The organism is Acidobacteriota bacterium (assembly GCA_016208495.1).
Lineage (GTDB): Bacteria > Acidobacteriota > Blastocatellia > Chloracidobacteriales > Chloracidobacteriaceae > JACQXX01.
In genome coordinates, this window is record JACQXX010000103.1 from 57,672 (window position 1) to 99,704 (window position 42,033).

General features: G+C 50.7%; 24 protein-coding genes (1 of these 24 cut by a window edge). 11 read left to right on the forward strand and 13 right to left on the reverse strand.

Annotated features, from left to right (window positions below):
- Positions 1-3,637 carry the 3' portion of a methionine synthase gene (gene metH, locus HY774_20960; GenBank protein ID MBI4750958.1) on the forward strand. 56 nt of this gene lie to the left of the window's left edge, so 3,637 of the gene's 3,693 nt are visible here — the last part of the coding sequence; its start codon lies beyond the left edge, outside the window; it ends in the stop codon at positions 3,635-3,637.
- A 313-nt stretch (positions 3,638-3,950) separates the two neighbouring features.
- On the opposite strand, the gene HY774_20965 is transcribed toward metH, so the two are convergent.
- Together HY774_20965 and mutY are read right to left on the reverse strand one after the other, a co-directional pair.
- Positions 3,951-5,120, reverse strand: a complete 1,170-nt coding sequence (locus HY774_20965; protein MBI4750959.1) for a DUF1624 domain-containing protein — start codon at positions 5,118-5,120, stop codon at positions 3,951-3,953.
- 177 nt (positions 5,121-5,297) lie between these two features.
- Positions 5,298-6,371: an A/G-specific adenine glycosylase gene (gene mutY / locus HY774_20970; GenBank protein ID MBI4750960.1), complete on the reverse strand. Its 1,074-nt coding sequence runs from the start codon at positions 6,369-6,371 to the stop codon at positions 5,298-5,300.
- 112 nt (positions 6,372-6,483) lie between these two features.
- On the opposite strand from mutY, the gene HY774_20975 reads away from it, so the two are divergent.
- Positions 6,484-6,672: a hypothetical protein gene (locus HY774_20975; GenBank protein ID MBI4750961.1), complete on the forward strand. Its 189-nt coding sequence runs from the start codon at positions 6,484-6,486 to the stop codon at positions 6,670-6,672.
- Positions 6,673-6,775: 103 nt separating this feature from the next.
- Here the strand turns inward: HY774_20975 and HY774_20980 are convergent, their stop codons facing one another.
- Together HY774_20980 and HY774_20985 are read right to left on the reverse strand one after the other, a co-directional pair.
- A complete protein-coding gene (locus tag HY774_20980) occupies positions 6,776-7,708 on the reverse strand; it encodes an ankyrin repeat domain-containing protein (protein MBI4750962.1) in 933 nt (310 codons plus the stop codon).
- 693 nt (positions 7,709-8,401) lie between these two features.
- Entirely contained in the window at positions 8,402-9,991 is a 1,590-nt protein-coding gene (locus HY774_20985) for an ankyrin repeat domain-containing protein (GenBank protein ID MBI4750963.1), read from the reverse strand.
- Between the two features lie 376 nt (positions 9,992-10,367).
- Between HY774_20985 and HY774_20990 the strand changes: the two genes are divergently transcribed.
- The 7 genes from HY774_20990 to HY774_21020 all read left to right on the forward strand — a co-directional run bounded on the left by HY774_20990 (position 10,368) and on the right by HY774_21020 (position 25,624).
- Positions 10,368-13,652: an ATP-binding protein gene (locus HY774_20990; protein ID MBI4750964.1), complete on the forward strand. Its 3,285-nt coding sequence runs from the start codon at positions 10,368-10,370 to the stop codon at positions 13,650-13,652.
- Entirely contained in the window at positions 13,643-14,269 is a 627-nt protein-coding gene (locus tag HY774_20995) for a response regulator transcription factor (GenBank protein ID MBI4750965.1), read from the forward strand. The genes HY774_20990 and HY774_20995 overlap by 10 nt, the downstream gene beginning before the upstream one ends.
- Positions 14,270-15,061: 792 nt before the next feature.
- Complete coding sequence (locus tag HY774_21000) at positions 15,062-21,274, forward strand: hypothetical protein (GenBank protein ID MBI4750966.1); 6,213 nt, start codon at positions 15,062-15,064, stop codon at positions 21,272-21,274.
- A gap of 330 nt (positions 21,275-21,604) precedes the next feature.
- Positions 21,605-23,653 carry a response regulator gene (locus HY774_21005; GenBank protein ID MBI4750967.1) on the forward strand — a complete coding sequence of 683 codons (2,049 nt, stop codon included), beginning with the start codon at positions 21,605-21,607 and terminating at the stop codon, positions 23,651-23,653.
- A 54-nt stretch (positions 23,654-23,707) separates the two neighbouring features.
- Positions 23,708-24,103: a DUF1311 domain-containing protein gene (locus tag HY774_21010; GenBank protein MBI4750968.1), complete on the forward strand. Its 396-nt coding sequence runs from the start codon at positions 23,708-23,710 to the stop codon at positions 24,101-24,103.
- A 704-nt stretch (positions 24,104-24,807) separates the two neighbouring features.
- A complete protein-coding gene (locus HY774_21015) occupies positions 24,808-25,149 on the forward strand; it encodes a lysozyme (protein MBI4750969.1) in 342 nt (113 codons plus the stop codon).
- Between the two features lie 79 nt (positions 25,150-25,228).
- Positions 25,229-25,624, forward strand: a complete 396-nt coding sequence (locus HY774_21020) for a DUF1311 domain-containing protein (protein MBI4750970.1) — start codon at positions 25,229-25,231, stop codon at positions 25,622-25,624.
- Between the two features lie 86 nt (positions 25,625-25,710).
- Here the strand turns inward: HY774_21020 and HY774_21025 are convergent, their stop codons facing one another.
- From HY774_21025 to HY774_21050, 6 genes are all read right to left on the reverse strand, one after another.
- Positions 25,711-26,262 (reverse strand): hypothetical protein, encoded by a 552-nt coding sequence (locus HY774_21025; GenBank protein ID MBI4750971.1) that lies wholly within the window; start codon positions 26,260-26,262, stop codon positions 25,711-25,713.
- A gap of 207 nt (positions 26,263-26,469) precedes the next feature.
- Positions 26,470-27,225 carry an alpha/beta hydrolase gene (locus HY774_21030; GenBank protein ID MBI4750972.1) on the reverse strand — a complete coding sequence of 252 codons (756 nt, stop codon included), beginning with the start codon at positions 27,223-27,225 and terminating at the stop codon, positions 26,470-26,472.
- Between the two features lie 565 nt (positions 27,226-27,790).
- Positions 27,791-29,116 carry an MFS transporter gene (locus HY774_21035; protein MBI4750973.1) on the reverse strand — a complete coding sequence of 442 codons (1,326 nt, stop codon included), beginning with the start codon at positions 29,114-29,116 and terminating at the stop codon, positions 27,791-27,793.
- An 82-nt stretch (positions 29,117-29,198) separates the two neighbouring features.
- Positions 29,199-30,860, reverse strand: a complete 1,662-nt coding sequence (gene malQ / locus HY774_21040; GenBank protein ID MBI4750974.1) for a 4-alpha-glucanotransferase — start codon at positions 30,858-30,860, stop codon at positions 29,199-29,201.
- A 22-nt stretch (positions 30,861-30,882) separates the two neighbouring features.
- Complete coding sequence (locus HY774_21045; protein ID MBI4750975.1) at positions 30,883-33,006, reverse strand: glucoamylase; 2,124 nt, start codon at positions 33,004-33,006, stop codon at positions 30,883-30,885.
- 65 nt (positions 33,007-33,071) lie between these two features.
- Positions 33,072-34,013: a sulfotransferase gene (locus tag HY774_21050; protein ID MBI4750976.1), complete on the reverse strand. Its 942-nt coding sequence runs from the start codon at positions 34,011-34,013 to the stop codon at positions 33,072-33,074.
- A gap of 169 nt (positions 34,014-34,182) precedes the next feature.
- Here HY774_21050 and HY774_21055 point away from each other — a divergent pair, with 169 nt between their 5' ends.
- Positions 34,183-35,214, forward strand: coding sequence for a Gfo/Idh/MocA family oxidoreductase (locus HY774_21055; GenBank protein MBI4750977.1), 1,032 nt, complete (start codon positions 34,183-34,185; stop codon positions 35,212-35,214).
- 69 nt (positions 35,215-35,283) lie between these two features.
- Positions 35,284-36,708, forward strand: coding sequence for a radical SAM protein (locus tag HY774_21060; GenBank protein ID MBI4750978.1), 1,425 nt, complete (start codon positions 35,284-35,286; stop codon positions 36,706-36,708).
- Positions 36,709-37,082: 374 nt separating this feature from the next.
- Here the strand turns inward: HY774_21060 and HY774_21065 are convergent, their stop codons facing one another.
- From HY774_21065 to HY774_21075, 3 genes are all read right to left on the reverse strand, one after another.
- Positions 37,083-37,634 (reverse strand): hypothetical protein, encoded by a 552-nt coding sequence (locus HY774_21065; GenBank protein MBI4750979.1) that lies wholly within the window; start codon positions 37,632-37,634, stop codon positions 37,083-37,085.
- Positions 37,627-40,359: a hypothetical protein gene (locus tag HY774_21070; protein MBI4750980.1), complete on the reverse strand. Its 2,733-nt coding sequence runs from the start codon at positions 40,357-40,359 to the stop codon at positions 37,627-37,629. The genes HY774_21065 and HY774_21070 overlap by 8 nt, the downstream gene beginning before the upstream one ends.
- Positions 40,360-40,647: 288 nt before the next feature.
- Positions 40,648-41,997, reverse strand: coding sequence for a hypothetical protein (locus HY774_21075; protein MBI4750981.1), 1,350 nt, complete (start codon positions 41,995-41,997; stop codon positions 40,648-40,650).
- Positions 41,998-42,033: the final 36 nt, after the last annotated feature.

Sequence of the window (42,033 nt, forward strand, 5' to 3'; positions counted from 1 at the left end):
TCTGGTTATTGATGGCGCAATGGGCACGATGATTCAAAGTTATAAGTTGCAAGAGGCCGATTATCGCGGAACTCAATTTGTTGATCACCCAGGTGATTTGAAAGGTTGCAACGATCTCCTCTCGATTACACAGCCCCACATTATCGAAGCCATCCACCGGGCATATCTTGAAGCTGGGGCCGATATTATTGAAACCAATACCTTTAGTGCGACTTCGATTTCGATGGCCGACTATCAACTCGAATCAGAAGTCTATGCCTTAAATGTGGCTTCGGCCCAGGTTGCGTGCCGGGCCGTCGAGGCCCAGATGGCCCTTGATGGACGTCCACGGTTTGTGGCGGGCTCGATGGGGCCGACCAATAAAACGGCCTCGCTGTCACGAGATGTGAATAATCCAGGCCACCGGTCGGTTACCTTTGACGAACTGGTTGCAGCCTATGCCGAACAGGCCAGGGGATTGCTGGATGGCGGCTCAGACCTGCTGCTGGTGGAGACCACGTTTGACACCTTAAACCTCAAAGCCGCGCTCTTTGCCATTGACCGGATATTTGAAGAGATCGGACGCCGGGTGCCGGTGATTGCCTCGGTGACAATTACGGACCAGAGTGGACGAACCCTTTCGGGGCAAACCCTGGCGGCCTTCTGGATTTCGGTATCGCATTTTCCATTGTTGAGTATTGGGATCAATTGCGCCTTTGGGGCCAAAGAAATGCGCCCCTATGTTGAAGAACTCTCTGAAATGGCGCCGATCTTTCTCACCTGCTATCCCAATGCCGGATTGCCAAATGTGTTTGGCGGATTTGACCAGACTCCAGAGATTATGGGTGAACTGATTCAGGAGTTTGCGGCCAACGGCTGGCTCAATATTGTTGGTGGATGTTGTGGAACGACGCCGCTTCATATTTCCGCGATTGCGGCGGCGGTGAAAGGAGTCACTCCGCGTGTCCCTCCAGCACGTCAGTGTGTGACCCGGTTGAGCGGGCTGGAACCGCTGGTGATGCGCCCGGATATGAACTTCGTCAATATCGGTGAGCGCACCAATGTGACTGGTTCGCCGAAATTTGCCCAGTTGATTAAGCAGGGACAGTATGAAGAGGCGCTGGCAATTGCCCGCCAGCAGGTCGAAAATGGCGCCCAAATTATTGATGTCAATATGGATGAAGGCATGCTCGATGCCGAAGCCATCATGGTCAAGTTTCTGCATCTGGTGATGTCAGAGCCAGATATTTCAAAAGTTCCGGTGATGATTGACAGTTCAAAATGGTCAGTCATCGAAGCTGGTCTGAAATGTGTGCAGGGGAAATGTATTGTCAATTCGATCAGCCTGAAGGAAGGCGAAGCGCCCTTCATCGAATTTGCCCGAAAAGTTCGCCGCTATGGGGCGGCGGTGGTGGTGATGGCCTTTGATGAGCAGGGCCAGGCAGATACCTATGAGCGCAAAATCGAGATTTGCGAGCGAGCCTATCGCATCCTGACCGAAAAAGTTGGGTTTCCGCCGGAAGACATCATCTTTGATCCCAATATTTTGACCGTTGCTACTGGCATCGAAGAGCACAACAACTATGCGGTCAATTTCATTGAAGCCACGCGCTGGATTAAACAAAATCTGCCGCACTGTAAAGTCAGCGGCGGGGTGAGCAATATCTCATTTTCCTTTCGGGGGAATAACCCGGTGCGTGAAGCCATGCACTCGGCGTTTCTCTATTATGCCATCAAGGCCGGGCTCGACATGGGCATTGTGAATGCCGGTCAACTGGCGGTCTATGAAGAAATTCCCAAGGATCTGCTCGAACTGGTTGAAGATGTGCTGCTCAACCGCCGCCCAGACTCAACCGAACGCCTGATTACATTTGCCGAGTCATTCAAACAACAGGATAAAACCCAGGTCAAAGATGCTGACTGGCGAAACGGGACCGTCCAGGAACGATTGAGCCATGCCTTGATCAAAGGGATTGTTGAGCATATTGAAGCCGACGTCGAAGAAGCTCGCCAGTTGTATGCCCGCCCTCTGGAAGTGATTGAAGGCCCGTTGATGGATGGCATGAATATTGTCGGTGACCTGTTTGGCGCCGGAAAAATGTTCCTGCCGCAGGTGGTCAAAAGCGCCCGTGTGATGAAAAAAGCGGTTGCCGTCCTGCAGCCTTATATGGAAGCCGAGAAACAATCGAGTGGCGCCAGCCGGGCACTGGCGAGGGTATTGATGGCCACGGTCAAAGGCGACGTTCACGACATCGGCAAAAACATCGTCGGGGTTGTGCTTGGGTGTAACAACTATGAAGTCATTGATTTAGGGGTGATGGTGCCATGTGAGACGATCCTGAAACAGGCCCGCGAGCATCAGGTGGATATGATTGGGTTGAGCGGACTCATCACGCCGTCGCTCGATGAAATGATTCACATTGCCAAAGAAATGGAGCGCCAGCAATTTCGGGTTCCGTTGCTGATTGGTGGTGCCACGACCAGCAAAATTCATACTGCTGTCAAAATTTCTCCGCATTATGGCCAGCCCGTGGTCCACGTCATTGACGCTTCACGGGCAGTTGGGGTCGTTGGTCAATTGATCAATTCAGAATTAAAGATTGAATTTGCTGAAAAAAATCGGGCTGAACTCGAACAACTTCGCCAGGAGCACAGTGGCCGTACGGCACGGGCCACCTCACTGACACTCGATCAGGCCCGGATGCGGAAGCCGCGATTTGACTGGAAGCAGGCTGAAATTGATGTCCCAACCCAGGTCGGGATCCAGGTTTTGACCGATTATCCGCTTGAGAAACTGGTGCCCTACATTGACTGGTCGCCATTTTTCCATGCCTGGGAGCTTCGCGGACGCTATCCGAAGATTTTCGATGATCCTGTCATCGGCGACAAAGCCCGTGAATTGTTTGCTGATGCCCAGAAAATGCTTGAAAAAATCATTACTGACCGACAAATCACAGCACACGGCGTTTTTGGATTATTTCCGGCCAATAGCGTCGGAGATGACATCGAGGTCTACACGGATGACTTCCGAACCGAAGTACTGACCCGTTTTTATACCCTGCGTCAGCAATCCGAAAAATCGTCTGGTCAGTCTCAACTGGCGCTGGCTGATTTTGTCGCGCCAAAAGAATCTGGCCGGGCTGACTATATTGGCGGATTTGCGGTCACGGCGGGCATTGGCATGGACGAACTCTGCCGTCAGTACGAAGCCGATCATGATGATTACAGTTCGATCCTGGTCAAAGCTCTTTCTGACCGGCTGGCCGAAGCTTTTGCCGAAAGTTTACACCAGCAGGCCCGGCAAGCGTGGGGCTATGATCAGACTGAAAACCTGAGCCAGGAAGAATTGATCAAAGAGAAATATCGGGGCATTCGACCGGCACCAGGTTATCCGGCCCAACCGGACCACACTGAAAAACGGAGTCTCTTTGACCTGCTTCAGGTGGAGAAAAACACGGGCATTACCTTAACCGAGAGCTTTGCCATGTATCCGGCCAGTTCAGTCAGCGGTTTGTATTTTGCCCATCCGGAAGCTAAATATTTTGCTGTTGGTCGCCTCGAACGTGATCAGGTGCTTGATTACAGCCGCCGGAAAGGGATTCCGCTGGCAGAGGCCGAACGCTGGCTCAGCCCAAACCTCAATTACACCAGTCAGTAGTCAGTAGTCAGTAATGCCAGTGAAGGGTTGAAGTGTTTTTTAGTTTTCATCCCTGTTGGGATGGAGTACGGTGAGCCGGTGGTCAGCGTCGCTTTGGACGCGCCACCACCGGATGCGGGTCATCTCCAATCCAAAATTCCCCGCCCGACCAGCCGCCGCCTACGGCGGCTGGTCGGGCGGGGACAAGGTGGGTAATGATCCGCATTCCTCGAAGACTCGCCCTGGGCTACGAGCCGGCGCCCACTTCGTGGGCTGAGAACCAAAAACCGACTCAACTCTTAACTGGCATTCCTGACTCCTGACTCCTATGACTTTAAAGATAACTCAGCCACGGGTCTTTTCTGCGCCGCTTGATATCGGCAAACCATCGGCAGGCGGGAAACAATGCCAGGACAATACAAATCCAGACCAGGTACACAATCGGCAAACTGTACCCATAGCCGTCGGGAATGCTAAAGGGCCCGGTGAATCTGAGTGAACCCAGCACCCGGATGGCGTCAATGTGAAAGATCAGATTGATCAAGGGCAAGTGCAGCACATAGTAAAACAGCGGTACCCGCCCAAAGGTCACAAACGGCTGACCGATTTTCCCAACCAAACCATCAAAAAAAGCCAGAAAGAGAATGGCTGGACCCAAAGTCATAAGCAGGTACAGGAGCGAAGGTGGATATTTTTCACAGTTGAGAAATGAAAGCACGGTAAAGACCGCTGATGGCTGGACACTCCAGGGAAGCGGATTCCCATAGATGTTGATTGCGCGCAGCACGATGAAAAAAACCACCAGGGCACTTCCTAACCAGTAGAGTCCCCGCCGCCGTTGATCTGGCTCAAGCTGGTAGAGTTGTCCAAAGCCATACCCGGCAGCCATCACGCCGATCCAGGGAATCAGCGGGTAACTCACTGCAAATAACTTTCCAGGCAAAACCTCCATCGTCCCGGTGTTATGAAGAATCATCCATAGCCAACTGAGTCGGCCAAACTGCTCAGCCTGTAATCCATCCAGCAGGTTATGGGTTGCCACCATCACAACCCCAAACGCCGTGACGGCCCAGACTGGAAGAAAAATGAGTCCGCCGAGCGCAACCATTGACCATCCTATCGCCCAGATGACCTGCCCCACCATCAGGTGATAATTCCAGTCAAAAAACCATCCAAATCGCACCACGGTCAATTCTAGAAATACCAGCCAGAGTCCGCGCGTCACCAGAAACGAAGACAGCTCTTTTTTTGATTTTCCCCTGGAAGCCGACAAAAACATGGCCGTCCCAGCCAAAAAAACAAACACCGGTGCACAGAAATGTGTGATCCACCGGGTAAGGAAGAGAGCGGGGCTGGTTTCAGCTAAATCAGTGGGGTTAATGTGATTTCCAGAGAAAAAATCGCGGACGTGATCAAGCGCCATAATCACCATTACGACACCGCGCAGGAGGTCAATCGAGTCAAGCCGTTGGGATGGCTTTTGTGGGTGAGCTTCGTTGGTCATGCCTGGATTTCCAAAAAGTTGCTGGCAATGTTAAGAGAGACTTGAAAGAGCGGAATGGCTTCCCGATTTCTTTGAAGCTAGCCAACAGGTCGCTTCTGTAGAAAATAGAAGAGAACAGCAACGGCGAGTAGGGATAAGCGGCAGGTAGGCACATCCTGTCGGCTTTGACCGGAACTGTCAACTCTGTTTTTCGAGAAATTCCAGGATTTTCCGGGCCGTTCGGGTTAAGGCCAGTGACGAAGCTTTACCCAGGGGAACCCACTGACAGTTGGAAACTGAAAGTTCACCCAGGTTAATCTGACAGTAAAAGGCATGGAGCGTGACCTGAAAATGGGTAAACGTATGGTTGACGCTCACAAGGTGGTTTCCAACTGAAATCTCAAGTCCAAGTTTTTCCTGGAAATGTCGCCGGCAGGCACTTTCGGGTGCTTCATCTGGCCGGCAGCGTCCACCGGGAAATTCCCAGAGTCCTCCGAGCAGGCGTTGCTGGTCACGATGAATCATGAGCCGGTTCCCTTGATGAACTACAATCCCGCAAGCCGCCTGGACAGCTGGTCGCACGACTGCTGCTGGTCGGATTGGGAGTTGAGCCGCCGTTCCAGCTTTGCGTGCCGCACAATGGGCTGCAACCGGGCACACCAGACACAGCGGAACTCCTGGGCGGCAGGCCGTCGCGCCAAGCTCCATCAGAGCCTGATTAAAATCCCCAGGTTGCTCAAGATCAAGGAGTTGACCGGCGTCCTGTCGAATGTGCGCCAGTGCTTTCGCAGATTTGATTGATTCGTGAAAATTGGTCAATCGTGCGATGACGCGATTTACATTTCCATCAACGGCAGCCACCGCTTCACCAAAAGCAATTGACGCCACCGCCGCTGCCGTGTAGGGACCAAACCCTGGTAGTTTAAGCAATCCGCCATAAGTAGCAGGCAATTTCCCGCCGTGGTCGGTAACCACTTTTTGAGCGGCTTGATGCAGTGACCGGGCCCGACTGTAATATCCCAGCCCTTCCCATTGCTTGAGAACGTCATCAATTTCAGCCGTTGCCAGCGCTTCAACCATCGGAAAATGTTCGGTGAATCGGGTGAAATACTCAACCACCCGGCTCACCTGGGTTTGCTGGAGCATAATTTCCGAGACCCAGATCAGGTAGGGATCTGACGTCTGGCGCCAGGGTAAATCACGTTTCGTCTGGTCATACCAGTCGAGCAACTGGCGGCGGAAAGAGGCAATCTGGTCTGGTTCGAAGGGCATGGTGTGAGTTTGGAATGAAGAATTGGTGCAGGTCAGTAGTCAATAGTCAGTAATGCCAGTTAAGGGTTGAAGTGGTGGTTGTTGGTCCTCATCCCCGTTGGGATAGAGCCAGATGAGCCGGTGGTCAGCATCGCTTTGGACGCGCCACCACCGGATGCGGATCAGTTCCAGATTGCCCCCGCCCGGCCAGCCACCACCTACGGCGGCGGCTGGCTGGGCGGGGAAAGGGTGGGGAGCGACCGGTTCCCAGGGCTCGAAGACTCATCCTGGGCTACGAGCCGGCACCCAGTTCCTGAGTTGAAAACCCAAAACTGCTTCAACTCTTATACCAATTTGCAATTGAATTCTCATATTAGAAGACAGCCAGGTGATTCAACAAAATAAACTTAGTACAAGTCCCCCTTTTATGGGGACTTGTACTTAGAATGTTGGATGGTTTGAGCCTGATGTTGTTTTTTGCTGATGAGCGAAGCCAGTTCAACGGCCTGTTCACGAGGAAAACGGGCATGTATCAACCCGATCAAATCAAAGTCAGAAGCTAATTGAAGATTGAGATCAGTGCCCCATAGAATGAGTTGTTGTGTTGCCTCAAATTGCTGATTTTGAATCGCATAGACAAGGGCCGAGGCTCCATTTGAATCTTTCAATTGAATATCTGCTCCCCGATCCACCAGCTTTTCAAAGTAGATATAGGCAAACTCATGCTTATTTGAGAGAGCAAACATCAAGGGAGTCTGGCCAGAATCGTCCTGGGCATTGACATTGGCGCCATTCGCTAAAAGCCAGAAAACAAAATTTGGGTTTTGGCCTTCAACCGCATACATCAAGAGCGTTTTGTGGTGATAGTCTTTTTCCCCAACCAGAGAGGGATTTACCACCGGCAGGTGCTTCAGTAAAACCTGAGTGGTTTGATTCTTTCGTCGCCTTACATAATTTTGATCAGTATCGTGGTGAGCTTTCCACAGGCTTAAATGACCAAACTCACAGGAATCATCTTCAAGGGCGAATATCAATGCCGACTTTCCATCACAATCACGGAAATTGATTCGAGCACCATGGTTGATAAGTAATTCTACCAGGTCGGAATACCCCATAGCCGCTGCGCACATAAGCGGGGTTTGCCCTCCATTCCCCCGATGATTGACATTTGCTCCTTGACTCAACAAGTTGCTTGCTAACTCGGTGTTTCCCTCCAATGTGGCATACATCAGCCCGGTCCAGCCGTGGATATCTGGCTCATCAATTGGGGTTCTAAATCTCAGAAACGTCGTGGTGAAGACTGTATAGTCATGGCGGATGGTTTCCGCCAACGTGTAGGTTGGAAGTACAAAATTCACAAACATCCCGATGTTGAGAAATATTCCTAAGGTGATTCGCAGGCAGTGCCCTATCCAATACCAAAAGCAATCTTTCCAAAAAGTTAGATTTTGAAGCCGGAATCGGTACGTGGGGGAGCAATACATCTGGCTGAGTTGTGGATCTATGAATGGGAGCAGGAGAAAGGAGAAAAGGAAAGAACATGACAACAGACCTGGTATGCCATATACCAGAATCACCAAATTATCTGGCCAGGTATATTCACCTGCTGGTCTGGCAAACACTTCAATCTGAACAAATTGCCATCCAAAGCAATTACAAATGAAGTTAGCCAACACCCCAGACCGATACGGAAAAGCCAAATGAAACAAGGCATCAGTACAAATGAACCCAAGAACCATCAATAAAATTGATAAAGGTGCTGAGATTCTTTGATTGAGCAAGTTAATAACTTGATTAGATCGTGATATTTGAACCCTGGATTCCAGACAGCGGTGACATTGATTGGTTTTTGGGTCAAACTGGTCTGCCTGATGACAAATCTCACACCGGGTTGGTTGTTTTTCAGCTTTGATCTGAAAATTCGGCATCGTGACCCCTTAAAGGTTTGAGTTGGTAAACCATTTTAGAATGAAGCTTTTGGATCAGTAAACGGTCAAGTAACTGAAAAGACTGGAATTAGTGAACTACTGACAACTGACTACAAACTGGCATCAGTTGTTTTCAACCGGAGAAAGTTTCTCGTACAGCTCTCGGTACGCTTTGCCTGGGAATCGGGCTGTGCGCAAGGTGAAGTGTTCGAGTGCCCGAAGTCCGCTGGCATCTCGAATGTCAATATCCGGGTTGTGAGCCAGCAATGTGTGGACCATCTCCTGGTTTCCTTGATCGAGTGCTTCCATCAGCGGTGTTTTCCCATGATTGTCCCGGACATTGATTTCAGCGCCCTGTTCGATCAGTTTGTCAATGAACTGAACTGATGCGTGTGGGTTGTAAAACTGGACATGCGCTGCATAAAACAGGGCTGTCTGACCAGATTGGTCTGTGCGAAGCGGTGATGCTCCCTGACTCAATAAATACTCAACCAGTTTGGGAAGTTTATTTTTACAGGCAAGCATGAGCGGCGTGGTTCCGGCCTTATCCGGTTGATCAAGCTGGCTGGGAAGTTTGGAGAGTACTCGTTGAACAAGCTCAAGACTACCAGTCCGTACCGCATAACTGGTGAGGGTTGAGCCTTGAAAATCAATGAGATCCAGCCGGGATTCCGGACAATCAAGGAGCGGCTCAAGTGTCTCTCTCTGCTCAAACTCATTTGGATACAAAGCATAAAGATGATCAAAAGAATCAGACCCATCCAATCTGTCTAAGATCTGGTCAACGGACCGGGTATTGAGGGCAATCATTAAAGCAGATTTTCCCTGATGGTCCTGGACGTTCACCCGGGCACCGTGCACCAGGAGCCGCTTCACCAGATCGGGTTTACCGGCCCATGCGGCACACATCAGCGGAGTTTGCCCCAGGTGATTGGTGGCGTTGACATTCGCTCCGCGAGAAATGAGTTCATCAACCATGGCAGCGTTTCCGTCAGCAATGGCATACATCAAGGCTGTCCAGCGATGGTCATCGGGCTGATCAACATTGACCCCAAGCTTCAAAAACAACCTGGTCAGAGACCCGTAGTCATACCGCACTGTTTGGGCAAGTGAATACTGAGGCACAATCAAAACCACAAAGAGCAGAATATTGAGGATAAATCCAAACGACAATTGTTTAAAAATTGGTTTAAGTACCTGGCCTGAATCAATTTGCGGGTACTGTGAAGATTTCAAATGAGATAAATGGGACGGTGGTTGAACCCAGGCTGGGGTTTTTCCGCCATTGACTTCGAGTACCACCACCACCAGAAAACAGCAAATGAAAAAGGCGGGAATCAGATAAAAGATAGCTACGCCTGCAACTGAGGCGAGTCCCGCCATGCCGCACATCCGGCCCTGATAAAACTCAAGACTCGAAGACGGATGACGGCCTGTAAAGAGAGAGAGCACATTGACCAGTATACCCATCCGAAGTGGGTAACAGATGGTACACATGGTATCCGCCAGAAAAATCCCAGCGATCCCAAGCCAAATTTTTGCTTTTTTCGAGAGTGCGAAGTGTTGTTGGGTTGGAACTATTGCCGTCTGAGGAACTGTCTGGGCGAGCTGACACCGCTGACAGACGTTCGTCGCCGGGTCAAACTGGTCTGCCTGATGACAGATTTCACAGCGGGTCGGATAGTTTTCAGCTTTGATTTGAAAATGTGCCATCGTCAAATCCTTCCAGTTTGAGGAAATTGAAACCAGAATCCTGGAATGACATCATCAAACCGGGAAAGGAAAACTCTGGAATCAGTGGGTATCAACTTCCAACGGATCCTCGGGGATTAGAGTCCAGATCAACCCCATTTGTTCCTCGGAAATCCGCAAATGAATGTGAGTGAAACAGAAACATCATTTTATCCTCATTCCTCACAAATCTGAAAGAAAACTCTTTTCTTTTGACATCATTCCTTGATATGAACTCAAGGTGCCTGTTTTCAAGTGAACATACTTTGTTTTCAGCGACGTATTGGGAGTTTGTCCTCACAGACAACTTTCCAAAACACCCCCATGAAAGACGCACCGGCTGGTTCAAAGAAGGACTATGGCGTTTTGTCTCGAATCTTTCTCAACTCAGCGATCAAAGGTACTTTTGCCCTGGTTCATCCGATTGGGCGTCGCCCTTATGCTCGGCATGAGCTGGCCATTCCTTGTTCAGGCAGAACAACTTCCGATTACAACATTTACCACGACCAATGGACTGGCCCAGGACCGGGTCAAAAGAATTGTTCGTGATTCCCGAGGGTATCTGTGGTTTTGCACCGCCGATGGGCTCAGTCGGTTTGATGGGTATTCCTTCACGACCTATGGCACCGACCAGGGATTGCCACACCAATCAATGAATGACCTTATTGAAACTGAGGACGGAATATATTGGGTGGCCACCAATGGTGGTGGGGTGGGTCGGTTTGATCCAACCATAAAATCAGAATTTGTCTTTGGTTCCGGCGTCACTCGATCCCAACCGTTGACCCGACAACTCTTTATCAGTATTCCCGTCGGAGAAGAGGCACCATCAAACCGGGTGAATGTGCTGTTTCAAAGTAAAGATGGACGAATTTGGGCTGGTTCCGACAAAGGATTGTTTGTCCTGGTTGAAACTCCATCAACCCGGTCGTTTCATCTGGTTGACTTGCGGCCAGATATTCCATCCGGAGCCTTTCTCCAAATTTGGGCAATCGTTGAAGATACTGACGGGAGCCTTTGGATTGGAACATCGCACGGGCTCACCCGCCTTTTCCCGGATGGGCACATCATCGTTTACCGGTTACCAGCGCCAGCCACTGAGTCAGTTGTCTGGTCAGTTCTCAGAGACCGGGAAGGGCGAATCTGGGCCGGATCAAACCGTGGGGTGTCGGTCTTTGTTCCTCCAGTTGAACCTTCCTCCGTACCTGGCGACTCAAAACTTTCAATCAAACACATTGAATCCCCCGCTCAAACTGGTCCATTGCCCAATCAGATTCTTCCGCCTACTCAGCCCGGCGGGCTGACGTTTACGCGTGACCATGGCTTACCTGACGCCGTTGTCAGATCACTTTTTCAGGCATCAGATGGCACCATTTGGGTTGGTACGAGAACTGGTGCCGCCACCTTTTGCAATGGGCAACTCCAACATTGTGCCGGCGCGGCACCCATCACAAATCAACTCATCTTGACCATGACTGAGGATTCTGCCCAAAACCTCTGGCTTGGGACAGAAACCAGCGGTGCTTTTCGGATTGCCCACGATGGGTTTACCGGATTTTCCAAAGAAGATGGGCTGGAAGATCCCGAAATTCGAACGATTACACTTGATTCAGCCGGGCGAGTGGTTGGGATTGCGGGTGGAATACTTCAAGTCTTTACCGGACAACAGTTTACTACCGTTAGACCGTTGGTTCCGTCATCTGAAAACAAAGATGGGAAAACCAGATATCGGACATTTTTACTAGACCGCACCGGGGTTTGGTGGGCCGCCACAAATGAAGCCCTGTACCGCTTTCCCAAAGTGGCTTCGACGGAATCTCTGGCGATGACCCAGCCGACAAAGGTGTGTTCAACCGACGATGGGCTGGCACTGTTTCATTCACTCAAACTGGTCGAGGATCGTGAGGGGAATATTTGGATTTTGATGGCTGGCCAACAACCACTGGCCCGGTGGGAACGAGCTACGGAAAAGCTTCATATTTTTTCAGAAACGGAAGGCGTGCCGCCCTACAGCACCCCAAGTGCCGTGTGTCAGGACCAGGTCGGAAACGTGTGGATTGGGTTTCGCGAGGTTGGGTTGATGCGGTATCGCCAGGGGCGATTTGAACACTTTACCCGAAATGATGGCATGCCCGGATATGAAATCAAGTCGTTACATCTCGATGAATCAGGTCGGTTGTGGATTGGTTCCACTGCCGAAGGTGCGGCCCGGATTGATCATCCAGAGCATGTGCGTCCCGTCGCTGTTCGCTACACGACCCGCCACGGATTAACCAGTGACATTGTTCGATCAATTTCGGCTGATCTTCGCGGAGATATTTATTTAGGGACCGCACGTGGGGTTGACCGGCTCGACCCAACCACCAACCGGATCAGTCATTACACAATCGCGGATGGATTAAATGGCAGCGAAATTGAAGATTCTCTATGTGATCGCGACGGGGCCATCTGGTTTGCCACCCGAACCGGGCTTTCCCGGTATCGTCCGCCCTCCAATCGTGTGCCAGCCGTGGCCAAGGTCAGTATTACCGGCTTGAAAATCAGTGGGAAACCCAAATCCTTGCTTGAATTTGGGGAAACGGAAGTCAGGAGCCTGAATTTGGATCCCAATCAAAATAATGTCCAAATTGAGTTTTCAGGGCTATCGTTTGCCGTTGGTGACGACGGTTTGTTCCAATACCGGTTGGAGGGAACTGATGATGATTGGAGCCCTCCCACCCGCCAGCGGTCCGTTACCCTGGCCAATCTTTCACCTGGTTCCTATCGCTTTGAAGTTCGAGCGGTCAGTGCCAGCAGCCAAATCAGTTCAAACCCGGCTGTCATTCAGTTTGTGATTCAGCCGCCATTCTGGCAGCGGTGGTGGTTTTTCTTGCTCCTGGCGTTCATTCCAGCCGTGGTGGCCTATAGTGTTCATTCGTACCGGCTGGCACAGGTGCTGGAACGCGAACGGCTACGAATGCGCATCGCGGCTGACCTGCATGACGAGGTTGGCGCCCATTTGTCGCAGGTGGCCATTTTGAGTGAGGTCATTCGGCAAAAAGCCGGCGGAATGGGCGAGCAGGTGGACGATTTGTTGTCGCGCATGGCCCGGAATTCAATCGAAGCCGTCAACACGATGAGTGATATCGTGTGGGCGATCAATCCACAAAAAGACCGGCGCAAGGATCTGGTCCGCCGGATGCGCCAGCTTGCCGGTGAGCTTCTCTCCGCTTCAGACATTCGGTTTCGATTGGAAGCCGCTGAAACCGGCGCTGACAAAAAAATGCCCCCCGATACTCGGCGTCAAATCTATCTGATATTTAAGGAATGTCTGAATAATATTGTCCGCCACGCGCAATGTACCGAAGTTCAAATTGAATTCTGGGTACAAAACAGTCAGATTGTGCTGCAAATAACCGACAACGGCAAAGGGTTTGAGCCACCACTGGCTCGTGACGGGAACGGACTAACCAATATGCGTCGGCGAGCTGAAAGCCTGGGAGGTGACCTGGTCATTGAAACCAGCCCGAACCAGGGCACCACTGTTCGATTAACCGCGCAACTTTTACCCAAGAATGAACCTGGAAAGGTACGCAAATGGTTGAGCAAACATTTTCCGATCACCAACAGCCGACTGAAAACAAACCAATCCGAGTGGCCATAATTGAGGACCTGCGTGACCTGCGTGAGGGACTCCAGCTTTTTTTGGAGAGCGCGCTTGGATTTGAACTGACTGGGGTTTTTAGTTCAATGGAGCAAGCTTTGAGTGAGCTGCCGTCAAGTATTCCGGATGCAATTTTGGTGGATTTGGGCTTGCCCGGAATGTCTGGAATCGAAGGGATTCGGGTCATGAAAGAGCGGTTCCCGGACGTCCAGTTGATTGCCCTGACCGTGTTTGATGAAGACGACAAGATCTTTGATGCGCTCTGTGCCGGTGCCAACGGGTATCTCCTGAAGAAAACACCACCCGCCAAATTGCTTGAGGCCCTCCGGGATGTCACTTCCGGCGGCGCTCCGATCTCGCCGGAAATTGCCTCGCGAGTCATTTATTTATTCCGGCAATTTCGGCCTCCTGCCGACCGCGAAGCGTGCCACCTGACCCAGCAGGAAACCCAGTTATTAAAGCTCTTCGTGGATGGTCACAATTACAAGACCGCCGCCGTCGAAATGAACATTAGCGTCAACACGATTTCGTTTCACCTGCGCAACATCTATCGAAAACTGCAGGTTCATTCCAAATCCGAAGCGGTCTCCAAAGCCTTGCGTAGTCGGTTGATTTGAGAAGTAAGACCAGTTTGTCGTCAGTAGACAGTCGTCAGTAGTTCGCTAAATTCATTTGATTGAATTAGTTGACAGGTTCGTCATAAGTACCTCGTCATAAGTTTTCTGAGATATTGAGTTTGGTAAGTATTTGATTCTTTTCGTGTTTTTCGTGTTTTTCGTGGTTAAAATGTCTGGAAATTTTCGGTAAGGTACTTACTAAGTACCTTGTCATAAATTTCCTGAGATATTGGATTTGGTAAGTATTTGATTCTTTTTGTGTATTTCGTGTGTTTCGTGGTTCAAAATGTCTGGAAATTTTCGGTAAGGTACTTACAACGAAGTTTTGATTCTACTCTGCGAAGCAGGCGGCGGCTTGTAAACCCAGAGTTGCACCCTGGGCTACGTGCCTGCGTCCAGTTCCTGGGCTCAAATCCGCTCATTTTTTCAACTCTTCATTCGCTTCATTGAGGGCCCAGAATCGAATTCCTTTCAATTTCCGGCAAAGAACTGGATTTTCTAGTACCCTACCTGTTTAGGTAGTTGTCCAGTTACCCCCTCCTCAGGTACTCATTGGGATTCCCGCACACCGCACCCCATTAGAGAAAGAACCGTGGATGCAATTTTTGGGCGAACCACTCATCTTCGCCCACTGACGAAGCCTCCCAAACCGTGTGACTACTGATAAGCGGGACTTCGTCAGTTTTTTCTACCCCGATCACAGATTGATAAAACCTCAACTCTGGTTCTTTCCAGGGGGGCGTGATTTTGAAGGTCTCCTCACATACCTTTCATCAGCCAGGAGTCGCCAGGATGTATCACAATTGGACATTGCACTGCCTAAGCCGTGCGATCTTTGCCGCAGCCATTGTTAGTTTGAATCTATTCATTCTTGTCATCACTTCTTTTTCGGTTTCTGCCCAGCAGCCGCCATCCCAGTGGACGTCACGGGGAGCGGGCGGCGGTGGCGCCTTATTTTCACCAAGCATCAATCCGAATAATTCAAGTGAAGTATATGCCGCCAGCGACTTGAGCGCCCTGTATCGGACGACCAACTTTGGAGGATCGTGGTCGGTGGTTGACTTCAATCAAATACAATCGTTTCACGAATCACAGGTTCAATTTACCAATGACCCAATGGTTCGGTACTGCCTGGATTTTTCGAATGATTTGCGAACGCCTCGGAAAACAACAGATGGCGGTGTGACGTGGCAGGATTTGACGGACGACCCAACGGATGGCGATGTGTATTACATTGCGGGCGATCCAAACAATTTCAATCGTCTGATTGTGACTGATTATACAACCGTGTATCTCTCAACCAATGGTGGTGCCTCATTTACGCCAAAATTTTCCACCAACGTGGGTGGTGCCGGCTGCCATCTGGCTGGTGCTTTTTTTGAAGGAACGAATATCTATCTGGGGACAAACGCTGGACTTGTGACGTCAACCGATAACGGCGCCAATTTTGCCCTGGCCAGTGTCGGAGGCATCCCTGCTGGACAGGCCATGTCATCGTTTGCCGGGGCGAAACAGGGAGCCACGACCCGTTTGTTTTGTGTGACGTACCCGGCTGGCGATATTTATGCCTCGGTCACGCCGATTGATATTCAGACCGATTATTTAGGAGTATACCGTCTGGATGTTGGGCAACCGAACTGGACTCTTTCAACCACCGGGATTGCCGCCGGTACCTATCCGTATTTTGTCGGGATGGCCCAAAACAACATTTCAGTGGCCTATCTCGGCGGTGCCAGCGATGCCAATGCCAATGGTGATCCGGCCCCGACCGTGTATAAAACCACCAATGGCGGCACCTCCTGGACGAGTGTCCTGCTCACGGCCAATAACCAGAATGTGTATACTGGTTGGGCCGGATACCAGGGCGACCGTGGCTGGAGCTTTGGCGAGTATGCCCTTGGATTTGCCGTTTCCGGGTCTGACCCAAATCGGCTGATTATTACAGATTTTGGGCATCCGCACCTGAGCAGCGATGGTGGTGCAACCTGGAAACAAGCCTATGTTGACCCATCCACGCAGAATGAAATCAATACACCAATTCCAAAAGGAAAATCATATTTAAGTGTTGGCATGGAACAGACTTCGACCTGGTGGTTGACCTGGTCCGACACCAACAATTTGTTTGCGGCTTTTACTGATATTCGTGGGAAACGGAGCACCGACAGCGGAAATACCTGGTCGTTTGGGTACACCGGTCACACCTTTAATTCAATGTATGAAGTCATCCGTCACCCTTCAACCGGTGTTTTGTACGGGGCGACTTCGACGGTCCACGATATGTACCAGAGCACATACCTGACCGACAGTCGGATTGATGGCGGCAACGGACAGGTATTGTTCTCAACGAACCAGGGTGCTGCCTGGCAGGTGGCCTATGCGGCTGGGCATCCTGTGATTTGCGTGGCGGCAGATCCCAACAACACCAATCGGCTGTATGCGAGCGTGATTCATAGCACTCAGGGTGGAATCTTTGTTTCCAACAATATTCAGAATGGAACGTCAGCCACCTGGACGAAATTAACCAATCCCCCACGAACCCAGGGACACCCGTTCAACATTCGTGTTTTGAACGATGGTACTCTGGTGTGTTCCTACTCTGGCCGTCGTGCCGGAAGCCCGCTCCAATTTCAGAACAGTTCGGGTGTGTTTGTCAGCACCAATGGTGGGAGTTCGTGGCTGGATCGAACCGATCAGAGCATGATCTACTGGACCAAGGACGTAGTGATTGATCCAAACGATGCGAATCAAAATACCTGGTACGCTGGTGTTTGGAGTGGGTATGGAACAGTTGCTCCTGGATTGCCTGCACCCCAGGGAACCGGTGGTCTGTATAAAACCACCAATCGAGGGCAGAACTGGACGCGAATCCTGAACCTGGACCGGGTGACTTCATGCACGATTAGCCCAACCAACCCGAATGTAATGTATGTGACCACCGAGCAGGATGGTTTGTGGTATACCAATAATTTGAATTCGGGGTCTCCAACTTTTACGCTGGTCACAAGTTTTCCCTTCCGCCAACCGGAGCGTGTTTTCTTTAACCCGTTTAATTCAAATGAGATTTGGGTAACGACCTTTGGTTCGGGTTTATGGCGTGGAATGCTTTCGGTTGGTGGAACGCCACCTTCGGTTAACAATCCAAGCCCCTCGACGATTTGCTCAGGTGGATCTACCACCTTTTCAGTAACTGCGAATGGGAGCGCCCCGCTTGCCTATCAATGGCAGGTTGACACCCTTCCAATCAATGGCGTGTATACCAATGTGACGGCGGCGCCGCCGTACAGTGGAACGAATACCGACACCTTGACAATCACTGGCGCAACGGCTGCCCAGGCAGGGAATTATCGCGTCGTGGTGAGCAATGGCGTCCAGCCGGATGCCACCAGCCAACCCGCATTGCTCACCGTTGATCCACTGGCGACGGCCAACGCTGGGCCGGACCAGACGATTTGTTCCAATCAAAGCGTGACTTTGGCAGGCAGTGTTGGAGGCGGTGCCGCATCTGGCACCTGGAGCGGTGGCGCGGGAACATTCACTCCCAATGCCACGACTTTGAATGCCGTCTACACTCCAACTGCGGGTGAAATCTCAGCCGGAAGTGTCACCTTGACGCTGACGACCAATGACCCAGCCGGACCTTGTGGCACGGCAACCGACACCGTAATCATTACCATTTCACCAGCGGCCACGGCCAATGCTGGACCCGATCAAACCATTTGTTCCAACCAAACCGTGACCCTGGCTGGAAGTGTTGGTGGAAGTGCCGCATCCGGCACCTGGAGCGGTGGTGCTGGTACATTTACGCCAAATCCCAATGCTCTGAATGCCGTTTACACCCCGTCGGCGGGTGAAATTTCGGCTGGTAGCGTGACCTTGACGCTGACCACGAACGATCCAACTGGACCCTGCGGTGTGGCGACTGACACGGTGGTCATCACCATCAATGCTGGCGCCACGGTCAATGCCGGGCCAGACCAGACGGTATGTGCTTCAAGTCCTTCAGTAACGCTGGCTGGAAGTTTTGGCGGGCTGGCGACGTCAGCCACCTGGACAGGCGGCGGCGGGACGTTCAACCCGAATGCCAGCACAGTCAATGCGGTTTACACGCCATCGGCAGGTGAAATCTCAGCCGGGTCAGTGACATTGACGCTGACGACCAATGATCCAACTGGTCCCTGTGGGGCCGCAACCGACACCATCACGATCACGATTTCACCAGCGGCGACGGCCAATGCTGGATCCGATCAAACCATCTGTTCCAACCAAACTGTGACCCTGGCTGGAAGCGTTGGCGGAAGTGCCGCATCTGGCACCTGGAGCGGCGGAGCCGGCACGTTTACCCCAAATGCCAGTGCTCTGAATGCCGTTTACACGCCATCTGCTGGTGAAATTTCAGCCGGGTCGGTGACGTTGACACTGACCACGAACGATCCAACCGGACCCTGTGGTGTGGTGACTGATACGGTGGTCATCACAATCAATGCTGGTGCCACGGTCAATGCCGGGTCAGATCAAAGTACCTGTGCTGGTGGCTCGTTTACATTGGCCGGGAGTTTTGGCGGTGCTGCAAGTTCAGCCACCTGGAGCGGCGGTACTGGGACTTTCTCACCCAATGCCAGTGCTTTAAATGCGACCTACACGCCGTCACCGGCTGAAATTACCGCCGGCGGTGTCACTTTGACCTTGACGACCAATGATCCGACTGGTCCGTGCGGAACCGTTTCAGACACGGTACTTCTGACGATCACTCCAGGAGTTTCCGTGAATGCTGGACCAGATCAGACGAAATGCGCTTCGAGTCCAGCCGTGACCCTGGCTGGAAGTATTGGAAATGGCGCAACTTCGGCCACCTGGAGCGGCGGCGCGGGAACCTTTAGTCCAGATGCCAGTGCGCTCAATGCGGTGTACACACCATCAGCCGGTGAAATCTCAGCCGGCAGCGTGACGTTGACCCTGACGACCAACGATCCAACTGGACCGTGCGGGGCGGTCTCCGACACGGTAACCATCACCATCAGTCCAGCGGCGACGGTCAATGCCGGTCCCGACCAGACAGTTTGTTCTGGAAACACCATTCCCCTCAATGGTTCATTTGGCGGAAGTGCCACCTCCGCGACCTGGACTGGCGGCGGCGGAACGTTTACGCCAAATGCCAGTTCCTTGACAGCCGTGTACACACCGTCCGCCGGTGAAATTTCGGCTGGAAGCGTGACTTTGACTTTGACCACCAATGATCCAGCCGGCACCTGTGGAGCCGTTTCAGACACGGTCACCATCACGATCAATCCAGGACCGTCAGTCAATGCTGGACCTGATCAAACAGTGTGTGCCACCAACCCAACCATTTCACTCGGAGGTTCATTTGGCGGTGGCGCCACAACGGTGACCTGGACCGGAGGCACCGGCACGTTTAACCCAAATCCAAATACACCTGGCGCCACCTATACCCCATCAGCAGGTGAGATCGCCGCCGGTAGCGTGGTATTGACACTGACCACCAATGATCCTGCTGGACCTTGTGGCGCGGTGTCCGATACCGTGACCATTACCATTACCCCGGCGGCTACGGTCAATGCCGGACCGGATCAAACAATTTGCGGGGGGAGCACTGTCTCGCTGGCTGGTGCAATTGGTGGTAGTGCCGGATCAGCCACCTGGAGTGGTGGAAGCGGTACCTATACTCCGAATTTTGGCGTGCTCAATGCGACCTATACCCCATCGGCTGCGGAAATTACCGCTGGTACGGTAACTTTGACACTGACAACCAATGATCCAGCCGGACCCTGCGGAATTGCCTCCGACACAGTAACCATCACCATCAACCCGGCGGCGGCTGTGAATGCCGGCCCCGATCAGGCCGTCTGTGCCAGCAATAGCACGGTGACGCTGGCTGGAACGCTTGGTGGGAGTGCCACTTCCGGCACCTGGAGCGGCGGCGGTGGGACGTTTGTTCCAAACAATACCACGCTGAATGCAACCTACACGCTGACAGCGGCTGAAATCCAGGCGGGAACGGTCATCTTGACCTTAACGACCAATGATCCAGCCGGTCCGTGTGGTGCAACCACCGACTCGGTGACACTTACCATCAGTCCATCGTGCAGTGAACTGGCGGTGCTCTATGTTGCCGACACGACCAACAATCGAATTCAAAAATTTGATGGGCAAACCTGGAGCATGGTCGGTGGCGGTGGTGGAAGCGCCGTCGTTGGACACTTCAGACGACCGGAAGCGGTTGTGGCCAACGTCTCAGGTACCCGAATTTATGTGGCTGATACTGGAAACAACCGAATTCAATGGTCAACCGATGGCGGAGTCACCTGGAGCCTGTTTGCATCAAACGGAATTAAGCGCAATCAGGTGAAAGGTCCCCAGGGGCTGGCGCTCGATGCTCAAGGAAACCTGTATGTGGCGGATACCTTAAACAACCGGGTGCTTCGGTTTAACGGCGGCGTGCCTGGGCTTGGTATTGAAGTGGCTGTCTCCGGTTCAAGCGCCGGACAGGTCAAACTGCCGGGAGGGCTGGCCGTTGATGCCGCGTTTACGCTCTTCATTACCGATGTGGCCAACAGTCGTATTTTGAAACTGGTCAATGCCCACACTGTTCCTGGGTCAGGAAGTGCGACGCCACTGGCAACCGCCGGGACCGGCGCCAATCAGGTTCGGTTCCCGCAGGGAGTTGCTGTTGATAATGCGGGTAATCTGTATGTGGCTGATACCGGAAACTCAAGAATATTGCAATTTACGGGTGGCCAACCAGGAGCAGGTCTCATTCTGGCGACCGTCGGTTCATCTTTGGGCCAGGTTCGGGATGCTGAAGGAGTGACGGTCAGTGCTTTCAGTACTGGAAATTTTGCCGGTGGCTCATTCCTGGTGGTCGGCGATACCAACAATAACCGGATTCAAGGGCGATTCCTCAGTGCTGGCGAATGGGTACTGGTTGGCAGCCCCAATGGACAGGGCGGAAACATCGGTCAGTTCCGAACCCCCAGTAAAATTCGTTAGTTTGTCGAAGCATTCGCAGTAAGGGATTATCCCAATTGTACTCTGATAGTTCCTTGCAAACTTCTGCACCGTCTCCAGGCCGAGCCTCGGTAGTCACTGTACCGTCTGTTTTCTCAGGGATTCAGACGGTGCAGTGGCAACCGAGGTTTTTTTCTTGCCTGAAAAATTGGGCAATTCCTTTCAGAATCAGAGCTGATGTTGTATTTTCTGACCGCTGTTCATGCCAAAGTTCTATCAGATTCCATTCTCTTTTTATTCGAGCACATTTTCCTCAGTTCTTGTGAGTAAATGATTGAGTTGATTCAGCACGGCTGTGAGTGAGCTTCTGTTATGACTGAAATGGATCCTGCCCTTCTCCTGGAACTTGAAGCACTCCGGAAGGAAAACGCAGGCTTAAAAAATCTGCTTGCCGCTTCCCAGAAAAGTGAGGTTCTGTTACAGGCATTTCTCGATACCGTTCCGTTTCTGGTCTGGATTTCAGACCGAAGCGGCACCTGTATCCTCCAGAGCCAGGTTGCCCTGGACCAGTGGGGTGATTTGAGAGGCAAAACCCTGGCTGATTTTCAGGTTCCACAAGATATTGCAAATCAATGGAGTGATCGAGAAAGACGGGTTTGGGCGGGCGAAATTATTCGCGAGGAAGTATTGTATACCTTTCAAGACCATACCCGATGGGTCGAAGAAATTATTGCTCCGGTCAAAACCAATCAGGAAATCATCGGACTGGTCGGTATCTCGCTTGATATTTCGGAGCGAAAACTCTTTGAGGAAGAACTAAAACACGCGCGGGATACGGCATTGGAAGCGTCACGAGCCAAATCTGAATTTCTGGCCAATATGAGTCACGAAATCAGAACCCCAATGAATGCCATTATTGGGCTCACCGGGTTGCTCCTGGATACCCACTTGACCTCGGACCAGCTCGATTTTGTTGAGACCATCCGTTCAAGCGGCGATAGTTTATTGACCATCATCAACGATATCTTGGATTTTTCGAAGGTTGAGTCAGGTAAATTAACCCTTGAAATTCAGCCTTGTAACTTGCGGGATTGCATTGAAGGAGCGCTGGATTTGGTCACGACCCAGGCTGTGCAGAAGGGAATTAACCTTGCCTATCTCATTGACGAATCAACCCCGGTCATGGTGATGACCGATATAACACGGCTCCGCCAGATTCTGGTAAACCTGCTCAATAATGCTGTCAAGTTCACACCACAGGGCGAAGTTTTGGTCATGGTTGAGTCCATGGCCCGAAATGGAAAGTCACATGAAGTCCATTTTACCGTCAAAGATACGGGAATCGGTATTCGAGAAAGTCATATTGGCCGTTTGTTTCAGACCTTTAGCCAGGTTGATGCCTCGACGACCCGCAAGTACGGAGGAACTGGTTTGGGGCTGGCCATCAGTCAAAAACTATGTGAGTTGATGGGCGGCACCATCTGGGTTGAAAGCCAGGAAGGGGTTGGTTCGACCTTTCATTTTACCATTGTGGCAGAGTCGGTTCCTGGTCAGTCTGAGATTGTGTTTCAAGGGCGGAGCATTGTCCTGGCTGAAAAGCGGCTGTTGATTGTTGACGACAACCCAACCAATCGAAAGATTCTGACGCTTCAATCCCAATCGTGGGGAATGCTCCCAAGGGCAACTGCCTCGCCGTTGGAGGCGTTGTCCTGGATTGAACACGATGAACCGTTTGATGTCGCCATCCTGGACGTCAATATGCCGGAAATGGACGGTTTTGATCTGGCCACTGAAATTCAGAAAATCCGGCACCCAGGCACATTGCCGCTGGTATTGTTGACCTCCTCGGCGATGAGGCCATCCCGAACGCTCTCAACCCAGGTTGAATTTGCCGCCTGTTTAACAAAACCAATTAAGCCGAAGCAGCTTTTTACACTTCTTTCCGCCATTTTTGGGCATTCCCTTCCGAAAACAGCTCCAGGTCAGGCCACAAGCGAAACTGAACCGCCGTTGGGAATGCGGTTCCCACTCCGAATCCTCCTGGCTGAAGACCACGTGATCAATCAGAAAGTTGCCCTTCGAACCCTGGAACGCATGGGATATCGGGCGGATTTGGCCGCCAATGGGTTTGAGGTGATTGAGGCATTAAAACGCCAGGCGTACGATGTGATTTTAATGGACATTCAAATGCCTGAAATGGATGGGTTAGAAGCAACTCGTCAAATTTGCAGTCGCTTTCCAAAGTCTCGAAAACCCTGGATTATCGCCATGACAGCCGGAGTTCTGGCCGAAGATCGCGAAAAATGTTTTGCTGCCGGGATGGACGATTTCATTAGCAAACCGGTCACGTTTCAGCAACTTCAAGCGGCTTTAGAACGAACCGTTATTCCCAATTTGGAAGAATTCACACCGTTTCAATAGCATCGCCAGATATAAAACCCAGCTCAGACTCAAAAATCTTGAAAGGAAACTGAAGTGATTCAATCAATTTTCAATGCTGTGATCATTGTGTGTTTGGTGAGTTGGATGGCTCAAGGCGCTTTGCACCCCAGCTCAAAACAAGATAACCCCTGTCCCAATGCTGAAACCCAGTCGGAGTTAAATGACTGTGCCCTCCAACAATTCAAAAAAAGCGATGCCGAGTTGAATGTGGTCTATAAACGAATCCTGAAAAACCTGGAGCCAACTGAGAAAAAGAATTTGATTGCGACGCAACGTGCCTGGCTTGCCTATCGAGATGCGTATGGAAAATCACTCCTGGAACGTGGGGGAAGCGCCGCCCCCATGAGAATGCATTTTGGTCTGGCCGCGTTAACCCAGGAAAGAATCAAGCATCTGATTGATGATTATGAAATTGAAGGGAATGTTTGAGAATCCAGGATTGGCAAACATTGTGACACGAATCTGAGAACTCTGGTTGAATTCATTCTATTCAAAGTGACCTTTCCGCTCACAAGCATTTAAATTAAAAAGGTTGAATCCCAAATTTAATTCAATTTGGATGAGCAACATTTTGTTAATTTCAGTAGGAGTGGTTTTTTAGTTAAGGCTTAGACTTTCAATAGTTTATAGCTCTATATCGAAGTTGGTTGGGTTGATCTTTTCCTTTGGTATGGCTTTTGCTTAATGTCAGCTATCCAATTCAAAAAGCTATGTATGCTAAGGGAAGGGTCACTATGGGAGTTCAAGTTCGAACACGCGATGGGATACTGGTTGATGTTCCCTCTCTGGAGGGAAATGTTGGAATTCCAGCTCCGAATCATTTGAGAGATATCAAGGAAATTCAAACTTTACTGAGGCGCGTGATGGCGATGGGTCATCTTCCTCAAGCCTTTGTTCCAGATCATGGTGGATTGGACAGTAATACCCTGCTTGCAATTCGGCAGTTTCAAAACAAATTCGGATTCAAAAACGCCCGGCCCGGAGATACATTAATTGCTCCCCTGAGTCCCACACTTTTAAAACTGGTTGAGCTTTCAGAGACGCCAATTCATATTCAAAAACCTGCGGCTGGACCCGTTACCCGAAAAACCGGAGCTGCTGGGCGTGAGTTAATCAAAAGCTTTGAAAAGCTCATGCTGCAGATGTATGACAATGATGGGGGCAAAAATTGTACAATTGGGTATGGGCATTTACTCCATAGAGGAGCATGCACTTTGGAAGACAGGAAAAAATACCCAAATGGTATTACTGAGGCTCAAGCTGAGGCTTTACTTGCTGAAGATCTTCAGGAAGCAGAAGCTGTTGTAAATAAGCATATTAAAGCTCCATTAACTCACAAGAGTGATTATCAGGGCGCCATGGCCTCGCTCTTGAGGTGGAATAAGGCAGATGGTGTTGTCCAACGGGGGCTCATTCGACGCCGAAACGCTGAAAAAAACCTGTTTATGAAACAGGAGTTTGCAATTTGGGTTTAACGTGATAGTCGTCCAGGAAACTATTTGGTGGCTTTTATGAGAACAGGTCCAACTTTATAACTTTTTAAAGGAAATTCAGATGTTGAAACATGTTTTAAAAGTGCTGATCGTGGTTTGTGTAATCAGTTTAATGATCCAGGGAGACTCTTTTGCTAGCTCTAAACAGAAGGATCCTTGTCAGGATGCTGAGACCCAAACTGATTTAAATGACTGTGTTTTCAAGGAATACAAAAAAGCGGATGCCCGGTTGAACCGGATGTACAAGCGAATTATGAAAAAACTAGAGCCAGCAGAGAAATCGCGTCTGCTTGCTTCTCAGCGAGCCTGGCTCAAATACCGTGACGCGATTGCAGATGAACTCTTGGAGCGAGGTGGAAGTGCCGCTCCAATGAGAATGTACGGTGCAATGAAAACCGCAACTCTTGAACGAATTAAATTTTTGAAGTGGCATTATGAAACTGAAGGGGTTGTCTAACTATCCGTGGTCACAATCCATTGAATTATCAAAAAGATATCCAGAGTGAAAAGAGGGAAAGGGAATTGATCCCGTTCCCTCTTTGATTATTGAATGGCTTTCAGCTTTTGATTCAACCGCTCCCACGCGGCCTGGTCGGCGGGTTTAGCCCAATTCCAGCCGATGCGTTCCCAATCTGGATCGTCCGGATCAAGACCCAGTACCCGAATATATTCAGCCGTACAAATAAAAAACTGGCTTTTGTACGGTAATAAATATCCTCCGGTCTGTTGCCGATGGTGACTGGCCGTTTCGTAACTGGCATACCATTCGTTGAGAAAGCCCCCGCACCGACGCGGATACAAATCGGTGAAGGTGTTTTTATTTCGGAAGGCATCGAGTTTTTCCATTCGGTGCTTTAACTCAGCCCAGGACGGAAAGTTATTTTCAAGCGCGATCACGGCCAGCGCATGTTTCAGCTTGATATCCTCTTTATTTGCAAGAATTGACACTGCAGTAGATTGAGCCAGATGTGACAATCGGCAAAACCTGGAAGCTGCCGTAAGCGCTTTTTCAGGATCGGTTGATCTGAGGTTTTTTAAGAGAATTGACGCCTGGATTTTGTATTCGTCCAGGTTGACGGGTCGGGAGACGGCCATAAAGACTCCTTTGTTTGGTGCCCACAACCCGCGATTTGGGGCAAAGAAGTTTTATGAACTCGTTGCACATCTACAACTTCAAAGGGTGAGGTCCTCTTTTGCGGGTGCAGGCGTCCCTGATCAGCCTGCACCGACCATACCTTGCCGCCTGGTTCATTGTCAAAAGGGATTTCCAGAAAGGAAAGGTCTCCTGGCCCAACTCCGAGTTCACTGAAGTGTCAGGAAATTGAGTGCCGTGACCACAAAATGTGGTGTCTGGTCGCCGAAAATTGGACCGTGGCCACCATTGGGGACAACCCAGAGTGCGGCCTTGGGAATGGCTTGATACATTTCCAGGGCGAGTGATACCGGATAAAGTGGGTCACGGTCTCCGTGGACGATTAGTGTTTGGGCTTTAATGGTTGAAAGCAACGGCGGCGTAAAATTCATGTCCTCATAACTGTCCTTCATCTGATTGGCAAGTGTCCACAATAATCGGATTTGATCATCCTCGTGTTTGTGCCACTGTCGCATTTGTTCCCATTCGGTCTCGCTTCGGTTGTCAGGAGACAACTGGCTCATGGCGATCCGGGCTTCCTTCGGAAAATAGGGAGTGGCGCTGACCAGTACCATTGCTTCCACTCGATCAGGTTGTTGGGTAGCCATATGCAGCAGAGTTTTAGCGCCACAACTCATTCCAATTGCTTGAAAGGTCCTGATTCCAAGCTGATCGAGCAAGGCAAATACATCGAGCGCAGACTGACGGTGGGTAAATTTTCCTGATGGATTGGTTGATCGTCCGTGCCCGCGCAGATCGGGTACAATCAGTTGAAACCCCGTCGGTGCCTCCGGAAAAATCAGTTCCCAGTTGCATCCAGCGCCGCTGAATCCGTGGAGGAGCACCAGCGGGGATCCTTCTCCACAGATTTCAACATACATGTCCAGTTCTTGAAGGCTTTCGATTTGCCCAGGTTCAGCTCTCATCGTTGGTCACCTGATTAAAAAAATGTGATTGAGAACTCATACTATTTAGAGCGTGTCGCAGAACTCTATGCTTGAAAAATAAGCACTTACAGCTTTTGCGAAGTTACCCTTTTGGATTCAATCCCGAAAAATCGGGAGACGTTCAATGAGTTTATGCTAGGCCAGATTCATAAGCGCTTTGTTTACAATAATTGAGTTCTGCGACACGCTCTATTTAGGGCTGAGGGTATCGGGCTAAGGGCTAAGGGAAATACAATTCTATCAATAACTTAACCTCTTATTAATACGATAGGATCATTCCAAAATGGTATCAATAATGGACCTGGATTTACCCTATCTCGGTTCATTTTTGGAATGCTCACCGACTTCAATCAAGTGGGAAAAAGTTAAGAGTTCCGCCTTTAGGCGGGTTTTGTATCCCCAGGTTGGTCCGCAGGGACACCGGGGCCGCCTGAAGGCGGAACTCTTCACGCTCTCTTCATTTCCAAACAAAGAATTGCGGTCAATCAAGTCTATCAAACAGATTTCTTCAGCTCTAAGCCCGGTTTCTTCAGCCCGACTTGCTTTAATGCCCCCCAGCGACTGGTTTGGCGTGGTCGTGGGCTGCGACGTCATCAACCAGGGTAACCAGCGCTGCCGCCACGATCATTGAAACCCCACCCAACATCACCACTTTGATTGGTTCGCTATTAAACAGATATTTCACCAGCGGTTGAAAGGTGATTGATGCGACGATTTCCGGTAACACAATGAAAAAGTTGAAGATGCCCATATAGAGCCCGGTTCGTTCTTGAGGAAGTGCTCCGGAAAGAATGGCATACGGCATGGAGAGAATCGAGGCCCAGGCAATGCCAACCCCAACCATCGAAGCCAGCAGCATATATTTATCATGGATGACGTAGACCGAAAGCAGCCCGGCGCCACCACACAACAAACAGATGGTATGCGTAAGTTTCCGGCCCACAACTCGGGCAATGGCTGGAATGGCAAACGCCACCATAAAACACACCACCGAATAAGCCGCAAAACACACTCCACCCCAGTTGGCGCCGGCGGTGTATTCGGGAGATTTGGGGTCAGTTGCGCCAAACACATGGCGGGCAATGGCTGGGGAAAAGAAAATCCACATACAAAACAACCCAAGCCAGGTGAAAACCTGAACCACCGCGAGTTGTTTCATGGTGCGGGGCATTTCTTTCAAGGCATGAAGGATCTCAGTCACCCATTCCCCAGGTTTGGCTTTGCTATGCTGTTTGCGGAATTCCTCCAGATTTTCAGGCGGGTATTCGTCCGTTGTAATGATGGTGACCAACACGGCAGCCAGGAACGCAACTGCGCCAAACCAGAAAGAGTATTGTACCGCCAGCGGCATCCCGGTACTGCTCACGCCCGTAATCCCACCCCGATCAAGCAAATATGGCATGGCACTGGCGAGGGTGGCACCCAATCCGATAAAAAAGCTCTGCATCACAAACCCGGTGGTGTGTTGTTCGGGATTGAGTTTGTCAGCGACGAAGGCGCGGAACGGCTCCATGCTGATGTTGATGCTGCTGTCCATAATCCAGAGCATACTGGCCGCTACCCAAACTGCTGGTGACAGCGGCATCAGGAACAACGCGATACTGGCCAGGATGGCACCCACTAAAAAATAAGGCCGGCGACGACCCAATCGAGTCCAGGTTCGATCACTCATCGCGCCAATGATTGGCTGTACAATCAGCCCGGTCATCGGAGCCGCAAGCCATAAAATAGGAATTTCATCTGGATTGGCACCCAACCGCTCATAAATGGGGCTCATATTGGCCATCTGCAAGGCCCAGCCACACTGGATTCCAAAAAATCCAAAGCTCATATTCCAGATTTGCCAAAAGCTGAGATTCGGTTTCTGCATGCGGTTTCCTCGATGTGGGGTGCGGCGGCTTGACGCTGCTTTTAAGTTTCTAAAGCGGCGTCAAGCCGCCGCACTCCAAAAATTAATACCCGGTTTGTGAGTCAGTTGGCGGTTCGGTGCCGTCAGCGGGTACTGGCTCTTCGGCGACTTCTTCCAGGGCAGGAGCGGGCGCCTCTTCAACCACTTCAGCCGGCGCTTCAGCCGGCGCTTCAGTTGGAAATGGGACCCGGCCATACAATTCACCCAGCCGTTTCAATCGCCCGGCAATTTCATCTGTGAGTGCGCCCGCCGGATATCGCCAGTTCCAGTTGCCTTTCTCACTGGCCGGCAAATTCATCCGCGCCTCAGACCCGAGTCCAAGGAGGTCCTGAACCGGCACAATCGCATAGACTGAAACCGAAGCCATCACGGTGCGGATGAAATCCCAGTGAATCTCCTCGCCTTTGATGTTGAGGTATTCCAGGCAAAAATTTCGCTCGTGTTCGATTTGTTTGGCCGAACGGGTCGAACCACTGTTGGCCTGGCTATTGAACCAGCCAACGGTCGTGTCATTGTCATGTGTTCCGGTATACACCACTGTGTTTGGAAGATAATTATGTGGCAAATCGTGATTTTTGGTGTCGCCGGCAAACGCAAACTGCAGGATCCGCATTCCGGGGAACTCGAAATCATCCCGAAGGGCCGCCACGTCAGGGGTAATCACGCCCAGGTCTTCGGCAATGATGGGCAATTCTTCAAATGTTTCTTTGAGGAAGGTAAAGAATTCACGCCCTGGAACTTCGACCCATTTCCCCTTTTTGGCGGTTTTTTCATTGGCGGGCACTTCCCAGCAGGCAGCGAAGCCCCGGAAGTGGTCAAGCCGAATAATGTCCACCAGTCGGAGCAGGTTTTGGAGTCGGGCGACCCACCAGTGATAGTTGATGGACTTCATATTTTCCCAGTTATAGAGTGGATTTCCCCATAACTGACCGGTTTCACTGAAGTAATCCGGCGGAACCCCAGCCACGACGGTTGGATTTCCGTCTTTGTCGAGTTTGAACAAATCTGGATAGGTCCAGACGTCAGTCGAGTCATAGGCCACAAAAATTGGAATATCCCCAATGATCTTGATGCCTTTGTCATTGGCGTAGGTCTTTAGCTTTTTCCATTGTTTGAAAAACAGATATTGCGCAAATTTGTGAGTTTCGACCAGATCGTGCAATTCTTCGTGGGCTTCGTGAAGTGCCTGTCGGTTTCGTAGCGCATACTTTTTTTCCCACCCATTCCAGGCTTTTCCCTGGTGGTGGTCTTTGAGGGCCCGAAAGAGGGCATAGTCATCCAGCCAGGCGGCTTCTTCGGCGCAAAAATGCTCAAATCCGGCGGCGAGTTCCGGGGCTGGTTTCTTTTGGAAGGTTTGAAACGCTTTGGTCAGCAAAGCATTTTTGCGTTTGACCACTTCACCAAAATCCACCCGGTCCGCGCCCAATTCAGGGTAGTCTTTCAGGTCTTCTGCAGATAACAGTCCATCTGTCACCAGAGAATCGAGGCTCACCAGGAGTGGATTGCCGGCAAATGCCGAAAAGCAGGCATAGGGCGAATCGCCAAACCCGGTTGGCCCAAGCGGCAAGACCTGCCAGAGGGTTTGGCCGGCGGCTTCTAAAAAATCAACAAAAGCAAAAGCTTCGTCTCCAAGTTCTCCAATTCCGTAGCGACCCGGCAACGAGGTCGGATGCAACAAAATTCCACTTGATCGTTGAAAACTCACAGAATTCTCCTTGATGAGAAAATTACCGTTGGTTCTGAAAATGGTCTCGAACCACGGTTGGTTGTTCAATAATGCGTTTTTGCTGAATGCCGAGCACCAGTCGAATGAACTGGGCCATACACCAGGCCAGCGGAGTGGCCGCACCGGTCGTGTGGGCCATTTTCCAGCGGGCATCGGGAGGCCAGTTGCGATCCCAGACCTGTTCGCCAATCATATGGGTTGAACTGGCAAATCCCATCATGGTTCGAGCATAGAGCGTGGCGTCTTCGCCTTTGGCCAGAGCGAGTTCACCGCGTTCACCGGTTAAGAGCGGCCACAAGCGTCCGATGCCTTGCCCGGTCCAGCCGGAACCGTCCAACCGGTCACCGTAGCCATCATGGTTGTACCGATACCAGCCTGGACCTTTGGGTGTTTCAACCCGAATAGTCTTATCCATCACGGCTACTGAGCGGGTGATTTTCGGGTCGGTCCCAGGGCGAATTCCAAGCCGGACAAGTTCCAAAAAGCCTCCGTCAATGATCGAACGCTCGTCATAAGTGCCGCCGCCGTTGTTGATTTCGATTTTGGCGCCATCATTGGGGTCTTTGTCGTCATTGATCCGGAAATAATAGCCGCGCTCGCGTTCACCGGCGTCATGTGGCCCCGTCGTGGTGTAGCACCACGTTTCAACACCCGTGGCCCATTCGTTGGCTTTTTTCACATAGCGGTCGGCATCATCATTTTTCTTGAGTTTGCGGGCAATATCAGCCGCACAAATCAATCCAGCAATTTCAGCGGCAATCGTGGATGGCGAATACCCGCTTTCTTCTTCCCAGCGTTCCTGCTGGGTTTCCGGGCCGGTTTTCAAAATAAATTCGGCTGATGGGCGGATGTGCTGGCGGTAGGTGTTTTCGTCAAAGCGTTCGAGCTGCCACGCCAAAATGAGTGGAAAGGCGGCTTCGTCCATCTGGATCGAAGTCCAAAATGGCCGTCCATCCAGCCAGGAATTTTGCGGAAAGCTCCCATCAGATCGTTGTTGTTTTTCAAACAAATAATCGAGTGCCCGGTTAGCAGCTTCTGTGTCGCCGAGCGCCAGAAACGCCGTCGCAACTTGATAGAGGTCACGTGACCAGACGAGATGATAGCCGCCAATGTTGGGGTCGTCGGCGTTGGCGACTTCACCCCAGGGAATGCTCAAACTGGCAATTGACGCCCCCCGAAAGGTTTTATCTTCCAGGGCATAGAGGGTCATTGAGGCCATCGTAAACGTGTCGCGGAATTCTGGGGAAGTCGCCGGCAGTTTTTTTACAAGTGATGACCATTCATCAATATAGGCTTTTTTCACCGCCGCAAACCCGTCTTTTAACGAGCCACGGGCTTCGTCGAGGGCTGACTGAGCCGTTTCACCAAACCCAAAGGCCAGTGTTGAATCATACCCGGCGAGCTGGCCGATTTGAACGACATTCCCATTTGCTGCGCGAGTTTCAAGTGCATCCAGCTTGCCGTCTTCGGTGAGGTCGGTCCAGCCATCCGAGACCCCGGCAAACCCGCTGGAGGTCATTGAAAATGCTGGTCGCGCCACAGTGGCCATCGCAATGGTACCTTCGCTGGCAACCAGGGCTTTGGCCTCGGTGTATCCGGTGTCTTTCATGCCGCTATTTGAAATTGACGGGTCAACCAGGGCATAGATCTGGTATTGCCGCCTGTCATTTTTCTCAAGCGGGCGAAAGTTCACCTGAACCAGCAGGGTGTTGCGATTTGGGTCAGTGGTATAGGTTTTGGTCAGTTCCCAGCGGGCACCGTCACTGGTGATCTGGGTAAAACTCAGAGAATTCTTATCAGTCCAGGTGGTCTCGCGTCGGACAGCGTGCAGTGATTCAAGTCGCCGATATCCTTTGGTGTCGGTAATAATGAAATCGAGATTGCGCAGGTTGGCCACGTCCAGCCGGGGGTAGTAGACCTCAGTCAACTGGCCATCGGCGAGTGTAAACCAGACTTTCGACCGCAGACTCAGGCTGGTGCCCAATCCGGTTTTGTTCCCTGTGGTCCACGAAGACATGACACCGGGCTGACCTTTGGCGGCCTGGATCTGGGCAAAAACCGGGAGGATGGAAACACATTGCGTTACAGCTAAAATCCAAATCAACCAGCGTGCTTTTACGTCCACGTTAGAACCTCAATTTCAAAGGAAGAACCAGCCTGCCATTCATTAAAGCCTTCACGACAGGGGGGTTAGCGAAGCCAGTGACTGAGTCCGCGACCAGTCAGCTTTTCCAGCCGTTCAACTTCAGGCCGAAAAATTTCAACCAGATGCTGGCGGGTGGCTGGATTCAGTTGCTGTTTGACAAAAAACTGACGGGCATACCAGCCTTCCCAGGCACGATAGGTCCGATCAATACTCCGCAGACACCAGGGGGGAAGTGCCCGTTTAACGGCCTGTTTGGCGGGATAGTCATCAATGACAAGGCGTTCGATGGTCAGGTAAGCGGTTTGGAGAATAGAAGATTTGGGGACACCTCCGGGATTGTAATGTGTCTTGGTGTCAGCGACAACTGTTGAATCAATTTTCAGAAAGTGAAAGATGGTTTTTAAGGTCTCTTGAGGGGATTTTTGCAAGTCTTCAAAAAACAGAATTAAGAATTGATCACGTGGGAACAGCTTAAAAAACGTTTCCAGATGGGTCGCATACAGGCCATTCCACATAAAATTGTGACCCCATAGCCAGCCTTCTGAACGCCGGGTTTCCTCTTTGGCCAGGGCATCTTCAAACGATTCCGCTAACTGTTGCCGCCGCAGGCACATTTGAAAACTGGAAAACGCCCGATCCACCGGATTGCGAAGGATAACGATCATTCGAACTTCGGGAAGCACCTGGTAAATTCGCTCAGCCGCTCGATTCTCTGACAGATAGGCAATTGAAGCTTCGCCAATGGCCTGGTGTTCTTTGGCCTGGTCAAAGAGCGCCTGATACGCTTGAAAACTCTGAATCGGAAACCGGCGGTCATAATATTCAAGCATCTGGCCTGAATACTGGTTTCGGGGAGGAATGTCGCTAAAGAAGTTTGGCTCTTTGAGCACTGGCATAAACAGACTGGGGTGCTGCTGCAAATAAAAGTGGAGCGAGGTGGTCCCACATTTGGGCGCCCCGATAATGAGAAAATTTGGAAGCGGCATAACGTCCGAGTTGGGAAATAAGAATAGTTCTGCGGTAGAGAATGTGCTTGATGAGGTAGAACACCTGTGATACTAACACTTTGCAACCTGGTCATACATCCCATTTTACTTCCTGTTTCACCTCAAACTCATTTTGGAATTGCGGTCTGGTTGATTACCTGAGCCTGGCATGAATCAATTGTCATTTGGTGTCATTGGGTGCGGAGCGCTGGCGCAAAGTGTTCACCTGCCGCTATTGCGCGGGATGAAGGGAGTTCGGGTGACGGCGGTGTGTGATTCCAATCCAGAGCGGCTCACTCAAGCAGTTCACTGCTTCTCATATCCGGTGCATCATTTTTCTAATTTTCGTGAATTGCTTGCCTCGGGCGTAACACAGGCAATTCTTGTCAGCACGCCCCCGGATTCGCACGCCGCCATCGCCGGGGAGGTGCTCAAGTCAAACAACCATTTATACCTTGAAAAACCAATTGCCACGGATCTGACTGAAGCCCGTGAGTTAGTGACCGTAAGCCGAGTCCAGTCAGTTGTTTCCACGATTGGGTTTAATTTTCGGTTTCATCCACTTTTGGTTGACCTCAAACACCTGCTTGAAACTCAATATCTTGGTCAACCACTCTTTGCCCGGTCAGTTTTCTCAACTATTGCCCAGAGCCGGCCTCACTGGGCCAGGACTGATACGATTGCGGGTGTTTTCCAGGAACTTGCTTCCCATGAAATTGACCTTACGCGGTTTTTGTTTGGATGTGACATCCACCAGGTTTTTGCTCAATCCATCATTGACCCGTCAAGCATCTGCCTGGATCTTCACTTGACCAATGGGGGTGTTGCCCAGGTGTTTTGTTCGCTTCAATCAAATGAAACGGCCCAATATGAAGTCTTTGGAACACTGTGTTCCGCCAGAGTTGATCGCTATCAAAGCTGGAAGGTCAGGATTTGCCCTCTCCGGGCTGAGGGGAAAGCTGGTGCAATCCTGCGCGCCGTGAAAGAAATATCTGGTTTCCCATATGCGCTCCGCCGCTGGCGAGCACCGGCGAATGAGGTGTCATATGCTCGGATCCTTTCAGCCTTTGTTGAAAAGATCCGAACTGGTCACGGTACACTTCCCACGCTGGAAGACGGCTTGCGGTGTTTGGCCATTGAGCAGGCGGCGGTTGAGTCGCTTCACATAAACAGACCAATCGAACCAACGCTTGATTTTTGAAACAAATGACCACCAAAAGCCACCTCATTGAAAGTTCGTGAATTTATTTTTAAGCGAGGAGCTCCAGCAATGACTCAAACTCAATCAGGTTTGCACCAGGAGATTTTCGAGACAGCGCTTGCGCTGGCAACTCCAACCGGAGCGGTGAACCAACCAAAATTTGTGAAGACGTTCACCCGTGCGCTCAACCGGCGTGGGATTATGTGGCTTGGCCAGACCTGCAACTTGAGATGTCATTTTTGTTATTACCTGGATCGGATTGAAAACCCGCAGCATCCAGAACATGGCTTTATGTCATTAGACAAAAACCGCCGCATCTGCGATACCCTGGTGGAGGTCTATCACAATACTTCGGTTGATATTCAGGGAGGTGAACCCACCTTGATGCGTGAACTCCCAAACCTGATTCGGCATTGTTCGGCGATTGGGCTTGATGCCACGGTAATCACCAACGCGCAGGTATTGGAGCACCGAAAAATCGTGGACCAGTATCAGGAAGCCGGGATTCGGGATTTTCTGCTGAGTATCCAGGGGTTGGGCGAGGTCTATGATCAAATTGTTGGACGGCCCGGCGCGCATATCCGTCAGATGAAAACGCTCCGCAATCTGCAAGAAGCCGGTGTTACTTTCCGAACCAACACGGTTCTGGCTCGTCAGGTGTTACCTCAGCTTCCATTTATTGCAGAGCTGGCGATTCAAACTGGAGCGCAAGTCGTGAATTTTCTTGCTTTTAACCCCTTTGATGACCAAAGTCTGGCGGGGAAACGGAGTATTGAAGGGGTTCCAAGGTACAGTGAGATCTTTGAATTTCTGAGTCCAGCGCTTGACCGACTCGAAGCTGCCGGTGTTGAGGCAAATGTTCGATACCTGCCATTGTGTGTCGCGCCGGAACGTCATCGAAAGGTCATGCACAACTTTCGGCAGATTCCATATGACCTGCACGAAAATGACTTTGCAAGCTGGTCCTGGACCGGGCTGTCTCCCCAACGTGAAACACACGCCGAACTCTCTCCGCCAATTGCATTTGGCCCACGGATCAAGACCGGGTATTTGCAACCGATTCTTCATCAAATCAAGAAATTACCTGCCGTGGAACGGGTTTTGAAAACCGCGAAGTCACAGGTTGAGCACCAGATGGCCAATCTGTATCAGACCGTCCATTCTTCTGAATCAATCGAGGATTTGTATCAACAGGACGCCCGACTTCGAGCCCAAGACCACTGTGGATATCGGTATGTTCCAGCCTGTGCCAGTTGCGACGTCAGATCAATTTGTGATGGGTTTCACGGGGACTACGCCGATCTGATGGGAGAAGCCGATGCCCACCCAATCAAACTTGGTCGTCAGGTCACGGATCCAATCCATTTTATCCAGGCTCAGGAGAAGTCAGTTCATCCCACCGATTTTGCCTGGCTCGAACAGGCCCAGATTTCACGACCGCCCCTCACTCAAAACATTGAGCGGTCAGGGCCCAGGGCAGAAGCGCCAGGATAAGGAGTTTAGGCTCGCAGGGCTGCCGTATAATAGCCGTGGTGCGAAGCCCACGGTCACGGCCAGAACGGGATCCAGGCCCTACAAGAGCATCGTTCAATGCCGACGGAAAGGATACAGGGTTTCTTAAGTACCTTACCGAAAATTTCCAGACATTTTGAACCACGAAACACACGACATACACGAAAAGAATCAAACACTTACCAAATCCAATATCTCAGGAAATTTATGACAAGGTACTTATACCATTTTGGGCTGAGGGTATCGGGCTAAAGGCTGAGGGAAATACATTTTCATCAGTAACTTAGCCTCTCAAAAATGCGATAGCTTCATTCCAAATTGGTATTATTCTGGCGCATATGATGAATCCCGGCTGGTTATTGCTCTGGTGAGTTGTTCTCCAAAATATCCAGAAAAACCCGAATCGTTTTGCCTTCGATGAGCGCCACATCATAGTTGCGACCACCTCCGAAGTTTCCATTGACAATTCTGGTATCGAGACTGGTTGAGGTGCTTTCATACCGAATGACCGGCACCCCATTGGCCAAAAGAATCCGATTGGTTGGGTTTGCTTCGTCCTGGGCCAGCACCAGCACTGACCCATTTCCAGCCTGTGGTGCCTGGGCAATTCCCAGGAGCTTGAAGTTTTCCGGAAGTGAAAATTCAGTTGAGGCCAGGTAGTTTCCGCTTCCATCGGTTGAATAAACCCGTACCCGGTCGTCTCCCAACACCAGCAGGTCAGTTCCATTGTAGACAAAATCCACCGTTCCAACCGCAGGGATCACATCGCGAGTGACGATTTCCGATTCAATCGGAGTCCCAAACGTCGTGGCTGAAGTCCGAGGGAACACCAGAAGTCGGCGCTGGTTGTCTCCATCTTCAGCAATGGCGATGACGTCAACCAGGTCATCCTGATTCACATCAAGCACTTTCAACCCTCGGAGCGGGGTTGAACTTGGAGCCGGAACCACAATCGGTGGGCCGAAGGTTCGGTCTGGCCTTTCGGCTCGAACGGTCAATTCCGTTCCGCCAGTTACTTTTAAGAAAGCATAAACCTGTGGGCCGAATTTCAAACGGATCGCTTCCAACGATACCAAGGTCTCGATCCAAATAAACGGTGACTGCTTGTTGAGGTTGGCCAACGGGTTGAGCCAAAATATCGAGTTCAAAATCTCGGGACGTATTGAACTGTCCAGATTCGGCACTGAGCGTCGCGCCAAACGGCATGTTGAACCGGGAATCAAAACTGAAGGAGCCGGTTCCGGAGCTGAAATAGATCCGACTGGCCTGGTCAGCAAATCCAATGAACAGGTCATCCGGCCCGTCCCCACCAAAATTCCAGGTGACCACCGACGTCACATCGGAGGGAAGCAAGGTGACTTTGGTTTGGGAAACGGTGATCAGGCCCAGATCGGTTGTGCCTCCACGAACCACCGACACCCAGGCGGAACGTCCCTGGTAGCCCTCGATTGGCTCCTCAACCCTGGCCGAAACTGCTTTTCCAAAGGGCAGGGTGGGCACACCGACAAACTCAAAGAAGCCGCCAGCATCGGTGACTGTGGTTTGGTTATCGCTGTGGAGCGTCACCTGGGCATTGGCGATACTGATTCCAACCGGGGTCACCACTCTTCCAGTCACGGTCGTCAATGGATCTGGCGCAATGGAAATCGTCACCGGTGCGGCTTCCCCGACATTCCCGGCGGAGTCAATTGCCCGGGCTTCAAACGTGAGTTGCGTTCCCGGCGCGGCATTGGGCACGGTGTAGGACAGTTGGAACGGCGCTTCGGTCAAATTCGCGGCAACCTGGCCGTTGACTTTGATTTCGACTCCGACCACGGCAATGTCATCGGTGGCGGAAACCGTAATCGGGAAAGTTTCGCCTCCCACAACCGTCAGGTCAGCCGTTGGCGATGTAATTTCGGCCTGCGGAGGCACGTCATTCCGATCTGTCTGGTTGTACTGGCTGATGATAAGTTGGGAATCTCCGGTTCGCTGGTTTTGATTGCCGTTGATCGCAGATGCTGTCAGGTAGGTAAACGACTCATCCACGGCAATTCCAGTTGCAAACCGGTAGCGGTTGATACCGCCGGGTACATCCAGGCGTGACGCTGGAACCACCCCAGCCAGGACCGCACGCGACTGGTTTTCAGGCACAACATACACTGGAATAAACCCGACTGAAAGCCCTCGACCAACCGCACTAAAGATCAAGTTTCCCTGGACTTCCAGATCGGAAAGAATCGTGAGTTCGAGCGGTGTCACCCCAGCGATTTGTGGAGACTCAGGGTCCTGGACATTGACTGAAAGCAGGCCATTCTCAAATGTTTCCGACGACCGTCCAGCAATCAGCGCGGTTGAGCCGAGGACCGCCACATCAAGATTGACCGGTCCGGTTGCCGCCGTCCCACGGAGTTGCGGCACCGCTGGATTGGACATATCAATCACCAGCAACCCACCATTTCGAACCGCCAGAAATGCCAGTTGGCGGCTGTCATCCACATCCACGGCATTGGCAAACTGGGTCGCTGGATCTGGGAGCGAGTACGTTCCCACTTCATACGGTGAGAACGGAGAGGCAATGTTGATGATCTTGAGACCGGTTTCACCGGCGGCGACATAGGCATAGTCACCTTTGACGACCAGGTCCACCGCATCTCGGAATGGAACTGTTGCGATCACCTGCGGATTGGTCGGATCGGAGATATTGACCACCGACAACCCACCTTCGGCACAGGCCAGGTAGGCAAAATCCCCAGCAATGCGAATATCATTGGCGCTTCCGTCCACATCTACGGCGCCAATCAGCTTCGGGCTGGCGGGCTGGCGGGCATCCACGATTTGTAATCCGGCAACCCCAGCCGCCACAAAGGCAAGCTGATTTTTGACTTCGACATTATTGGCCGAACCTGGAATCCGGATGTTGCCGACCAGCGATTCATTGAAATTGGTCACGGCGACCAGGGTATCCGAGACCAGAGTGGCATTCCGCACCCGAATGGTGGTCGACCCAGGGGCAACGCCAGCAATTTTCCCTGCCGTATCCACGGCGGCAACCGAAGGATTGAGGGACTGAAAACTGGTTGCTGGATGAGCGGTCAAATCAAGGGTTTCACCGGTGTCAAACGTGCCAATCACCGAAAGCTGAACCGGTTGTTGTGGCACAATCGTGCCGACGCTCAACCCAATCGAACGTGGTGTCACCGAGAGTGAAACCAGCCGTGGACCATTGTCCGGCGGGAAGCTCGCCGGGTCTTTCGGGTCGTAGCCAAGCTGGATTTCCGTGCCGTCGTCAATCCCATCCCCATCCGAATCAGCACTGTTCGGGTTGGTCCCAAGGGCCACTTCATCACCGTTGGTCAGACCATCGCCATCCGGGTCGGCATCAGCGTCGGATGGGTCGTTAGGATTGGTGCCGTTTTGGAGTTCGGCATCATCCGGCATCCCGTCATGGTCGGAGTCCACGCTAAAGATAAATGGTCCGGCATTGACTGATCCCCAGGGAATGAGGGCAACGGTGGCTGTCCGGCCTGTAATTGTAGGTTGAGGTGAATTTTGCGGGAAGACCACAACTGTTGGGATAAAAACCAGGAACGTAATGAGATAAAGTCCTATTGCTTTCCGCTGAAATAATTTCTGATCGTTTTGTTGAGTCATTGATCTTCACCACTTTTCTTGTTTTTAGGAAAAACTGGTTGCAAGTTTTTCTCTCCTCCTAATCGAGAGAAAATCAACTTCCTGAGGCTAAATTCTTGTTGTTCATTCCGACTAGAAGGGCATCTTTTCAATCTTGGACAAATACTTCAATTGGTTTTAACCGATTGACAATATAGGCTTTGCTCTGACTTCAAAACTCGCAACCAATTCAAAGACAAGTTGGCTCTTTGGTATTTGCCGTGACAATTGGCATTTTGATTAAGATTCGAACCGGTAAATTCTTTAGAATCAATAGAGGCAGTTCAACCCAGATCCAAGATCAATCTGATTAGATGTCGTTTCATTGATATTTCCAGTGCTACGTTTAAACAAAATCTTACCTGGATGTTTTAGATCGTTCCCACCCCTTACTAATGAATGTCTTAATTTCCAATTATTACCCCTTGGCGTTGAACACATTGAACCATCTGGCGCTTCACCAAACGGCCTATTCCCTCCTATATTTACTCTGACAAATTCTCTGAAATCATACTCAACTATTCGACTATATCTATAACTTTCTAAGTTTTCTTGTGGCCCACCACCTGGTGCATCAATACTATAAATATAGTCTAGCACGCTAACATCTGACTCAGCGTGGTTATGAGGATCGTCATTTGGTGTTTCTATGTATGTTGGACACGTGGTAGCAGGAATGCTAGTTGTGTCAGGATACTTTTTACCTTTACTTTCATTCACAGTCACATCTGTTCCACAAGCTTGTCTTGAAACATCAAATATCACTATCTTTTTATTGTGGTATTCCCATATCCCTTGCGGAAATAGCTTCGCACGAAAGACTATTACATTATTAAAAGTTTTGTCAGGGTTAGGCACAGGGTTTGCGCCTTTATAGTTTAATATATTAAGACCTGCTGATAAAATACCATTTTCTCTTATTATTTTCCCAACATTTGAAAGATTAATAAATGGTTGATCATCAGTAGGAGGAAGTAGATCACTGTTATTATGATAAAAAGAATCAAATTCTGCCCAAACCCCAGTTAAAGTAACAGTATCCGTTAGTCCTTTATAACTTAACTGGATATTCTTGTCTTGCAAGGTTAGGCTTTTCTCTGTAAGCTCAACCCAAACAGTTAAGGGAAGTGCTGAAATATTAAACTCACGAGTCAAAACCTCAACTTCCTTTGTATCCTTTTCCCAGAGTTTAATTGAGGGTGAACTCAATTGAATTTGTACTTTTTCTATTCCCGGAGGTACCGGGGTTGGCGGTTGTATTAATAATTCCATTAAATCAACTTCGGAATACACACTTGATTTTACAGATTGGTCAATACTGTCTATTACTTTATCATCGTCGGTGTCGTTTAAATTTGCGACTGTGAAAGCTCCCCTTGTCTCTTCATCTTTCTCGGAAACAACTGCGCCTAATCCACTTTTTGGAATCTTTTTCCCTGAATCAAAAATAACTAAATTCACGCTTAACGAAGTGGCAACAACCTTATCAGTAATTCCCTGATAACTTGTTTTAACCTCAATAGATAATCCGATAAAGTAAAAATGGGGTAAGCTCCCGCTGCCTACCTGTCGGTAGGCACACGTCTGCCCTTGCGGATCGTCATCCGACGATCCGCCCAAATTGAATCAGCCCGACGACCGCTGAGGCCACCATCG

Coding starts and splice junctions, on each gene's coding strand:
- HY774_21055 (MBI4750977.1), top strand. CDS start 34,183: ATGAATCAATTGTCATTTGGTGTCATTGGGTGCGGAGCGCTGGCGCAA.
- HY774_21005 (MBI4750967.1), top strand. CDS start 21,605: ATGACTGAAATGGATCCTGCCCTTCTCCTGGAACTTGAAGCACTCCGG.
- HY774_21025 (MBI4750971.1), bottom strand. CDS start 26,262: ATGGCCGTCTCCCGACCCGTCAACCTGGACGAATACAAAATCCAGGCG.
- HY774_21020 (MBI4750970.1), top strand. CDS start 25,229: ATGTTGAAACATGTTTTAAAAGTGCTGATCGTGGTTTGTGTAATCAGT.
- HY774_21070 (MBI4750980.1), bottom strand. CDS start 40,359: ATGACTCAACAAAACGATCAGAAATTATTTCAGCGGAAAGCAATAGGA.
- HY774_21000 (MBI4750966.1), top strand. CDS start 15,062: ATGTATCACAATTGGACATTGCACTGCCTAAGCCGTGCGATCTTTGCC.
- HY774_21050 (MBI4750976.1), bottom strand. CDS start 34,013: ATGCCGCTTCCAAATTTTCTCATTATCGGGGCGCCCAAATGTGGGACC.
- HY774_20975 (MBI4750961.1), top strand. CDS start 6,484: ATGAGCCGGTGGTCAGCATCGCTTTGGACGCGCCACCACCGGATGCGG.
- mutY (MBI4750960.1), bottom strand. CDS start 6,371: ATGCCCTTCGAACCAGACCAGATTGCCTCTTTCCGCCGCCAGTTGCTC.
- HY774_21030 (MBI4750972.1), bottom strand. CDS start 27,225: ATGAGAGCTGAACCTGGGCAAATCGAAAGCCTTCAAGAACTGGACATG.
- HY774_20985 (MBI4750963.1), bottom strand. CDS start 9,991: ATGGCACATTTTCAAATCAAAGCTGAAAACTATCCGACCCGCTGTGAA.
- HY774_21015 (MBI4750969.1), top strand. CDS start 24,808: ATGCTGCAGATGTATGACAATGATGGGGGCAAAAATTGTACAATTGGG.
- HY774_20965 (MBI4750959.1), bottom strand. CDS start 5,120: ATGACCAACGAAGCTCACCCACAAAAGCCATCCCAACGGCTTGACTCG.
- HY774_21035 (MBI4750973.1), bottom strand. CDS start 29,116: ATGCAGAAACCGAATCTCAGCTTTTGGCAAATCTGGAATATGAGCTTT.
- HY774_20990 (MBI4750964.1), top strand. CDS start 10,368: ATGGCGTTTTGTCTCGAATCTTTCTCAACTCAGCGATCAAAGGTACTT.
- HY774_21060 (MBI4750978.1), top strand. CDS start 35,284: ATGACTCAAACTCAATCAGGTTTGCACCAGGAGATTTTCGAGACAGCG.